53 protein-coding genes, 1 tRNA gene, 1 pseudogene and 1 riboswitch are annotated in these 57,671 nt (G+C 48.2%); of the genes and pseudogenes, 40 read left to right on the forward strand and 15 right to left on the reverse strand.

The window, feature by feature from the left end; genetic code table 11:
* Nucleotides 1–361 precede the first annotated feature (361 nt).
* From AC4IE8_RS15255 to AC4IE8_RS15280, 6 genes are read left to right on the forward strand one after another with little or no spacing between them, the layout of a single operon-like run.
* Nucleotides 362–841 carry a DUF2244 domain-containing protein gene (locus AC4IE8_RS15255; RefSeq protein WP_068995319.1) on the forward strand — a complete coding sequence of 160 codons (480 nt, stop codon included), beginning with the start codon at nt 362–364 and terminating at the stop codon, nt 839–841.
* A 47-nt stretch (nt 842–888) separates the two neighbouring features.
* Complete coding sequence (coxB, locus tag AC4IE8_RS15260; protein ID WP_083226280.1) at nt 889–2,043, forward strand: cytochrome c oxidase subunit II; 1,155 nt, start codon at nt 889–891, stop codon at nt 2,041–2,043.
* A 14-nt stretch (nt 2,044–2,057) separates the two neighbouring features.
* Complete coding sequence (ctaD, locus tag AC4IE8_RS15265) at nt 2,058–3,653, forward strand: cytochrome c oxidase subunit I (protein WP_068995318.1); 1,596 nt, start codon at nt 2,058–2,060, stop codon at nt 3,651–3,653.
* 14 nt (nt 3,654–3,667) lie between these two features.
* Complete coding sequence (locus tag AC4IE8_RS15270) at nt 3,668–3,820, forward strand: hypothetical protein (RefSeq protein ID WP_201258737.1); 153 nt, start codon at nt 3,668–3,670, stop codon at nt 3,818–3,820.
* On the forward strand, nt 3,817–4,443 hold the full coding sequence (locus AC4IE8_RS15275) for a cytochrome c oxidase assembly protein (RefSeq protein ID WP_068995317.1): 627 nt from the start codon (nt 3,817–3,819) through the stop codon (nt 4,441–4,443). Before AC4IE8_RS15270 ends, AC4IE8_RS15275 begins: the two co-directional genes overlap by 4 nt.
* Nucleotides 4,444–4,490: 47 nt before the next feature.
* A complete protein-coding gene (locus tag AC4IE8_RS15280) occupies nt 4,491–5,363 on the forward strand; it encodes a cytochrome c oxidase subunit 3 (RefSeq protein ID WP_068995315.1) in 873 nt (290 codons plus the stop codon).
* A 28-nt stretch (nt 5,364–5,391) separates the two neighbouring features.
* Here AC4IE8_RS15280 and AC4IE8_RS15285 read toward each other — a convergent pair whose 3' ends face one another.
* The gene (locus AC4IE8_RS15285) at nt 5,392–5,613 is read right to left on the reverse strand and encodes a twin transmembrane helix small protein (protein ID WP_490791394.1); all 222 of its coding nucleotides are present in this window, start codon (nt 5,611–5,613) and stop codon (nt 5,392–5,394) included.
* Nucleotides 5,614–5,745: 132 nt separating this feature from the next.
* Here AC4IE8_RS15285 and AC4IE8_RS15290 point away from each other — a divergent pair, with 132 nt between their 5' ends.
* The 5 genes from AC4IE8_RS15290 (at nt 5,746) to infA (ending at nt 9,778) form a co-directional block, all read left to right on the forward strand.
* On the forward strand, nt 5,746–6,426 hold the full coding sequence (locus tag AC4IE8_RS15290) for an SURF1 family protein (RefSeq protein ID WP_490791395.1): 681 nt from the start codon (nt 5,746–5,748) through the stop codon (nt 6,424–6,426).
* Complete coding sequence (locus AC4IE8_RS15295; protein ID WP_068995311.1) at nt 6,423–7,067, forward strand: redox-active disulfide-containing membrane protein; 645 nt, start codon at nt 6,423–6,425, stop codon at nt 7,065–7,067. The genes AC4IE8_RS15290 and AC4IE8_RS15295 overlap by 4 nt, the downstream gene beginning before the upstream one ends.
* Complete coding sequence (gene cyoE, locus AC4IE8_RS15300) at nt 7,054–7,956, forward strand: heme o synthase (RefSeq protein WP_490791396.1); 903 nt, start codon at nt 7,054–7,056, stop codon at nt 7,954–7,956. The genes AC4IE8_RS15295 and cyoE overlap by 14 nt, the downstream gene beginning before the upstream one ends.
* A 154-nt stretch (nt 7,957–8,110) precedes the next feature.
* Nucleotides 8,111–9,184: a DUF2333 family protein gene (locus tag AC4IE8_RS15305; protein WP_068995308.1), complete on the forward strand. Its 1,074-nt coding sequence runs from the start codon at nt 8,111–8,113 to the stop codon at nt 9,182–9,184.
* A 375-nt stretch (nt 9,185–9,559) separates the two neighbouring features.
* Nucleotides 9,560–9,778 (forward strand): translation initiation factor IF-1, encoded by a 219-nt coding sequence (gene infA, locus AC4IE8_RS15310; RefSeq protein WP_068995306.1) that lies wholly within the window; start codon nt 9,560–9,562, stop codon nt 9,776–9,778.
* Nucleotides 9,779–9,784: 6 nt separating this feature from the next.
* Here infA and clpA read toward each other — a convergent pair whose 3' ends face one another.
* Nucleotides 9,785–12,058 (reverse strand): ATP-dependent Clp protease ATP-binding subunit ClpA, encoded by a 2,274-nt coding sequence (gene clpA, locus AC4IE8_RS15315; protein WP_068995304.1) that lies wholly within the window; start codon nt 12,056–12,058, stop codon nt 9,785–9,787.
* A gap of 22 nt (nt 12,059–12,080) precedes the next feature.
* Nucleotides 12,081–12,401: an ATP-dependent Clp protease adapter ClpS gene (gene clpS / locus AC4IE8_RS15320; protein WP_068995303.1), complete on the reverse strand. Its 321-nt coding sequence runs from the start codon at nt 12,399–12,401 to the stop codon at nt 12,081–12,083.
* Between the two features lie 874 nt (nt 12,402–13,275).
* Here clpS and cspD point away from each other — a divergent pair.
* The 9 genes from cspD to AC4IE8_RS15365 all read left to right on the forward strand — a co-directional run bounded on the left by cspD (nt 13,276) and on the right by AC4IE8_RS15365 (nt 23,737).
* Complete coding sequence (gene cspD / locus AC4IE8_RS15325; RefSeq protein WP_068995302.1) at nt 13,276–13,500, forward strand: cold shock domain-containing protein CspD; 225 nt, start codon at nt 13,276–13,278, stop codon at nt 13,498–13,500.
* Nucleotides 13,501–13,700: 200 nt separating this feature from the next.
* Complete coding sequence (locus AC4IE8_RS15330; protein ID WP_068995301.1) at nt 13,701–14,288, forward strand: pseudouridine synthase; 588 nt, start codon at nt 13,701–13,703, stop codon at nt 14,286–14,288.
* Nucleotides 14,272–15,375, forward strand: a complete 1,104-nt coding sequence (gene mnmA, locus AC4IE8_RS15335) for a tRNA 2-thiouridine(34) synthase MnmA (protein ID WP_068995300.1) — start codon at nt 14,272–14,274, stop codon at nt 15,373–15,375. Before AC4IE8_RS15330 ends, mnmA begins: the two co-directional genes overlap by 17 nt.
* 92 nt (nt 15,376–15,467) lie before the next feature.
* Nucleotides 15,468–16,088, forward strand: coding sequence for a high frequency lysogenization protein HflD (hflD, locus tag AC4IE8_RS15340; RefSeq protein WP_068995299.1), 621 nt, complete (start codon nt 15,468–15,470; stop codon nt 16,086–16,088).
* A gap of 300 nt (nt 16,089–16,388) precedes the next feature.
* Nucleotides 16,389–19,052, forward strand: coding sequence for an aconitate hydratase AcnA (acnA, locus tag AC4IE8_RS15345; RefSeq protein WP_068995298.1), 2,664 nt, complete (start codon nt 16,389–16,391; stop codon nt 19,050–19,052).
* A 284-nt stretch (nt 19,053–19,336) separates the two neighbouring features.
* The gene (gene purB / locus AC4IE8_RS15350) at nt 19,337–20,704 is read left to right on the forward strand and encodes an adenylosuccinate lyase (protein WP_068995297.1); all 1,368 of its coding nucleotides are present in this window, start codon (nt 19,337–19,339) and stop codon (nt 20,702–20,704) included.
* 188 nt (nt 20,705–20,892) lie between these two features.
* Nucleotides 20,893–22,074, forward strand: coding sequence for a JmjC domain-containing protein (locus AC4IE8_RS15355; protein WP_490791397.1), 1,182 nt, complete (start codon nt 20,893–20,895; stop codon nt 22,072–22,074).
* 87 nt (nt 22,075–22,161) lie between these two features.
* On the forward strand, nt 22,162–23,118 hold the full coding sequence (locus tag AC4IE8_RS15360; protein WP_490791398.1) for a GNAT family N-acetyltransferase: 957 nt from the start codon (nt 22,162–22,164) through the stop codon (nt 23,116–23,118).
* Nucleotides 23,119–23,434: 316 nt separating this feature from the next.
* On the forward strand, nt 23,435–23,737 hold the full coding sequence (locus AC4IE8_RS15365) for a hypothetical protein (protein ID WP_490791399.1): 303 nt from the start codon (nt 23,435–23,437) through the stop codon (nt 23,735–23,737).
* 267 nt (nt 23,738–24,004) lie between these two features.
* Here the strand turns inward: AC4IE8_RS15365 and AC4IE8_RS15370 are convergent, their stop codons facing one another.
* The gene (locus AC4IE8_RS15370; RefSeq protein WP_490791400.1) at nt 24,005–24,601 is read right to left on the reverse strand and encodes an NUDIX domain-containing protein; all 597 of its coding nucleotides are present in this window, start codon (nt 24,599–24,601) and stop codon (nt 24,005–24,007) included.
* A gap of 579 nt (nt 24,602–25,180) precedes the next feature.
* On the opposite strand from AC4IE8_RS15370, the gene AC4IE8_RS15375 reads away from it, so the two are divergent.
* The 4 genes from AC4IE8_RS15375 (at nt 25,181) to AC4IE8_RS15390 (ending at nt 30,794) form a co-directional block, all read left to right on the forward strand.
* Nucleotides 25,181–26,074 carry a prenyltransferase gene (locus AC4IE8_RS15375; RefSeq protein ID WP_490791401.1) on the forward strand — a complete coding sequence of 298 codons (894 nt, stop codon included), beginning with the start codon at nt 25,181–25,183 and terminating at the stop codon, nt 26,072–26,074.
* A 568-nt stretch (nt 26,075–26,642) separates the two neighbouring features.
* Nucleotides 26,643–28,766, forward strand: a complete 2,124-nt coding sequence (locus AC4IE8_RS15380) for a hypothetical protein (protein WP_490791402.1) — start codon at nt 26,643–26,645, stop codon at nt 28,764–28,766.
* Nucleotides 28,767–28,978: 212 nt separating this feature from the next.
* Nucleotides 28,979–29,815 carry a calcium-binding protein gene (locus tag AC4IE8_RS15385; protein WP_490791403.1) on the forward strand — a complete coding sequence of 279 codons (837 nt, stop codon included), beginning with the start codon at nt 28,979–28,981 and terminating at the stop codon, nt 29,813–29,815.
* A gap of 571 nt (nt 29,816–30,386) precedes the next feature.
* Nucleotides 30,387–30,794: a hypothetical protein gene (locus tag AC4IE8_RS15390; RefSeq protein WP_068995291.1), complete on the forward strand. Its 408-nt coding sequence runs from the start codon at nt 30,387–30,389 to the stop codon at nt 30,792–30,794.
* Between the two features lie 195 nt (nt 30,795–30,989).
* Here the strand turns inward: AC4IE8_RS15390 and AC4IE8_RS15395 are convergent, their stop codons facing one another.
* Nucleotides 30,990–32,360 (reverse strand): cbb3-type cytochrome c oxidase subunit I, encoded by a 1,371-nt coding sequence (locus AC4IE8_RS15395; protein WP_490791404.1) that lies wholly within the window; start codon nt 32,358–32,360, stop codon nt 30,990–30,992.
* A 510-nt stretch (nt 32,361–32,870) separates the two neighbouring features.
* On the opposite strand from AC4IE8_RS15395, the gene AC4IE8_RS15400 reads away from it, so the two are divergent.
* The 3 genes from AC4IE8_RS15400 to AC4IE8_RS15410 are packed head-to-tail and all read left to right on the forward strand — an operon-like array spanning nt 32,871 to nt 34,846.
* Nucleotides 32,871–33,878, forward strand: a complete 1,008-nt coding sequence (locus AC4IE8_RS15400) for a COX15/CtaA family protein (RefSeq protein ID WP_068995290.1) — start codon at nt 32,871–32,873, stop codon at nt 33,876–33,878.
* A 3-nt stretch (nt 33,879–33,881) separates the two neighbouring features.
* On the forward strand, nt 33,882–34,547 hold the full coding sequence (locus AC4IE8_RS15405; protein ID WP_068995289.1) for an SCO family protein: 666 nt from the start codon (nt 33,882–33,884) through the stop codon (nt 34,545–34,547).
* 2 nt (nt 34,548–34,549) lie between these two features.
* On the forward strand, nt 34,550–34,846 hold the full coding sequence (locus AC4IE8_RS15410; RefSeq protein ID WP_068995288.1) for a hypothetical protein: 297 nt from the start codon (nt 34,550–34,552) through the stop codon (nt 34,844–34,846).
* Between the two features lie 86 nt (nt 34,847–34,932).
* On the opposite strand, the gene AC4IE8_RS15415 is transcribed toward AC4IE8_RS15410, so the two are convergent.
* Nucleotides 34,933–35,388 (reverse strand): YaiI/YqxD family protein, encoded by a 456-nt coding sequence (locus tag AC4IE8_RS15415; protein WP_068995287.1) that lies wholly within the window; start codon nt 35,386–35,388, stop codon nt 34,933–34,935.
* A gap of 144 nt (nt 35,389–35,532) precedes the next feature.
* Between AC4IE8_RS15415 and AC4IE8_RS15420 the strand changes: the two genes are divergently transcribed.
* Nucleotides 35,533–37,290 carry a DEAD/DEAH box helicase gene (locus AC4IE8_RS15420; protein WP_490791405.1) on the forward strand — a complete coding sequence of 586 codons (1,758 nt, stop codon included), beginning with the start codon at nt 35,533–35,535 and terminating at the stop codon, nt 37,288–37,290.
* Between the two features lie 111 nt (nt 37,291–37,401).
* Here the strand turns inward: AC4IE8_RS15420 and AC4IE8_RS15425 are convergent, their stop codons facing one another.
* A complete protein-coding gene (locus tag AC4IE8_RS15425; protein WP_068995285.1) occupies nt 37,402–38,124 on the reverse strand; it encodes an OmpA/MotB family protein in 723 nt (240 codons plus the stop codon).
* Nucleotides 38,125–38,136: 12 nt separating this feature from the next.
* The gene (locus AC4IE8_RS15430; protein ID WP_068995284.1) at nt 38,137–38,943 is read right to left on the reverse strand and encodes a motility protein A; all 807 of its coding nucleotides are present in this window, start codon (nt 38,941–38,943) and stop codon (nt 38,137–38,139) included.
* Nucleotides 38,944–39,225: 282 nt separating this feature from the next.
* Between AC4IE8_RS15430 and AC4IE8_RS15435 the strand changes: the two genes are divergently transcribed.
* Nucleotides 39,226–39,645 (forward strand): DUF3617 family protein, encoded by a 420-nt coding sequence (locus AC4IE8_RS15435; protein WP_083226261.1) that lies wholly within the window; start codon nt 39,226–39,228, stop codon nt 39,643–39,645.
* A 97-nt stretch (nt 39,646–39,742) separates the two neighbouring features.
* Here the strand turns inward: AC4IE8_RS15435 and mtgA are convergent, their stop codons facing one another.
* From mtgA to AC4IE8_RS15450, 3 genes are all read right to left on the reverse strand, one after another.
* The gene (mtgA, locus tag AC4IE8_RS15440) at nt 39,743–40,468 is read right to left on the reverse strand and encodes a monofunctional biosynthetic peptidoglycan transglycosylase (protein ID WP_068995282.1); all 726 of its coding nucleotides are present in this window, start codon (nt 40,466–40,468) and stop codon (nt 39,743–39,745) included.
* A gap of 42 nt (nt 40,469–40,510) precedes the next feature.
* Nucleotides 40,511–40,870, reverse strand: a complete 360-nt coding sequence (locus AC4IE8_RS15445) for a GFA family protein (protein WP_071892882.1) — start codon at nt 40,868–40,870, stop codon at nt 40,511–40,513.
* Nucleotides 40,871–41,034: 164 nt separating this feature from the next.
* Entirely contained in the window at nt 41,035–41,295 is a 261-nt protein-coding gene (locus AC4IE8_RS15450) for a hypothetical protein (RefSeq protein ID WP_068995281.1), read from the reverse strand.
* A 347-nt stretch (nt 41,296–41,642) separates the two neighbouring features.
* Here AC4IE8_RS15450 and AC4IE8_RS15455 point away from each other — a divergent pair, with 347 nt between their 5' ends.
* From AC4IE8_RS15455 to AC4IE8_RS15465, 3 genes and pseudogenes are all read left to right on the forward strand, one after another.
* On the forward strand, nt 41,643–43,688 hold the full coding sequence (locus AC4IE8_RS15455; protein WP_083226260.1) for an ATP-binding protein: 2,046 nt from the start codon (nt 41,643–41,645) through the stop codon (nt 43,686–43,688).
* A 6-nt stretch (nt 43,689–43,694) separates the two neighbouring features.
* Nucleotides 43,695–44,102: a response regulator gene (locus AC4IE8_RS15460; RefSeq protein WP_068995279.1), complete on the forward strand. Its 408-nt coding sequence runs from the start codon at nt 43,695–43,697 to the stop codon at nt 44,100–44,102.
* A gap of 14 nt (nt 44,103–44,116) precedes the next feature.
* Nucleotides 44,117–44,504 (forward strand): annotated as a pseudogene (locus tag AC4IE8_RS15465) (integrase core domain-containing protein); the annotation flags it as partial.
* 226 nt (nt 44,505–44,730) lie between these two features.
* Here the strand turns inward: AC4IE8_RS15465 and AC4IE8_RS15470 are convergent.
* Nucleotides 44,731–45,450 (reverse strand): hypothetical protein, encoded by a 720-nt coding sequence (locus AC4IE8_RS15470; RefSeq protein ID WP_068995278.1) that lies wholly within the window; start codon nt 45,448–45,450, stop codon nt 44,731–44,733.
* A gap of 278 nt (nt 45,451–45,728) precedes the next feature.
* On the opposite strand from AC4IE8_RS15470, the gene AC4IE8_RS15475 reads away from it, so the two are divergent.
* From AC4IE8_RS15475 to AC4IE8_RS15510, 8 genes are all read left to right on the forward strand, one after another.
* Nucleotides 45,729–46,820, forward strand: coding sequence for a 6-bladed beta-propeller (locus AC4IE8_RS15475; RefSeq protein WP_490791406.1), 1,092 nt, complete (start codon nt 45,729–45,731; stop codon nt 46,818–46,820).
* Between the two features lie 520 nt (nt 46,821–47,340).
* A complete protein-coding gene (locus AC4IE8_RS15480; protein ID WP_068995276.1) occupies nt 47,341–47,967 on the forward strand; it encodes a cytochrome c3 family protein in 627 nt (208 codons plus the stop codon).
* A 20-nt stretch (nt 47,968–47,987) separates the two neighbouring features.
* On the forward strand, nt 47,988–48,674 hold the full coding sequence (locus AC4IE8_RS15485) for a cytochrome c3 family protein (RefSeq protein WP_490791407.1): 687 nt from the start codon (nt 47,988–47,990) through the stop codon (nt 48,672–48,674).
* Between the two features lie 53 nt (nt 48,675–48,727).
* Nucleotides 48,728–49,072 carry a c(7)-type cytochrome triheme domain-containing protein gene (locus tag AC4IE8_RS15490; protein ID WP_071892876.1) on the forward strand — a complete coding sequence of 115 codons (345 nt, stop codon included), beginning with the start codon at nt 48,728–48,730 and terminating at the stop codon, nt 49,070–49,072.
* Between the two features lie 23 nt (nt 49,073–49,095).
* Entirely contained in the window at nt 49,096–51,093 is a 1,998-nt protein-coding gene (locus AC4IE8_RS15495; RefSeq protein ID WP_490791408.1) for a hypothetical protein, read from the forward strand.
* On the forward strand, nt 51,090–52,097 hold the full coding sequence (locus AC4IE8_RS15500; protein WP_068995273.1) for a 6-bladed beta-propeller: 1,008 nt from the start codon (nt 51,090–51,092) through the stop codon (nt 52,095–52,097). Before AC4IE8_RS15495 ends, AC4IE8_RS15500 begins: the two co-directional genes overlap by 4 nt.
* Nucleotide 52,098: 1 nt before the next feature.
* Nucleotides 52,099–53,901 carry a cytochrome c3 family protein gene (locus AC4IE8_RS15505; protein ID WP_490791409.1) on the forward strand — a complete coding sequence of 601 codons (1,803 nt, stop codon included), beginning with the start codon at nt 52,099–52,101 and terminating at the stop codon, nt 53,899–53,901.
* A 71-nt stretch (nt 53,902–53,972) separates the two neighbouring features.
* A complete protein-coding gene (locus AC4IE8_RS15510; protein WP_490791410.1) occupies nt 53,973–55,130 on the forward strand; it encodes a c-type cytochrome in 1,158 nt (385 codons plus the stop codon).
* 63 nt (nt 55,131–55,193) lie between these two features.
* Here AC4IE8_RS15510 and AC4IE8_RS15515 read toward each other — a convergent pair whose 3' ends face one another.
* The 3 genes from AC4IE8_RS15515 to AC4IE8_RS15525 form a co-directional block, all read right to left on the reverse strand.
* Nucleotides 55,194–55,463 (reverse strand): hypothetical protein, encoded by a 270-nt coding sequence (locus tag AC4IE8_RS15515; RefSeq protein ID WP_068995270.1) that lies wholly within the window; start codon nt 55,461–55,463, stop codon nt 55,194–55,196.
* Nucleotides 55,464–55,671: 208 nt separating this feature from the next.
* Nucleotides 55,672–55,760, reverse strand: a riboswitch (cyclic di-GMP riboswitch).
* Between the two features lie 377 nt (nt 55,761–56,137).
* On the reverse strand, nt 56,138–57,103 hold the full coding sequence (locus AC4IE8_RS15520; RefSeq protein ID WP_490791411.1) for a GGDEF domain-containing protein: 966 nt from the start codon (nt 57,101–57,103) through the stop codon (nt 56,138–56,140).
* A 479-nt stretch (nt 57,104–57,582) separates the two neighbouring features.
* Nucleotides 57,583–57,658: transfer RNA gene (locus AC4IE8_RS15525), tRNA-Lys, on the reverse strand.
* Nucleotides 57,659–57,671: the final 13 nt, after the last annotated feature.

Here is a 57,671-nt window from a genome sequence, read left to right on the forward strand (position 1 = left end):
GTGGATCGACACCACTGAGTCAGCGTTGTGGCGGCATCTGGGGAAATAGAAAATGATTTGGCTAAGCGCATAACGAATTATACACTCAATCATCATTAGTTACATTACTTTCCGCATGACCCACTAGCCTCTCCCCACGACCCGACGTCCCCATAAAGAAAGCTGTTGTGCCCTTTTTGAAGTATATTCAATTATTCTAATTAATAATCAATGCCTTAATTAATTCTCGACAAATTAACTTAGTTATTGCGTTTTAGTTGGTTTATGACTTATTCTTCGGACCTAGGGCCTATTAAATAAGATTAGATCAATAAAACGACGCCTAGCAGAATCCGGCCGTCACTGATGTGCGGAATAGCAGATGATCCTAAGGGATAGTCAAAACAGTGATTCTGATGAAGCAGTTCTCATCATCAATCCAAACAGAAACCTGACTTGGCAGCAGTCCAAGTGGTTGTTTCTATTTTTTACCTTTTGCTGCTCGACAGTTGCCGTCTATTTCTACTCGATTGGCGCCTGGCTGGTGCTGCCGTTTGCCGGCCTGGAGATTCTCCTGATCGGCATCTCCATCTATTGCCAAAGTTGCTGTGCCCATAGTCAACAGATCATCCGAATAGACAGTAAACATGTCAGAGTCATCAATAGCGGTCGAGTCGATTCGGAACAGTGTTTTCACAAATCCTGGCTGAAGATCATCAGAAACCGTGATCCCAGTGGCTGGTACCCAAGCCGGCTGTTGATCGGTTCCCATGGACAATTCATCGAGGTAGGAAAGTATTTGATTGAAGAGGAGCGGGAAACACTCGCCCACAACCTGAAAAGTGCAATCGAGGGCATCTGAGCCGTATGAAGTTCAATAACAATTTTAAACGACAGGTTAATCATCCCATGTCGGTAACTCAGCAGCTGATCAATAACCAATCATACAAGCTTAAAACAACATCATTAACCGGCATCCTAGTTGCCGGTGTGTTTTTTGCTGATAAATGTAGAGCGGAATATGGTATCAATTTCCCTCCTCCGGCTGCTGATGTAGCCCAGGAGATCTATAACATCCATATGTTGACGATGCAGATCACAACTGTGTTGTTGTTGATCGTTTTCGGCTTCGTCTTCTACTCCCTCTACTATCATCGAAAAAGCCGAGGCTTTCAGGCAGATCAGGATTTCCATAATTCCTGGTTTGGTAACTGGTCCTGGGTTGTTGTTCCCGTGATGGTGCTGGGTGTGGATCTCACCATAGCCGGTAAAGCGGATGCGGTATTGAAGAAAGTCTGGGATGTACCGAAAGCGGAGAATATTCTGGATGTCAAAGTCACCGGCCATCAGTGGTGGTGGGAATTCGATTATCTGGATCATGGCATCAAGGTGGAAAGCCGCTATGTGCCAGAGAAGGAATCGGGGGATCTCTATCTGAGAGAGGTCGATAACCGCCTGGTGTTACCGACTGGACAGAAAATTCGCTTTTTACACACCTCGGCTGACGTTTTACACGCCTTCTGGGTACCTGAACTGGCTGTCAAGAAGGATGCCATCCCCGGATATGTCACCGAAACCTGGGCTGAGCTCAATAGGGAGGGTGTTTTCCGTGGTCAATGTGCAGAACTCTGTGGCACCTGGCACTCCCGTATGCCGATTGTGGTTGAATCCGTTTCGCCACAACAGTTTGCCACCTGGGTAGACGATCAAAAAGCCATCAAGGTCGCAGCCGCGGCTGAAGCCAGCGCAGACAAAACCTGGAGCATGGACGAGTTGATGGCGAAAGGAAAAACCCTATACGACACAAAATGTGCCGCCTGCCACCAGGTCACCGGCGTGGGCTTGCCACCCGCCTTCCCGGCATTGAAAGGCTCGGCAATGGCAACCGGATCCATCGAAGCCCACCTGGAGATCGTCATCAAAGGTAAAGAGGGCACTGCCATGCAACCCTGGGGCTCACTGAATGATCTTGAAATTGCAGCCATCGTGACCTACGAACGAAATGCCTGGGATAACAACACAGGCGATGTGGTGCAACCTTCAGATGTGAAGCAGGCGAGATAGAGGAGAGTTTGAACATGACCACAACCACCTTAAACCACGATGAAGCGCATCATCATGATATGCCAACAGGTTGGCGACGTTGGCTGTTCAGCACCAACCATAAAGATATCGGGACTCTTTATCTTCTGTTTGCCCTGACAATGCTGTTTCTCGGTGGCGCAAGCGCCATGTTGATCCGCTTGGAGCTGTTCCAACCGGGTATCCAGTTGCTCGATCCGGATCTCTACAACAATCTGGTGACCAACCATGCCCTGATCATGATATTCGGTGCGGTTATGCCGGCTGCCGCAGGATTGGCAAACTGGATGATTCCGATGATGATCGGTGCACCCGATATGGCTCTGCCGAGAATGAACAATCTCAGCTTCTGGATCCTTCCTGCAGCTGCAACCATGTTGATTCTCTCCTTTATAGTCCCCTTCTTTCCTGGTGGCGGCACACAGATCAATACCGGATGGACCCTCTATCCGCCACTGTCAGTTCAGGTTGGCATGTCGATGGATTTTCTCATCTTCGCCATCCACCTGTTGGGCATCTCCTCAGTGCTGGCCTCAATCAATATTATTGTTACGCTGTTAAATATGCGTGCACCAGGGATGACTCTGATGACCATGCCGATGTTCTGCTGGACCTGGCTGGTAACCGCTTTCCTGCTGATTCTGGTAGTACCGGTACTTGCCGGTGGTGTCACAATGCTGCTGTTTGACAGACACTTCGGCACCAGTTTCTTTGATGCAGCCGGTGGTGGAGACCCGGTGTTGTTTCAACATCTGTTCTGGTTCTTTGGTCATCCGGAAGTCTACATCCTGCTATTACCGTCAATCGGCGTGCTCTCCCATGTGATTCCCGCATTTTCCCGCAAGCCCCTGTTCGGCTATAAGTCGATGGTTGGCGCGATGTTGACAGTAGCCACAATCGGTATGGTGGTGTGGGCCCATCATCAATACACCATCGGAATGTCATTGGGCGCAGTAACCTACTTTATGATCGGCACCATTCTGATCTCCATCCCGGTGGGTCTGATGATCTTTAACTTCATCGCCACCATGTGGCGCGGTGCCATGACCTTTGAAACGCCCATGCTGTTTGCCGTGGCGATCGTTCTGATGTTTACTTTCGGTGGATTGAGTGGCGTCATGCTGGCTGTCGTTCCAGCTGATATGCAGTATCACGACAGTATGTTCGTTGTTGCCCATTTCCACTATGTATTGATGCCAGGCGCTGTATTCGGACTGTTCGCCGGTGTTTTCTACTGGCTACCCAAGTGGACAGGTCATATGTATGACGAGACCTTGGGCAAAATCTTTTTCTGGACCAATGTAATCGGTTTCAACATCACATTCTTCCCGCAACACTTTCTTGGTCTGGCTGGCATGCCACGAAGAATCGTCGACTACAACATGATGTTTACCGAGTTCAATGTCATCTCGAGTATCGGTGCAATCATTTTCGGTCTTAGCCACCTGTTGTTGCTCTATATCGTCATTAAAACCATTCGTGGTGGAAAAAAAGCGGAAAGTAGAGCCTGGGAAGGCGCCAAAGGCCTGGAATGGGAGTTGGATTCACCACCGGCATTTCACACCTGGACCGTAGCGCCACAAATCAAATAGAAACAGGAGTGGTAATGAGAATACCGAGATATCAAACACCGGAGCTGAGAAACAAAAATGTCCGCCTGGCCTGGGTGCTTGGTGGCATGGCGATTTTCTTCCTGGTTACCTCCTTTCCGTTTTGGACAGGCCTGTTCCGCATCGTAGGCACCCAGGCAATGCCATGAACAACGCGCGTTCCGGAGAAAATAAGAACCGTCGCACCACCTTACTGCTGAGTGGCCTGGTGGTGGGTATGTTCGGTTTTGGTTTCGCTCTGGTACCGCTGTATGACCTGTTTTGTGAAGTGACAGGCACACAGTCCCTGTCTCAACGAAAAATCAACCCAGCAGATCTTCAAGTGGTCAAACAGGTTGAAAGCGACAGGTGGGTAACCGTGAAATTCGATGCCACGGTAAATCCGAATCTGCCCTGGGAGTTTCAGGCGACAACCCGCAGCATGCGGGTACATCCAGGTAAGACCTATGAAGTCAATTTTGTCGCCCGCAACCGCAGTGGCGATGCTGCGACCGGACAGGCAATTCCCAGTGTTGCCCCCTGGCAGGCCACTCCCTATTTCAGCAAACTGGAGTGCTTCTGTTTCAACAAGCAGACCCTGGCCGGCAATCAGCAGACCGACATGCCACTCAGGTTTATGGTATCCCCTGACCTGCCAGCGGATATTCAATCCCTTACCCTGTCCTATAGCTTTATGCGTTTAAAAGCCTCAAAAAACAAAACTGATCTGTCGGAACTGCTACCGCAAATTGCCAAGCAGTCAGCAACTGAAAGTACTTTACCCAATAGATAACCGATGACAATCAACCAAACAAAACTCATATCGGGGAGAGAATTATAATGTCAGCAAAGGAGCATAGTGGGGACTACTTCATACCCGATCCAAGCCCCTGGCCAATCATCGGCATGTTTTCACTGTTAATCACCCTGTTTGGCGGCGCTCTGGCGATGAACGGGGTCTCCCTGGGCAGCTACCTGGTGGTTGCAGGCCTGTTGATGTTCTTCTACCTGCTGTATGGCTGGTTTCGGGATGTGATCAAGGAGAATTTGAGCGATTGTTACAATCGTCAGGTCGATACCTCATTCCGCATGGGTATGTTTTGGTTTATTGCCTCGGAAGTATTCTTCTTTCTCAGCTTTTTTGGCGCCCTCTACTACATTCGGAATATCGCCCTACCCTGGCTGGGTGGCGATGGCTATCTTGGTGTAACCAACGAAATTCTCTATCACGGATTTGAGAATGCCTGGCCCTCCCATGGGCCTGGAGAACTGGGTGGCGATTTCCTACCGATGGGTGCCTGGGGTATACCGGCAATCAATACTCTGATACTGCTGACCAGCGGTGCGACCATCACCTGGGCCCACTGGGGTTTGAAGCTGGACAACCAAAAGCAGCTGGTAAACGGACTGATCGCAACCATCGCCCTGGGGGTCTTTTTCGTCATCCTGCAGGCTTATGAATATGGGCACGCCTATCAGGAGCTCAACCTGACACTGGAAACCGGAGCCTACGGCTCAACCTTTTATATGCTGACTGGATTCCATGGATTTCATGTAACCATGGGAGCGGTGATGCTGATGGCCATCCTGGGTCGAAGTATGAAAAGCCATTTCAGCGCGCACAACCACTTCGCCTTCGAGGCCGTGGCCTGGTATTGGCACTTTGTGGATGTGGTTTGGCTTGGCCTGTTTGTTTTTGTCTATTGGTTGTGAGCCTGCTCATCACCCATTACAAAATGAATCAAGATGTTAGACCATGAGGTGTAAGCAGCCCAAAAAAGTAACCGGCCATGAGAATGGCGAACAACAGTAACGAGAGTGTCACCCGGATGGTCAAGGCGCGTACCACACGGGTGCTACTGTTCTTACCGTCATCCTTCGCCATGTAGTACATTCCCTGAAAGAGGGAGATGAGAATGAATAACAGAACCAGAAGTACAGGTAACTTAAAGATAATGTCCACAATTATTCCCTCTTCTGAGGTACCGATGAAATACCGATCTTCAGTACTGTTTTAATTTAGGATAATTTGAATATAGTTGTTATGACACGCAGTACCCGGCAATTTCGCGCTCAAACAATCCCTACAGTTGTTATGGTAATAGTAACTCCCCTATTATGCAGTCTCGGATTCTGGCAACTCGAGCGCGCCGAGCAGAAACGCAACCAGGCGACTGCTTTGGAGATGCGCCGTAAGATGCCCCCCATCTCGCTAACCGTATCTGCACGCCCTGAAGCGGATCAGCTTCTATACAGACAGGTAAATCTGCAAGGTGAATTCCTGACAGAGAAGACCATCTTCATTGCCAACCGCAAACACTTGGGTAAAACCGGATTTCATGTGGTGACGCCACTGCAACTCTCAGCCAGCGGTGAACTGGTTCTGGTAAATCGTGGCTGGACCGCAGAAACGCCTTCCACAGACAGCGGTTTACTGATCAACAGCCGTGGTCAGTTGAAGATAAGTGGGGAGATCACCATTCCCCAAGCCCCGGCCATAGAGCTTACACCAATCGACGACGACAGTCAGTTCCCGCCACGCTGGCCCTATCTGACTCTGGAGCGTTATCGTCAATGGTCAGGTTTGGAGGTACTACCGATACTGGTACTGCAGACATCTAAAGATGATCAGGATTTCATCCGCCAATGGCCAACACCGAAAGTCAGTGATCTGATGCATATCGGCTATGCTATCCAGTGGTTTGCGTTTGCCATCATCGCCCTGCTTGTCTGGCTACGTCTCTCGTATCAAAAAGTGGCGAGCGAAACTACATGAACAGCCTGGCCCAACAACCCCCTACTTCACGCAATCTGACCTCGCTATGGATCCTGGTTGGGATTACTGCGCTACCACTGATCGCCGCCTGGCTGTATTTTCTGAATCCACAATGGCTCCCCTCAGGCAGGACACATCATGGGGTGTTGATCGATCCGCCCAGAGCGGTGGCATCAATCGATCTCAAGACAACCGATCAATCGAGTTTTGACTGGCAGACCCTTGAAGGCATGTGGACACTGCTGGTGATCAGCGAACGGAGTTGTGATGCGGCCTGCCTGGAAACCCTGATCAAAGTTCGCCAGATACGTAGAGCTACGGCGGCCAACAGACAGCGCATTGCCCGTGGGCTGATCATTCTGCCGGGGAGTGACGGAAGTCTGCAGACACCCTCCCTCGACGGCCTTGAAGGCACCCATCTGCTGATACCCGATGATGACCAGCAGAACGCCGTTAGAACACTCTTTCCACAAGCCGAATTTGAAGATAGCGTACCGATCTTTGTAATCGATCCCAGAGGTGATTTGATGATGCGTTATGACACCCCACAGGTCACTTCCAAACAGATTCTCAAAGATCTGGAACGCCTACTCAAGGCCTCACAAACCTGGTCCCAAGGAGGTCAATATGGCCACCAGTGATCTTACCGCTCGCCAATCCGTTGGATTTGCCTGGCAACACTACTATGAACTGACCAAACCCAAGGTGGTGTTGTTGATCGCCTTTACTGCACTGGTCGGTATGCTGCTGTCAAAACAAGGTTTAGTCCCCTGGCAACCAATGCTGTTCGGACTGCTCGGTATCTCTTTGGCAGCTGCCTGCGGGGCGGTGGTCAACCATATTGTCGATCAGCGGATTGATAAAATGATGGACCGCACCCAGCGTCGACCAATCCCCAGCGGCCATATGGACAGCCAGCATGCCGGTAGTTTTGCTTTGTTGCTGGGTACGGTTTCGATCTCCATGCTCTACTTTCTGGTGAATCCGCTGACAGCACTGCTGACATTCCTGGCGCTGATCGGCTATGCACTGATCTATACCCGATTTCTGAAACGTACGACACCGCAAAATATCGTCTGGGGCGGCTTGGCCGGCGCTGCACCGCCACTGCTCGGTTGGGCTGCGATTACCGGCGAGGTGACCATCGAGGCCTTTCTGCTGATGTTGATCATCTTTGTATGGACCCCCCCTCACTTCTGGCCTCTGGCGATTCACCGGCGCGATGACTATGCCAGGGCTGACATTCCAATGTTGCCGGTAACCCATGGTATCGACTTTACCAAGCAGCAGATTCTGATCTATAGCATCATGTTGCTGGCTGTCACTCTGCTGCCCTTCGTGGTCCATATGAGCGGCTATCTCTATCTGAGCGGCGCCATTGCGCTCGGGATCGGTTTCGTCTATCACGCAGTCAAACTGCTGCATAGCCCAGGTCGTACCCATGCCATGAAAACCTTTGGCTACTCAATCCTCTATTTGAGCCTGCTCTTCACCCTGTTGCTGGCAGATCACTACATCATGCTGATCTGAACAGTTGTAAAATGAGCTTGAAATCTCAAGCTCACGACACCATATAGAGTATGTCTCCAAGAGAATCGTGAGATAGTTCCTTGCGGGTTGTAAAATTTACCGTTGGCAGCCTGTACCAGGGAATAGTTCAATCTCAATGAAAGGAAGGTCATCAGTGAAGGACAGTTTCGCCAGGATTGCCCGCCAAACAGTGGCAGTGTTCAATCGTACCTTATCCCTCTACCATCCCCGTACTCTGCAGGAGAAAGGTAAGCTCTGGGCGAGTGGCTTAGCCACCATCACACTGATCATCATCCTGTTTCTGCTGGGAGTCTACTGGAGCATCATGCCGCCGCCGTTCGATGTGCGTAGCCACAGTAACGACAAACTGGCGGAACTGGAGCTGAAACCGGTAACCGGCTCCTACACCACCATGACCCTGCTGACGGCAATCAAAACCTTGCTAGATAAATCCGGCGGCTATCTGAGTAACGACATCACACCTCCCAGTCTGTTTCTCGACAACATGCCGAATTGGGAGTTCGGCGTGCTGACCCAGGTCAGGGATCTGGCTCGTTCGTTGCGAAACGATATGAGCCGTTCCCAATCCCAATCGCTGGAAAACAAGGATCTCGCGATTGCTGAGCCCCAATTCAACTACAGCAATGATTCCTGGATATTCCCATCCACCGAAGGTGAATACCGACAGGGTATTGAGGCACTGGAGCGCTATCTGAAAGGGCTCTCCGCCGATGGCAATCAAAACACCCAGTTTTATGCCAGGGCTGATAATCTGCGGGATTGGCTTGCCGTGGTGGAAAAAAGGCTGGGCAGTCTTTCTCAGCGTTTGAGTGCCAGTGTCGGGCAACAGCGGATCAATACCGATCTGGCAGGTGACCCTTCGGCCTCCCAATCCACAGCCACCAACGAGCAGATGAGGGTACAGACCCCCTGGTTGGAGATCGACGACGTTTTCTATGAAGCCAGAGGCTCGACCTGGGCGCTGATTCACTTCCTGCAGGCTGTGGAGATCGATTTCTACGAAATCCTGCGCAAAAAGAACGCCCTGGTCAGTTTGCGACAGATCATCCGTGAACTGGAAGCCAGCCAGGCACCGATCAGCAGTCCTGTGGTATTGAATGGGAAAGGATTCGGCATGTTCGCCAACTACTCGCTGGTGATGGCCTCCTACATTTCCAGGGCCAACGCCGCAGTAATCGATTTGCGAAACCTCCTCAGCCAGGGCTGACACTCGGGCCTGTTATTTAACATTTGTAAAATTCGCAACTCAAAGACGTTAAACCTATTTATCCCCTATGTGGATTCTATAGAGCAATATCAGAAAGTTATGTAGAAAAAGACGATTACGGCACAGCCGTGTCATGCCGCGTCAAACACCACAAGAAAGCTGGTCAGCTCTGGGAAAAGCCATAAAAACAGCATCATGCTGGATCGTCATCGGGGAATTTACACACCCGCAACCGACGGAATGATGCAGAATCACTTGCCATACGCGCAAATATACTGATAATGGCGCACTTCAGTTGCGGGCCCTGTGGTATAATCCGCCCGTTTTTTGAGAGCCCTCTGTTGGGGCCCACACAATATTGAGTATAAAGATAGTATGGCGAAAGAAGATTTTATCGAGATGGAAGGCACGGTTGTCGAGACTCTGCCCAACACCATGTTCCGCGTGGAATTGGAAAACGGCCATGTGGTGACTGCCCATATTTCAGGCAAAATGCGTAAACACTACATTCGTATCCTTACCGGCGATAAGGTTACCGTGCAGCTGACACCTTACGACCTGACCAAGGGCCGCATCACCTATCGTGCTCGCTGAGGCCGATCAGCCTTCGTCGATCGAGGTATCGGCAACCTGCTCGCCCTCGATATCGAAAACCAGCTTGTCTTCCGCGACATCCACCCTGACGGCCCCACCCGTAGACAGCTTTCCGAACAGCAACTCTTCAGCGAGGGGCTTCTTAATTTCGTCCTGAATCAAGCGGGCCATAGGTCGAGCACCCATCTGTGGATCATATCCATGCTCCGCAAGCCAGACTCTTGTTTCAGCTTCGACGATCAGATTGACATGCTTCTCCTGTAGCTGACCTTCCAGCTCAAAGACAAACTTGTCCACAACCTTGGCGATATGTTCCGGCGTCAATCCGGAGAACTGAATGATGGCATCGAGTCGGTTTCTGAATTCAGGTGTAAACATCTTTTTGATCACTTCCATGCCGTCAGTGGTATGGTCCTGTTTACTGAAACCGATGGATGAGCGACTCATCTCCTGAGCACCGGCATTGGTGGTCATCACAATCACCACATTCCTGAAATCGGCCTTGCGCCCATTGTTATCGGTCAGGGTGCCGTGATCCATCACCTGTAGCAGCAGATTGAACACATCCGGATGGGCCTTTTCGATCTCATCGAGCAACAGGACACAGTGTGGGTGTTTGGCGATCTCTTCGGTCAGCAGACCACCTTGATCAAATCCCACATAGCCCGGAGGCGCACCGATCAGTCTTGATACGGTATGCCGCTCCATGTACTCAGACATGTCGAAACGGATCAGCTCCATGCTCAAGATTCTGGCCAGCTGCCGGGTGATCTCGGTCTTACCAACACCGGTAGGCCCGGTAAACAGGAACGAACCAACCGGACGACCTTCGTTGACCAGACCGGAGCGGTTCATACGAATCGCAGCGGTCAATGCCTCGATTGCCGGATCCTGACCAAACACCACCATCTTCAGATCTCTGGTCAGATTACGCAGGGATTCAGTATCGGACATGGAGACCTTTTTCGGTGGAATTCGAGCGATTTTGGCAACAATTGCCTCAACTTCGTCCACATCGATAATCTTTCTGCGCTCATCCTCCGGCTGCAGCTGCACGTTTGCACCCGCCTCATCAATCACATCGATTGCCTTATCAGGCAGATGTCGGTCGTTGATGTATTTGTCAGACAATTCAGCAGCACTGTTCAGCGCATCCTGTGTGTACTCGATGTTGTGGTGCTCCTCGAAACGGGATTTAAGACCTTTCAGGATCTCAATCGTCTCTTCAACGGTAGGCTCTTCCACATCGATCTTCTGGAAACGGCGGGCCAGCGCCCGGTCCTTCTCAAAAATTCCGCGGAATTCCTGATAGGTGGTAGAACCGATGCAGCGCAGCTCACCGGAGGCCAGCACCGGTTTGATCAGATTCGAGGCATCCATAACCCCACCGGATGCGGCTCCGGCTCCGATGATGGTATGGATCTCATCGATGAACAGCACCACATCTTTTTTCTGCTTGAGTTCTGCCAGAACAGCTTTCAGGCGCTTTTCGAAATCACCCCGATATTTTGTACCGGCTACCAGGGTACCCAGGTCCAACGCGTAGATGGTGGCGGTCGCCAGAATATCCGGCACCTCGGAATCGACAATCTTTTTTGCCAATCCTTCTGCAATTGCGGTTTTACCAACACCCGCTTCACCGACCAGCAGAGGGTTGTTCTTACGCCGTCTGCAGAGTATCTGGATGGTGCGTTCGATCTCATTGTGCCTGCCGATCAGTGGATCGATCTTGCCCTGTTCCGCCAGGTGGTTGAGGTTGGTCGCATAGTTGTCGAGGGCACTTGCCTGTTCCTCACCCTTGTTCTCACTGGAGAGTTCCACAGGCGTCTCTTCATGGCCCACTTCGTCCAGTTTCGAGATGCCGTGTGAGATGTAGTTGACCACATCCAGTCGACTTACCTTCTGCTCATTCAGAAAAAATACCGCCTGGGAATCCTGTTCATTGAAAATTGCCACCAGTACATTGGCGCCGGTGACTTCATTCTTACCGGAGGACTGAACATGGAATACCGCACGCTGTAAAACCCGCTGAAAACCCAGGGTGGGTTGAATCTCCCGATCATCCCCATCAGGGATCAACGGTGTGGTCTCATCGACAAAGCTGCGTATTTTCTGCCGCATCTTTTCAATATCGGCGCCACAGGCACGCAGCACGGTAACTGCTGAAGGGTTATCCAGCAACGCGAGTAACAGATGATCCACAGTCATGAACTCATGCAGTCGCTCTTTAGCACTTTTAAAGGCCTGATTTAGCGTGAATTCCAGCTCTTTGTTCAACATCTTAAAACTCCGTCAGTACCGCTCAGGTCTCTTCCATGGTGCACATCAGCGGATGCTGGTTGCTACGTGAGTAGTCGTTAACCTGTGAGACCTTGGTCTCGGCAATGTCTTTGGTGAATACACCACAGACACCTACACCTCGGGTATGTACATGCAGCATTACCCGGGTAGCCTTCTCCCGGTCCATATTAAAGAAGGTTTCCAATACCTGAACCACGAACTCCATAGGGGTATAGTCGTCGTTGAGGATAATAACCTTATACAGTGGCGGTCTTTTTAGTTTGGGAGACGCCTCCTCTAATGCTAGACCATCGTCATGTGAGTTTTGTTCTCTATCGCTCATAAAGGGTGATTCTAGCAGGCTTGCCGAGCCTGAAAAGTGGAATTATTTTACGGATTACTTGTTTGTCCTGGCCCTGCTATCCATTGTCATCAAACCAATCTCTGCAGCAAAAAGAGAGGGATTTTAAACCACAAATCCAGTGCTTGTGATCTCCAGCAGACCAGTAATTTCCGCCTAATTTCTCCGTTTCAATAATTTAAATACTATTAACAAATCTGACCGTTCCTAGGATTGACCATTGGAAATAGAAAAAGCTCCGAACCCTCAACAAATAAAATCAAGTTGGATCCTACTATCTTCCATCTGCCAGGAAACCCAGCAGAAGTCACTGAGCGGGAGTCTCAAAATAATATTGTGGCCGCCTACCCTCAATTCAAGAGGTGATGGAAAAAATATCCCGCCTGAACTCATGATTGATGTAATGTTTTGCTCGAAACCAGTTCCATTGGCAATAGCCTTAATTGAAATCAGGCGCGGATAGTGACCGGCAACGCTTAAGGGTAAGCCTGGATAACGAGGTTAAAAAGATTAGGGTATTTACCTATAAAAATTACAATTTACTGTTAAAAGTCAGATATTTGTTGACCCACAAGATCTGCACACTATACTTCAATCTACAGTGTTGAGAATGGTTCCGATTAGAGGACCAGAGCACTGGTTTTTTTGGCCGTTGATTTGACGGTCTAAGCATTTTTTTCCAAAGGTTGATGCTTAGGCTGGTGGACAGAGTAGTTTCGTGCCTCTCTGCTAAATATAACAACCTTGTGAGTTGCAGTGATTGACTCGCCTCAGATCAGAAAGCAGTCTGATCTCGCAACCCGCAATGAGCGATCCACCACACCTGGGCTTGCGTATATAGTGAGGAGTAATAGCTATGGCGACTGGAGTCGTAAAGTGGTTTAACAACGCCAAGGGCTACGGTTTTGTAACCCCAGAAGATGGAGATCAAGATGTTTTTGTCCATTTCTCATCAATTGATATGGATGGATACAAAACACTGAAAGAGGGCCAGAAAGTCCAATTTGATATTAGCCAGGGTCCGAAAGGTCTGCATGCAACCAATATTCAAAAAGTTGCTGCCAGTGGTGATCAATCCTAAGTATCATCCGCTGATACAGTTTTCCTGTTCAAAAGCCGGTATAGCCTAGCTATCCCGGCTTTTTTACGTCTACTCCACCCGGTTTCTCAATCCTTAAGCATGGATTCGAGGTTATAAACGCCACGGACTGTTTCCAGGCTCGGCTACAACCGATACCATACGGTTTTCAGTATGGAACTCGACCACCCAGCTCCCCTCGAATGTTGATTCTGCTTAACAAACCTTTCGGTGTTCTGACCCAGTTTACCGACGGCCAGGGACGCCCAACGCTGGCTGACTTCATCAAAACCAAAGGGGTCTATGCCGCCGGCCGATTGGACCGGGATAGTGAAGGCCTGGTACTCCTCACCGATGATGGCAAATTACAGCAGCAGATCACCCGCCCCGGGAAAAAGACTTGGAAAACTTACTGGGTGCAGGTGGAAGGGATTCCCAGTGAACAGAGTATCGAGCAGTTGAAACAGGGAGTGGTGTTGAAGGATGGCCCCACCCTGCCGGCAAAGGTCAGAAAGATTGCCGAACCGACCCTATGGCCGAGAAATCCCCCGGTGCGGTTTCGCGCCAGGATACCCACCCAATGGCTTGAAATCGCACTCCAGGAAGGGAGAAACCGTCAGGTACGTCGTATGACGGCCAGTATCGGCCACCCTACCCTGAGGCTGATTCGCACCTCGATCGGTAGATGGCGGTTGAAACATCTACAACCCGGGGAATGGGTCATGCTGGAGAACCAACCGGCAAAACTCAAGGTTCAGAGAAACAAGCACAAGCATGTCAGAAAAAGCTAAGGTAATTGTCGGTCTTTCCGGTGGTGTCGACTCATCGGTCGCCGCCCTGTTGTTGCAACAGCAGGGTTATGAGGTGGAAGGACTCTTCATGAAAAACTGGGAAGAGGATGATGATAAGGACTACTGCTCGGCAGCCGTGGATCTGGCGGATGCCCAGGCGGTTGCCGACCGATTAAGCATTCCTCTGCACACCATCAATTTTTCAAGTGAGTACTGGGACCGGGTATTTGCCTATTTTTTGCAGGAGTACGGAGCCGGCAGAACCCCCAATCCAGATGTACTGTGTAACCGGGAGATCAAGTTCAAGGCATTTCTCGACTATGCAACGGAGCAGCTGCAGGCCCATGCAATAGCCACAGGCCACTACGCATCCGTTTCAAAGGATAGGGAGTATTTCCACCTGACCCGTGCATTGGATGAAGGCAAGGACCAGACCTATTTCCTCTATATGCTGGGTCAGCAGGCGCTTTCAAAAAGCCTCTTCCCGCTCGGCCGGTTGAGCAAAACAGAGGTCAGGGAGATCGCTGAACAGGCCGGCTTCCCCAATCATAAAAAGAAGGACAGCACCGGCATCTGTTTCATCGGTGAACGTAAATTCCGCGACTTTCTGCAACGTTTTTTACCGGCAAAACCCGGCGTAATCGAAGACTCAGAAGGCCATACGATCGGCAAACACCAGGGTCTGATGTACTACACCCTGGGCCAGCGTCAGGGTCTGGGTATCGGTGGCCGCAGGGATGCGGCAGAAGCGCCCTGGTTTGTCGCCGCGAAAGATCTTGATCGTAATGTACTGATTGCGGTTCAAGGCCATCAACACCCTCTGTTGATGAGCCAGAAACTGATCTGCGGGCAGCTCCATTGGGTGGAAGGCAGGGCGCCGTCTGGAGCGATCCAATCGATGGCCAGGATCCGACATCGTCAGCCGTTGCAGTCGTGCCGGGTCTATCCCATGGAGAATGGGTTTTGCGAAGTGGTCTTCGATTCACCTCAACGTGCAGCAACACCCGGCCAATCCCTGGTGTTGTATGACGATCAGGTCTGCCTTGGAGGCGGAATAATCGAATCAACGGATGCCCCCTCCCCCTGAACACCTAGTGGCCCACTCGCTACGCACTGAGCAGGCGCCTCAATCCGATATGGTAGAATATCAACTCCAATCAACCTTCAATCAGGAACAGCATGAAGTTTCAGGATAGTGATCGCGTCATCGCCTTATCGGGTATTTTTCAGGCCGCTGGCCAGGTCCAGCAGGTTGCCCGTAAAGGTCTGATCAGTACTGAAAAAATCTCTGCCAGTATCAACAGTCTCTTTCAACTCGACGCGCACAGTGTGGTCGACGTCTATGGCAGTCTGGAAAATATCGCGCCGGGATTAAAGCTGACCTACAAACAACTCAGTGCAACCGATACCCGGGATGATGAGTTGACCCGATATGTTCTGAGTTTGATCCAGTTGGAGCGTAAGCTCAGTAAACATCGTCAACGTCTGGACAAGATCAGGGTCGGAATCACCGAAACTGCCGCCCGTCTGATTCACTTTCCCGCCACCCACAGCAATATCCTGGGTGCACTGGCCGATATCTATGCGGAGAACATCAGCACCCTCAAACCAAGAATCATGGTGAGTGGGGAGACCATCTACCTGCAAAATAGCGACAACGTGAATCGTATTCGAGCGCTGCTGTTGTCCGGTATTCGATCTGCCATGTTGTGGCGCCAGACAGGGGGTCGCCGCCGGCATCTGCTGTTCAGCCGAAGCACCTACATCGATCACTGCAAAACCCTCCTCGACAAACTCTGATTTCCGCCAAGTTCGGGCTTATCCATAGTCAATGGCCACAGTATCCTCACATCCATACCTGATCCTTCTATAGTAATCTGATGATTACCTTCTATAGTGCAAGAGATCACAGCCGGTAGATTGATAACACCATAGAGTGACTGTGATTAGGGTAACCAGGAATCTGCCTGCTGGTCTGTGTCGCCAGCTGTATGACTTACTGGCCTGCTGCAGCTGCCTTGAAGAGAAGCAGCAAAAACGATAAACAACACTAATAATCAAACAGTAATATACTGTTTTTAAGAGCTACGGGAGGATTGCATGAGTAGCAGCTTTGGTGCAGAAAAAGAGCTGATGGTCAATGGAACTGCCTATCAGATCTATCGTCTGGATGCGTTGGAGAATTCAGCCCGATTACCGGTTTCGATACGTATCCTGTTAGAAAACCTGTTGAGACATGAAGATGGTGTCACTGTTACCGCAACGGATATCAAAGCGGTTGCCAACTGGGATCCGCAAGCGGAGCCCAGCAGAGAGATTCAATACCGACCTGCCCGGGTTCTGATGCAGGATTTTACCGGTGTACCGGCGGTTGTCGACCTGGCTGCGATGCGCGATGCAATGGTCAAACTGGGTGGTAACGCAACGGATATCAACCCGCTCCAGGCAGCCGAACTGGTTATCGACCACTCGGTACAGGTTGATCACTTTGGCGACGCCAATGCCTTCGATCTCAATGCCGAGATTGAATTTCAACGCAATCGGGAACGCTATCAATTTCTCAAATGGGGCCAGAGTGGCTTTTCCAGCCTCAAAGTCGTACCACCCGACACCGGCATCGTGCACCAGATCAATCTGGAATACCTGGCTCGGGTGGTCTATTCGGAACAACGGGATGAAAAACTTCTGGCCTTTCCCGATACCCTGGTCGGTACAGACTCCCACACAACCATGATAAATGGCATCGGGGTACTCGGATGGGGAGTCGGCGGTATCGAAGCTGAAGCCTCGATGCTGGGCCAGCCGATCTCAATGCTGGTTCCCAAGGTCGTCGGGGTCAAATTGGTCGGCAAGCTTCCTGAAGGCAGTCTGGCAACTGACCTGGTGCTAACCATTGTCGAACGCCTGCGCGAACATGGTGTGGTAGGCAAATTTGTTGAATTCTACGGACCCGCAATCGCCACAATGCCGCTTGGTGATCGAGCTACCATAGCCAATATGGCCCCCGAATACGGCGCCACCTGTGGTCTATTTCCTGTCGATCAAGAGACCCTCGACTACCTGCATCTGACCAATCGATCAGAAGATCAGATCGCCCTGGTTGAGGCCTATGCCAAGACCCAGGGTATGTTTCACACGGCAGACTCCGCGGAAGCTGAATACTCTGAAACCCTCGAGATCGATCTCTCTGCAATCGAGCCTAGCCTCGCCGGGCCCAAGCGCCCCCAGGACCGGGTGGCGCTGAAAGATGCCAAAACGCAATTCGAACATGCTGTTGAGGCTTTCAACGGTGGCGAGAGTCAAACCGTCTCCACCAATATTGATGGTGCATCCACTAAAATCACCGATGGCGATGTTGTCATCGCGGCGATCACCTCCTGCACTAACACCTCAAACCCCAGTGTCATGATGGCTGCCGGTTTGCTGGCGAAAAAGGCGGTTGAATCCGGGCTTACGGTCAAACCCTGGGTCAAGACCTCCCTCGGACCGGGATCCCGGGTGGTGATGCAATACCTGGAGCAGGCCGGCCTGGACAAATCACTCGACACCTTGGGATTCGACCTGGTTGGTTATGGCTGCACAACCTGCATCGGCAATTCAGGCCCGTTGCCGGAAGAGGTCTCCAAAGCGATCAGCGATGGTGACCTGACAGTCACTTCCGTACTCTCCGGCAATCGTAATTTCGAAGGCCGGGTGCATGCTGAAGTCAGAATGAACTACCTGGCTTCACCACCTCTGGTTGTGGCCTACGCCCTGGCCGGTACGATGAATGTCGATCTGTATCAAGATCCCCTGGGCGTTAACACAAAAGGAGAACCGGTATTCCTCAAGGATATCTGGCCAAGCAGTAAAGAGATTGCCGAGGCGATTTCAGATAACCTGACCAGAGAGGGCTTCATTGCCAGTTATGCCAGGCTTTTCGACGGGGATAGCCGTTGGCAATCCCTGGAAGCCCCTGTTGGCAGCCAGTTTCAGTGGGATCCCGATTCGACTTACATCCGCCATCCACCCTATTTCGAAGAGATCTCGCTCGATCCGGATCCGATCACCGATATCGAAGCGGCGCGATGTCTGGCCTGGCTTGGCGACTCGGTCACCACAGACCATATCTCACCGGCAGGCGCCATCAAAGCCGACAGCCCGGCAGGAGAATACCTGAACGAACTAGGTGTGAAAGCGGATGAGTTCAACTCCTATGGCTCCCGCCGTGGGAATCATGAAGTGATGATGCGGGGTACTTTCGCCAATATCCGATTGCGCAACCGCCTGCTGCCTGATAGTGAAGGTGGTGTCACCCGACACTTGCCTTCAGGTGATGAGATGAGCATCTACGATGCCGCCATGCGCTACAAAGAGGAGTCTGTGCCGGTGATTGTGATTGCCGGCAAGGAGTACGGATCCGGCTCCTCCCGTGACTGGGCGGCTAAAGGACCGGCCCTGCAAGGGGTACGTGCGGTGATTGCTGAGAGCTATGAGCGGATTCATCGTACCAATCTGGTCTGTATGGGCATACTACCGCTACAGTTTCTACCGGGAGAGAGTGCAGAATCCCTGGGGCTGACCGGTGAGGAACGATTCTTCATCCCTGACCCAGGAGATCAGACTGTCCACCGCATCAGCGTCATGGCGAAATCCGATAAGGGCAGTGAAAAGGAGTTTAGCGTCACGGTGCGTATCGATACACCGAATGAAGTCGACTATTTCAAACATGGCGGAATCCTGCACTATGTGCTGCGCAAGATGGCCTCTGAAAACAGCAAATAAAGGGATCAACTGCACTGTCGCCAGTTGAGAATTGTTCATCTGATCCAAGCACAACTCTGTCTAGCCGGGAGTGGCTAGGCAGGGTCGTCCTAACCGGTTGACAGCTAATGGTAAGCGGTTGTGGGAACGGGCTTTAAAAAAAATATTAACCCACTCTGTTAAGTAACAGCACTATCTTCCTGTTTATATTTAAATATTTAAAACATACAAATCAGCCGACTTAACCCCTTACAACTCAGCGGGTATAATCCCCGCCTTTCTAAGATTTCGTGGTACGTAATAACATGCAACTCTCCTCACTCACAGCAGTCTCCCCCATTGACGGCCGTTATGGCAGCAAAACTGAAGACCTGCGGGTCATCTTCAGTGAATTCGGTCTGATCCGTCACCGGGTCAAAGTCGAAATTCGCTGGTTACAGGCACTTGCCGGCCACAACGACATACTCGAAATTCCAACCCTGAGTGAACATGCCAACAATATACTCAACGGGATTGTGGATAACTTCAGTGAAGAGGATGCCCGCCGGGTCAAGAACATCGAACGCACCACCAATCACGACGTGAAGGCAGTGGAGTACTTTTTGAAGGAGAAGATTGCCGGTAACGAAGAGCTTGAGAGCATCAGCGAGTTCATCCACTTTGCCTGTACTTCAGAAGACATCAACAATCTCTCCCACGCCCTGATGCTGCGGGAGGGTCGCGGTCAGGTACTGTTGCCCTATGTGGATGAAGTGATCGAAGGGGTGAAATACCTGGCGCAACAACTGGCGGATCAACCCATTCTAAGTCGCACCCATGGCCAGCCTGCCTCACCCAGCACCATGGGTAAAGAGATGGCCAATGTGGTCTACCGTCTGCAGCGGCAGAGAGAACAGATTGCCGCCGTGCAACTGATGGGAAAGATCAACGGCGCTGTCGGTAACTATAACGCCCACCTGGCCGCCTATCCGGAGGTCGACTGGCCGGCATTCGCCAAGCAGTTTGTCGAAAGCCTGGGCATCAGTTGGAACCCCTATACGATTCAGATCGAACCCCATGACTACATTGCTGAGCTGTTTCATGCCCTCTCCCGATTCAATACCATCCTGATCGATCTGTCCCGTGATATCTGGAGTTACATTTCGGTGGGTTACTTCAAGCAGAGGACCGTTGCCGGAGAAGTCGGCTCATCCACCATGCCTCACAAGGTCAACCCCATCGATTTTGAAAATGCGGAAGGTAACCTTGGTATCGCCAACGCCCTGTTCGGCCATCTGGCGGAAAAACTGCCGATCTCCCGCTGGCAGCGGGATCTCACCGATTCAACCGTCCTGAGAAACCTGGGTGTCGGATTTGCCCATACCTCGATCGCTCTGCAGTCACTGCTCAAAGGGCTGGGTAAACTGGAGGCCAACGGGGATGCCATGCTGGATGACCTGAACCAGAACTGGGAAGTCCTTGCAGAACCCATACAGACGGTCATGCGTCGTTATGGCATCGAGAAACCCTATGAAAAGCTCAAAGAGCTGACCCGGGGTCAACGCATTACACCTGAAGAACTGCAAACCTTTGTTGATGGCCTTGAGATTCCTGAACAGGCCAAAGAGTCGCTGAAACGTCTAACACCGATGAGCTATATCGGTAATGCCAAAGACCAGGCGACTGATATTTAGCAGCCCCTTTGAGCAGACAATCACGCCACACACCATTCATCCCGCCGCCCTGGCAGCGGGACGAATGGTAACTTGTGTACGTGGAAAGCGAATCATCTTATAAGAATCTGTAACAACCAGACAGATTCCTATCAAACTGCACCTTCTCCAGCATAGACCCGTTTACCGATTCCACGTTGAGGTACACTATGGGTATGCATTTACTTAATTTCCCTGAACACATAGATACTGAAAGATTTCTGACTGAGTACTGGCAGAAAAAACCACTTCTGCTGCGTCAGGCACTGCCCGACTTCAAATGCCGCATAGAGGCCAACGAACTCGCTGGCATGGCTTGCGAGGAAGAGATCGAATCCCGCCTGGTGTTGGAAAAGCATGGCGCCACCCCGTGGGAAGCACGCTATGGGCCCTTCGAGGAGACACTCTTTGCTGAACTGCCTGAGAGTCACTGGACACTGCTGGTCCAGGATGTGGACAAATACATTCCCGAAGTGGCAGAACTGCTGGACTACTTCCGTTTCATTCCCGATTGGCGTCTGGATGACATCATGATCAGCTATGCGGTCGATCAGGGTTCGGTTGGCCCCCATACCGATGACTACGATGTTTTTCTGTTGCAGGCCAAGGGTTGTCGACGCTGGAAGATTCACACCCAAGCCGTTGATGACAACGACTACATACCCGGACTCGACCTGCGCATCCTGCCCCACTTTGAAGCGGAGCAGGAGTGGCTGCTGGAAGAGGGGGATATGCTCTATCTGCCACCGAATGTGGCCCACTGGGGAATCGCCGAAGGAGAAGCCATTACCTGTTCCGTGGGATTTCGTGCCCCGACCTGGCAGGATATCGCTTCGGCCTGGTTCGAGTCCTGGATCGAACAGCAATTGCCGAAACAGCGCTATCGTGATCCTGCCCTGAAAGCACAAATTGCACCGGCGGAGATCAAGCCTGCAGCGCTTGACGGCTTCAAAGCCAAACTGCAAAGCTACCTGGATCGACTCGACCAGGATGAACGCTGGTTTGGTCGTCTGGTGACCGAAACCAAACCCCACCTGCAGGTTATCCCGGCAGAGCAGCCCCTTGCTGAACAGGCGTTTCTCAATCGATTCCGGGAAATGGCGGTAATCCATCGCAACAGCCACAGCCGAATGGCATTCAGCCGCTATGAAAAAGATGGCCTGGATACTCTCTACATTAACGGCAACAGCTATACCCTGCCCAGCTCTTCCGGTGAGTTTCTCCCCGTCATCACTCACTACCGGGAGCTGCATTTCGGGTATCTGCAGGAGTGGCTGGAACAACCTGAATACCTGAAACTGCTCTGCAGACTCTACAATGATGGGCATTTTCTGTTCAGTAATGAGTATTGAAGCCGTTTAAATCGGTAAGATTGCCCAGGATGAGAAGCCAGGCTGAATCAGCACGTATGGAAACAGAAAGGATAGGAGTAATCATCAATGGTGACTAACGACTTCACAATCCGCCAGGCAATATGGCCGGATGATCGGGATTTGCTGCGTCAGGTAAGAGAACCGGTATTCATCAAGGAACAGGGTGTCCCGGAGAGTATGGAGTGGGATGATGACGACATTATCGCCTTTCACCTGCTGGCGCTGGACAATCAACAACAACCGATCGGTACGGCACGACTGCTTGGCAGTGGACAGATCGGACGGATGGCGGTACTGGCCGACTGGCGCAATCAGGGTGTCGGTACCGCCCTGCTGTTGGAACTTCTGCAACAGGCCAGCCGGGTCGGCCAGGATCAACTGTTTCTGCACGCTCAGACCTCAGCAGAACCCTTCTATGCGAAATTCGGTTTTATCGCCAAGGGAGAGATCTTCCACGAAGCCGATATACCCCATCGAAAGATGCGCTTCTCATTTACCGATCAACCCAGCGAAGATGACCTTACACTGGCCACCCTGGGTGTAGATGAAGAGTTGTTCCAACTGAACAGAGTTGAAGACCACCAGATTCACGCCGCATCGATGGTGAGACAGGCCAAACGCTACCTTTGCCTGTTCAGTTATGATCTAGACCCACTCGTCTACGATACCGAATCATTCCATGACGCGGTGAAGCAACTTGCCATGCGATCGAAGTTCAGCCGAATTCGAATCCTGGTCCAGGACAACAGTCGGATAGTGCAACAGGGTCATCGCCTGGTAGATCTGGCACAACGCCTACCCTCAGTGATCGAAATCCGCAAACCATCCGATGAGCATCTCGATATAGAAGAGAACTTTCTGCTCGCCGATGATTGTGGATACCTCTATAAACAGCAGGCCTCCACTGTAAAAGGCACTGCAAGATACAACAATCGACACTTCGTGAGCCGGCTTCAGACGCTGTTTGATGAAGCTTGGGAGTACGGTGTTCCGGATCGTGAGCTGGCTCGGTTACATCTGTAGAATACATTTTTATTTAATTCGCCATATCCTTCATTTATCCTTTAACTAAAGTGAAAAAGCTTTTAGCACCCTAGCAAACTAATTAATTTAAGATGGTTATTATTTTATATCATCTTGAAATAACGCATTGAGAATTATAACAATACCAAATCAGCATCTAGACCTACTAACTTGCCATTTGGTTAGAGCTTGCACATAGAGTACATTATGACCAGTTTGTAAGGGTTTTCTTAACTATCTACATCTTAATTCAGTTGATACAGTTCAATACTGATCAGCTTGTTGCAAAAATGGACTTCACAATAAGGAGATATTTATGTCATCTTATGCATACTTTACAAACACCTCATTTTTACCCTCAAACAAATACTCTAAACAAGAGAACCCAATAGGCAGCCAGTCTGACAATAGTAGTAAAACTAAATTAGACTCAACTGTTGAGTCACCAACGACTGAAGAGCAATTATCGAATCAGAGCACTCCGCTAAGTCAGAAGATAGATCAACCTTCACTATCTGAACAACTTAATTCTGAAAATAAAAATGCACCTGACGAAATGCTTTGTATAGCAAAAGGTGACACAGACGATATAAAGTCTGTGATTACCACTCATTACTGAGGGATAAACAGGGAAATAAAGTGCACTTATGTTTGTAACGATTCTAATTCCCCACCAACTGAAGTCAGGGGGTACTCATGTAGAATCAAACAAAGTACTAGATGAAAAAATGAAAGGATTTGATGAATACATTTCGAATGAAATCATGGAGAACAATAAACAGTTAAAACTTAATAAACAATAAGGATTATAATTATTTCCGTAAGATCGAATATGATTTAGTTCAATAAAATATCATGATTCAGGCATCTGATAAAACTTAAAAGCTCAACACCAGTCTTGTCTAAGTGATTCCCGATGCATTGCTAACCACTGAAGCGCAATAATGATACTGGTTGAATTCGCCCGCCCCTGGTAGAGTTCGCCAATCGCATCACCAGCATCCATGACAACAACCCGTATATCTTCACCTTCATGATCCAAGCCGTGCACACCAGCGGCATTGGTTGCATCAACCTCACCACAGTATAACTTGATTCGGTCAACCGATATGCCTGGGCTGACCACAAATTCACAGATTTGTTTCAGGCGGCCAATCTCGCAATTCGCCTCTTCAAGGGACTCTCTTCTGGCTACCGACTCATCGCTTTCACCCCCATCCTGCAGGCCACCAATGGTTTCCAGCATCCAGGGGGGATTCTGGTATCCGGCCACACCGATTCGAAACTGCTCCACCAGCACCACCTTGTCCTGACGTGGGTCATAGAGGAGAACAGATACAGCCCTGATATCCTCGATCCGTTCCCGAATGATGGTCTCACTCTCTCCCCCCATATAGAGATCATGCTTTAGGCGGTAGCGGTTGATTTTCAGAAATCCACGATAGGCAGGGTCGGTCTCAACGATCTTGAAGTTGTATTTCATTGAATAAGTTTCATAATTCTGATGTCATTTCTATCCGGTAGCTGATCACTCAGGTACCGTTTAATATACCTATGAAGTGTGAGTAGATCCAGAATAGAATTTGGAGTTTGGCCTATGCGCGATTCTTGTTTGGATCCCCTCTCACCCAGCACTTCTCTCACGATAGGAGAGGAGCGTTACTCCCTAAAGATGTTGATGGAAAAGCAGTAAGTTGAATTGCAATCCCAATCAATTCTGATCAGCTTATGCAAAGAAATATCAATGTCTACTGCAGTTTCGTTTTTTTGGATTTACTTTCAGTTCCTTTGAACAAGGTTCACCAACAGATCCAAACCTATAGAGCAGCATATATGTCACAATAGTATTTTATTTTTTGCGACGTATTACATAAAGTAGTGATAGATTTAAAATATTGAAGACAGACATATATCCACATATTATCAGGGGAAATCACAGAGCCAATCCAACAGGTTATGCGAGGTGAGCAACCATCAAAGATAGGCACTGATGTGGTATCGTGTGGTTGTTTTACGGTGGTTAATAGTAAGAATATTCAGTTACAAGACAGGACTTTTCATTATGCCTTTCCCGGTTGTCGGCGTTACCCGCCCAAACTTCCTGATACTAACCCCGATCTGCGTCTCTTTGGGTGTAGGAAGTACGCTTCTTTCTGGTTTTCCCATCGCTTGGGGCGTACTTGGAGTCGTACTGCTTGGAGCCCTGATGGCCCACGTCAGCGTCAATGCCCTGAATGAGTATTTCGATTTCCATTCAGGATTGGATGCTAAAACCGACAGAACACCCTTTAGCGGGGGTAGTGGCACCTTGATTTTGCAACCGCATCTTGCACCTCAGGCATTGATTATCGGTACCATCTCCCTCCTGATTACACTGGCCTGTGGACTTTATCTGATACAGGCATCCGGCTGGGGCTTACTACCCATTGGGCTTCTGGGCATTCTGATTATCATCAGCTATACCAGTTGGATCAATCGCTACCGCTTTATGGTATTGATTGCTTCTGGCCTCTGTTTCGGCCCATTGATGGTTATCGGCACCCACTACGCACTGACAGGCCAAATATCCATCGCCGCTTTACTACTCTCTCTAGCACCCTTCTTCCTGGTAAACAATCTTCTATTGCTGAATCAAATACCCGATATTGATGCTGACCGCAGTATCGGACGAAGTAACTATGCAATCTCGAGGGATGCACCGAAAAGAGCCCGGTTGTTTTTGACTTTTAGTCTGTCTGCCTACGTGGCGATAGTTTCAGGAGTCATACTGGATCATTTACCGGTGACAGCCTTACTCTGTCTGCTGACAGCCGGATTGGTACACAAGATATATGAGGTCATAAAAAATGATACCCATGACCGGGATCAATTGATAGCAAGCCTGGGCCGGAATGTCAGACTGACATTGATTACACCCAGTCTGATTTTTCTAGGCATTCTAATGGAAACTCTATAGCACGCCAGCAAGAATCGAAACTGATCAATTCTAGAGCCAGTTTGATATCGCTTCTCTATTGGCACATGAGAATCCCGAGCCAGAATACCCATGTTTTTCGTTGCAGACTGATCGCTGCAATTTTAGATCCCTGCCAAACCCACCGAATGAGACACGATATGTCTTGCCATCTGTCTCCTCGATAAACTGTCTGATGAGTTATTCTTCTTCATCGGATTCCACGGTAAAAAACAACCAGCACGTTGAAACGATCATTATCCACTTTATAGAACGTTCGGGATTGCCCTATTATGGGCCGAATAAATTCGTGTTACCTGGCTCTCACCATTGCACTTTGACTTGCTATTCGATCGAATCTGGTGCAGCTACGGAGCCGTCGGACAACGGCGACATCCTCTCCTTTAATACATAACTTTTTTTGTACTTCTTCAACGATTTAACATCCTTCTACCAGACCTTCAGGATAGCACTCATCAGCCCGTTCAACGCTAGGGTAATCCCCAGCTTGTTACATCAAGGGTTTCTTGTAATCTAAAAAAAGAGAATATACCGATCAGGGAGGTCAGCCATGATTCATTTTTCCGCAAGATTTCATCAAAACACCAATCAATCGAAATCTTCAACTAATAACAATAGCAGTGCGGCCGGAATCAGCGATGAACAACTGACCAACATGTCTGCACCTCGTAAGATCAATCCAATCCTCTGGGATCTATCCAGCACGCAAGAAAGACGCACGCTTCTGGAGAATTCAGAACTCCTGGAAAACAGCAGTTCAGAAATGACTGGCTTGACGAATAGCAGCGGCACTGAATCGACCTCTACCACTTTAAGTAAAAATCGATACAAAATCCTCGATTTCACCAAGTATACTCAGCCCAATCAGCAATCAGCCGTTGCCGCCGATGAAGCTCAGCTCTCGCAGAGCAATATTCAATCCGTTGCAAGCCTGGCAGGCCGCTCGCTCGCGACTGGTGATCAGCAGGCGCTCACGCAGATCACCCAGCAGTTCCAACAACGTTTTGCCAACACAGCATCGGATAAGACTGCTTTTCACGACATAATGACCAAGACGTTCGGTGATCAGTACAACCAGAGCAGTGCTGAGAATATACGCCAACAGACCATCAAAGGTGACTTCAGCTGGATGCCCACAATAGAGATGGTTGATAGCCAACAATTACAGGATCAGTCCGGAACCCAGGATGGTTACAAAGCACTTGGTGCTTACAGCCAAAGCAACGATACAGTTTATCTGAGTAAACAACTGCTGAGATCGGATCTGACCCAGGCAGAAAAGATCCTTACCGAAGAGGTAGGCCATGCAATCGATACCCGGGTCAATGTATCGGATGCAACCGGTGATGAGGGGGATATCTTCGCCAGGCAGGTGCATGGTGAGGAGCTATCAACCGAAACACTGAATGAACTGAAGCAGGAAAACGACAGTGGCGTAATAGAGATCGATGGTGAAAAAGTTGAGGTCGAATACGGTTTGGGATCATCTTTAAAAAAAGCCTTTAAAAAAGTCAAGCGTGGAGTAAAAAAACTTGGTCGTGGAATCAAGAAAGGATTGAAAAAAATTGGCCAGGGTATAAAGAAAGGCATAAACAAGCTAGGAAGCAGCATCAAAAAAGCATTTAAAAAGCTTGCCCAGAGTAAATTCTTTCAGGGCATATTGACCGTAGCCCAGTTCATTCCGATACCAGTGGTTGCCATGGTTGCTAAAGGTATCAACATCGCCATGTCAGCCTATAATGTCTATCAAGGTGTTAAACACAAAAGCTGGGGGGCGGTGCTTGGTGGCGTCGCCGGATTGGCAAATGGAGTATCGAATTTCGGTAAGGCATTCGGCGCATCATCTGGATTTATCGATAAGTTGACATCGTTTACCAAACATATGAATACCGCCTCCATGGCCTACAAGGCGATCGCAGAGAAGGATTTTCTGGCTGCAGCCAATCTGGCTACGAACTTCTTTGACGGAAACAAAACGTTTGCCAACACCATCAAACAGGCCGGTCAAGCACAACAGGTCTACCAGGCTGTACAAAAGGGTGACTATCTCAGCGCCATAGGTGCTGGTTCCACTCTGATGCAGGATTTCACTGGCGCCGCCGGGGACCAGGTGCTGCGGAAAATTGGACAAAATGCAGAAGTAATGCAATCGATCGACCGTGCTGTCAATCAAGGTGACTATAGCAGTGCTGTCGCCATATTAACTGAACAATATGGAAGCCATCTCAACCTGGAAGGTGAGGAGCGTGAGAAGATCAGCCAGGTAACACAGACTTTCCAACAATTGCATCAGGCAAACCAGCTGATCAAATCCCATCAATATGGGGATGCCGCTCAATTACTGTTACAGACAGCGGAAAGACATAGCGCCGGTGTAGAAGCAAAAGCGAGCCTTTATGAGGCAAGCCAGAATATTAAACAGCTGGATAAGGCAGTAACCTCTCTCAAAGAGGGTCGATTTACCGACGCAATCAATTCCGCCGGCGACCTACTAAACAGACCGATTGATGAAACCAGCCACAAGCTTCTCACAGAAATAGAGAGTTACGCCAAAGATGCTCAGAAACTTGGAATACTCATCGAAAATGGTTCGGCTGAGGAGATCATTCAGATCCTTAAAGACCGGATGGATAAACAGGTTGTCATCACCAACATTCTGAATCATGCTGCTTAAATTACCAGCGGCTCGATCCACCCCTTGAATCTGCGCCTATGCCCGGATTTCTTATTTTCATTAACCTATTGTAATGATTAAGTTATACAGGATAACCCTAGCTAGGGAGATTCCCATCTACAGATTCCGGTTGATAAGTAGTTTAATTGATTCTAGCAAGCTCAATCTTCTCTCAAGGATTAGTATTCCAGTAACACGTAAAGGAGTAACACATGGGCCTTTTTAGTAGAGTAATCGATAGAAACTCCACCAGAGTCGACATGGGAAACCGGAATGGCCCATTCGGCATGAAGTTCAATACTGGTAAAGTTGTACTGGACGCCAGAGGAGGTAATGACAAAATCCATGTCCATCAGAATATGGATGGTTCAGTTAAGGTCAACGTCAATGGTAAAGATTACAATTTTACCGCTGAACAGGCGAAAAACCTGGTCATTAAAGGCGGCAGAGGTAATGACACCATCACTATGTCCGGGCACCAACTCTACGGGCCAAAAACCAGCATCACAATCGATGGCGGGAAAGGAAATGACACCATTTACGGCAGCTGTGGTAATGACAAGCTGATTGGCGGCAAGGGCAACGATACAGTTTTTGGTGGTGGCGGCAACGACTACATCAACGGTGGAAAAGGCAGCGACAAGCTCTATGGTGGTTACGGCAATGATCGGATCGTTGGTGGTAAAGGCAACGACACCATCAAAGGCGGCCGCGGTAATGACTCCATCAGCGGCGGCAAAGGCAGCGACCGGATCTATGGTGGTTTTGGTAATGACTCAATCCGCGGTGGCAGGGGTAACGACACCATCGATGGTGGCTACGGCAATGATAATGTCCAAGGTAACAAAGGTAGAGACCGGATCTTTGGTGGCTTTGGCAACGATACCATTCATGGGGGCAAAGGTTGGGATCTTTTGGTTGGTGGATATGGTCAAGATTACCTGAATGGAGGCAAAGGCTGGGATCGTATTATACAAGATAATGATGACCAGCTTTCCACCCTTCCGGTCGGATCCGGTATGGTCCTGAAGCATATTTCTGCCCGTTAACAGGCAACAATCTCTCCCGCCTGGATGATTCATTTTGTCATCCCCGTTTCAAGGTGAAATATCCAGGCTTTTATACTCCCGGTTGATTCCAAAAGTGATGCCAACTACGTCATTTACGGAAAGTGGATCGATCTAAATATTGCTACTGAACGCAATTCGCCACAATCATTCTTCAATACTTAATCCGTACTGACGATCACGATCATCGTTATTCCGGCATAGGCCAGACAGAAGCGCTAGGCGCGTTGATTGACTGTAAGTCAACCCGAAGGGTGAGCGAAGTGAATAACTGAGAAGCCACCCAATAACGATCCCGGCAACCGCCGGCATGATGAAGAATCATTTCATCTGAGCCCCACAAATAAACAGTAACAATATAAATTTTGCAGAGTTTGATTATTTCATGAAACTTTTTGTCTGGGCGAAGTCGAAATAGAAGCCATTCAGTATTTTCCAACACTGAAGTAATTCACGAATTGCAATGACCTGACAACTCTGAACCCAACGGCTAAAAACATGGACTAACTCTCACGTTTGAAACAATAGAAAAAGCCAAATAAGGAAGTTTCCGATGCCTGTAATATTTTCACTGCTTCTTCTCATATTGTCGCTTGGTATCCATGCCGAAGAGATTCCGGAGAATGAAGTATTAACGCTTGATGATCCAATACCCGGATCACTCTACCTCGAATTCACCGATGCGGATGATCTGCTGCCAAAAATAGGTGATTTCAAAATCATCAGCAGTCTCTTCATGAGCAATCAGTTGGGTGAACGCTGGGCGACTTTGACCATTCTGAACCAATCGTCATCCCAGCGCCTGTTGGATCGGCAGTATATTGTTGCTCTGTTCGCTGATGGTGAAAAAAGACATCCCATCAATATCGAGCATACCTTTTACGGGAAAGAACAGATTACCCTGACCATCAACTTTGGTAAGAGCAAATTCCCAGTCCTGCGTACCGAGGTTCGAAACTAGAGCCTGTTAACACGAATCCAATACACCCTGCCCCCTCTTTAAGTAATACTAAGGAGGGGTTGCGCCTGAAAATGCGCCACTCGGCGTTACTCGTCATCATTTGGAGCAACCAGACTACGCTCCTCGCGCCTTGATTGGTGCTTTTTCAGGCAAAACAGGTCATTTTGGATTTGTGTTAACAGACCCTAGTTCGGCTTACCTGCCACGTATGAAAGCGCGCAGCATAATCCATACAAAGAGGATTCCACCGATTACCGCCAGCAGTCCGCCGATACCCATAACCCCCATCGACGCTTTGGCCCAGACACTCTCCAGACCCTGAGCGGTTCCTGCTGTTTTACGTTGAATACCCATCAAGCCGGATGCCGCCAGACCACAGATATGCAGCAGTTGGCCAATGCCGTAGATCCAGGGTTGCAGCTCAACCATCCGACCTTGGGGTAATGGGTAGCCCAGTTTAGGCAGTAGAAGATATCCCAACCCCATCAGGCCGAGTGTCACACCTACAATCGATCCATGATAGTGAGCCGGGATCATAGTATTGAGACCTGAAATAAAGAGTGCCAATGCACCACCGGAGAAGAAAAGCAGCAGAGACATCCAGAGTGCAGCACGCAGGGGTTTATATTCAGTTATTGATTGATCGGCACGAATCAATCCACTGAATATCAACAATCCTGCCGGGATTACCGCCAGGCCTCCACCATATTTCATCAAATCGGTAAATGCCGACCTCGACTCAAGGCTCACTGTTTCATGAACCATATAGATGACTGGCGTGATCAATACCGGCAGGATACCGATCATCAAAACCCACGCATACCATCGTGAACTCCCTGGCAGCGTTACTCCGCTGGCGCGTGCCAGTAGAATCCATGCAAGAATAACCAATTGGGTATAAGCGAACTGTAAGCTGTGCCCTGCCCCCCAAAACAGATACTCATAGTAGGCCTGCCCCTCCACCTCGTCAGGCATCTGCAATCCGGCAATCAGCAGAGCCAATAAAGAGATCACGATCGCCACTGATACAGTCCAGCTGGCCAAGCCGGGAATATCAGGTTTATTACCAAACCACTGTCTGGGGCGAAAGTTAGACAGACGAATCGTTGCCTGCAAGGTAATACCGATTCCAAACAGCCCCAGCATGAGGAAAAACCCCGGGCGCTGTAGAACCGGTACATAGTTATTCATCAATGGAGCGCCCTCGCCAAAAAAAGCGGAGACAGCAATACCCAAAGCACCACCAAGTGCGGATAGATAGGCAATCGACTCAAGAATCTGAAACCTGCTCTTATCCGGGGAGGTCAGACACCAGACCAGGGCACTCATCGCCAGGAACCAGATCAGTACCGATTGATCTACGTGTATAACCAGGGCGGTTTTGAAAAAATCTATCCAGATAAAAAAGGCTTCACTTCCAGGAACCCGGGAAAGTACCAGTAATAGCGCAAACAGGCCCGCCAGTGCCAGAGCCAATACACCCAATTGCAACCATCTGAGCGCCAGCTTTTGTCTGTGCTCACTGGTAGCCTGCAGTTCAAAATCCTCACATTCGGAAGGAATCAATGTGAATAATCTCCAGTTTGGATTGAGAGGTTAAGTCCGGTAACAGAAAACAGTGGTCTGTACACGTTTGGCAAGTCGGGTACCAAGGCGCTCAATCGGCACCTGTTACACCCTGCCAGAGTGCCATTGAAGAAAAATCCCACCCTCAACGCCCTGCTAGCTGTTCTTTGCTAGGGCCTGTTAACCTGGCAACCGCACAGTAACGCTCCAATCTCAGTGGGCCTGACTCAGCAAGGTATCGACACGCCGTTATCGGGCGCCTGCCGACGGGTTCAATGCAATTGGTGTTTATAATAATCAAAAAGTTAGGAGCTTCAAGCATGACCTTGAAGAAATCCATCGACCTGCCGGCGTGCAGAGAGAGCAAAACAAGCTTGTGTTTGATTTGACTCACGTTCTGCACTCATATTAGGCTGGCATGATTATAATAAGCTGCCGTGGGAATGAAGATTATTTCCCTATCTCACGCAGGATGCGAGCAGCCGTCTCACCCATTGTGTTGAGGAGACCATGCGGAAAGACCCGGCCTTGCTGTTTCGAATTCAATATCGTCTGGTTCTAATGACCTGCCTGCTGGCATTCTGCGTCATACTACTTGGCGCCTATGTGCGGCTCTCCGATGCCGGTCTTGGTTGTCCGGACTGGCCAGGCTGCTACGGACAACTCATCGTACCCAGTGAATCGGCTGAGGTGGTCTCAACCGAGCAGTCATTCGATCAATCCAAAGCCTGGAAAGAGATGATCCATCGGTATATGGCAGGTACCTTGGGTCTGTTCATTTTGCTCCTCGCGATACTCGCCTGGTCAAACCGGGAAATCGCCCGTCAGCCTGTAATTCTCCCTGGCGTACTGCTGTTGCTGGTGATATTTCAGGCCCTACTGGGGATGTGGACTGTGACACTGCTGGTCAAACCAGCCATAGTGACCGCTCATCTGCTGGGTGGTTTTGCCACCCTTGCCCTGCTCTGGTTACTGTTACTAAGACTGCGACCCATCGACCATCTGCACACGGTGGAGACCAGCGCCCACCTCAGACGATGGATTCACTTCTCGCTTTTCATACTTTTGATACAGATCACGCTGGGTGGCTGGACCAGCACCAACTATGCCGCGCTGGGATGTACCGATTTTCCAACCTGTTATGCTGGTCAATGGTGGCCTGAAATGGATTTCAAAGAGGCATTTGTGATCTGGCGCGGTCTGGGTATCAACTATGAATTCGGTGTCCTGGAAACCGAAGCCCGTACGGCTATACATGTCACGCATAGACTGGGCGCCCTCTTAACCCTAATTACTCTAGGTGTATTAACTTACTGGTTGATAAGGAAGAGTTCAGCACGTGCATTGCAAAGCATCGGATATCTGCTTACATTAATCCTCATATTGCAAATCGGCCTTGGTATCACCAATGTTTTAGGTCATTTACCGCTGAATGTTGCAGTTGCTCACAATGGTGGTGCTGCCATTCTACTATTAATTTTGGTGACACTGATCTGGGTATCGAGACAACGGGAATAGCACATGTCGGAAAACGCCACCCCCCGCCTGGGGATAACTGCATTGCTGGGAATCTCTGCCTTACTCGGCGGACTACTGGTTTGGTCTTACCTGCAAGGATCCAAGTCTGAAGATTCAAGCCAGCCCCTGGCAACCGAACAGGCGACCCTGCTTCCGGAATTACGTTCCCTGAAACCATTCTCCCTCTCCAACCATCATGGCGAGACATTCGACAATCAAAGCCTACTCGGACAATGGACCTTCATGAGTTTTGGCTATACCTACTGTCCGGATATCTGTCCTACCACCATGTCTCTTTTCAGTGAAATGAACGACCTGCTGAAAAGCGAACGGCAAACTGATCCCTACAAGATCACATTCGTTTCCGTGGATCCTCAGAGAGACTCGCTGGAACGACTTGCTGAGTATGTCACCTATTTCAATCCGGAATTCATCGGTGCCACCGGACCGGAACCGGCAATTGCAAAATTGACCAAACCATTGGGCATTCTTTACCAGCGGGTTGAAACTGAGGACAGTGCTATGGGCTATGTAATGGATCACTCTGCCTCAATCATTCTTGTCGATCCGCAAGGCCAATACCATGCCTATTTCAGCCCGCCACATGATCCACAGAAAATGGCCAATGACTTTCTCAACATCACTGACCATGCCAGACTGAGAAAATAGCTGTGAGCGACCTGATAAATGGTAAATGCTGGCATTGTGGTCATGAATTGCAGACAGCCGATTATGGCCGTGAGACGGGCTGTCTCTCCTGCGGTAAACCGACTCGTGTCTGCCGTAACTGCCGTTGGTATGCCCCCAGCCGCCCCAATCAATGCGAAGAACCCAGTGTTGAACGGGTGCTAGATAAAGAAAAAGCCAATTTCTGCGAGCTGTTTGAGCCAACGCTGGAGCCACTGACTGATCAAGCAACCACATCAGAGGATTCTTTACGCCAGGCCGCTGAGGACCTATTCAAGTAGACGTTACCCGCTCGGCAAAAGGTTTACTGTCCGAGCCGGTTGACTGAGATTCACTGTCATCTATTTGCTCACCGGATCAGGATCAGTCAATCGGTCCTGGCTAGCAATCTGTCGAGCTGGTTGGCGAAAGCCTGGCGATCTGAATGACTGAATGCTGCCGGTCCCCCAGTATCCACACCACTACCCCGCATGGTATCCAGAAAGTCCCGCATCGTCAGACGCTGGCGGATATTATCAGCCGTATAGCGCTCACCCCGGGGAGTCAGAACCAGACAGCCCTTCTCAATGACTTCCGCAGCCAGGGGTATATCGGCGGTAATTACCAATTCACCAGATTGAGCCTGTTGCACGATGTAGTCATCCGCCACATCAAAACCAGCCGAGACCTGTACTGAGCGGATCAGTTCTGAGGGGGGAACCTGTAATGCCTGATTGGCGACCAGCACAACAGGAATACGGACTCTGTCCGAGGCACGAAACAAAATCTCTTTAATCGGTTTTGGGCAGGCATCGGCATCGACCCAGATCCTCTGCAATGACATTTTAGCTCCGGAATTAAACTCGCATTGTAAATAAAAGTGCATACTGACTGTAATATTGGCTATTGTAATCAGTAAACAGACCATTATACTTCACGGCCCGGCCATGCCTATGGCCGCTTCATCTGCTCCCACCAGGAATTCTCAATGTCCCACGAAGATCCCGCTGTCACCAGCTTCAACGAGTTCGATCTGCCGAAACAGCTTCTCAGAGCACTGGATAAAGTAGGCTATGAAACCCCCTCCCCGATCCAGGCACAGACTATCCCATATTTACTGGCAGGTGACGATTTACTGGGACATGCACCCACAGGCACCGGTAAAACCGCCGCCTTTGCCCTGCCACTGCTGGCTCGCCTGAACCTGAAGCTGCGCCATGTACAAGTTATGGTGTTGACCCCGACCAGGGAGCTGGCCATCCAGGTTGCCGAGGCATTTCAGCGCTATGCATCGCAGATGAAGGATTTTCATGTCCTGCCAATCTACGGCGGTCAGGATTACGGCACTCAGATCCGCCAATTGAAACGGGGTGTTCATGTGGTCGTCGGCACACCCGGCCGGGTCATGGACCATATGCGCAAAGGCACACTCAAACTGGATAACATTCAGACCCTGGTACTGGATGAAGCGGATGAGATGTTGCGCATGGGCTTTATCGACGATGTGGAGTGGATACTCGAGCAGACCAACCCGGAGAGGCAGATCGCTCTTTTCTCCGCCACCATGCCGAAAGAGATACGCCATATTGCGAGGCGTCATCTCAATCAACCCCATGAAATTGCCATTAAAAGCAAAACGGCCACCGCTGAAACCATCCGGCAGCGTTACTGGCTGGTCAAAGGACTGCATAAGCTGGATGCCTTGACCAGGATTCTTGAAGTCGAGCCATTTGACGCCATTATCATCTTTGTTCGTACCAAGACCGCCACCACCGAGCTGGCAGAAAGGCTCTCGGCACGTGGTTATAGTACCGCTGCATTGAATGGCGACATGGTGCAAAAGCAGCGGGAACAGATGGTTGAACGGCTGAAACGTGGCGCACTCGATATTCTGGTGGCAACCGATGTCGCTGCCCGCGGCCTGGATGTCGAGCGGATCAGCCATGTCATCAACTTCGATATCCCATACGATGCCGAGTCCTATGTACATCGTATTGGAAGAACTGGACGTGCCGGTAGAACCGGTGACGCAATTCTTTTTGTTGCCCCCCGGGAGAGGCGTATGTTGGGCTCGATCGAGAAGTCGACCCGGCACAAAATCGATCAATTGACTCTGCCCAGCACCGAAACCGTCAACAATAAACGCATCGCCGCATTCAAGCAGCGAATCAGCGATACCCTGGCATCTGAAGAGCTCGATTTTATGCAGGGCCTGTTGGAACAGTACCAACAGGAGCACGATGTACCCGCCATAGATATCGCAGCGGCTCTGGCAAAAATGTCGCTTGGCGACAAACCATTACTGCTTCAACCTGAAAGAAGCAGACCCAAAAACAGTGAGCCATCCAGGGAGAGAAGCGACAAACGAGTGCGAAGTAGTCAAAAAAGCAGTGCTGCAGGCTCCGCCCCACCCTCAGGTATGGAACGGTTTCGCATCGAAGTGGGCCATGAGCACAATGTACAACCTGGTAATATCGTTGGCGCAATTGCCAATGAGGCGGGCCTGGATGCGGAGCACATTGGTCATATCGATATTCAAAACGATTTCAGTCTGGTCGATCTACCGGTCGGCATGCCTCATGAGATTTTTCAGGATCTCAGAAAGGCCTGGGTCTGCGGACAACGCCTGAAGATTTCCCGTCTCGCAAAAGCGGAGAAACCTGCCAAAAGAAGCAGCAGATCAGAGAAGAAAAAACCTAAGAAAAGAAAGACTAAAAAGCGTTCCAACACGGACTCAAAACAGTAATCCGAGCAACTGCGATACGGCAGAACTTAGACGAAGGCAGCAGCGGACTAATCGCCATACCCGCTGCCCGGTTATCTGATGGCTAGGGTTTTCAGTTGAACCGTTCTCCTGTCAGAGAAAATCCACTCGCAGATTAACTCTTCGATTTTCTGCCCTTCCATCAGCATTGCTGTTATCGGCAACCGGCTGAGAATCGGCGTAGCTGACCGAACGCAGATGTTTCGGGGAAAACCCCTGATCCAGTAAAAACCGGGTAACCGCATTGGCCCGCGCGGCAGCCAGTTCCCAATTGGAGTGAAAAGGTCCACCAAGGATCGGCCGGTCATCCGTATGCCCTTCCACAGCAATATCCGCTTCACCGATCTCCTGCAGAGTCATGGCGAGTCGGGACAGTACCGGCTGGGCTTCTGGTAACAGTTCGGCCTTACCGGAATGAAACAGAATCACATCGGCAATTTCAAGAGAGACACCCAGTTCGCGTTGAACCACTTTGACTTCATCATCAAAGCGCTGCTCGATGGCCGCAGTCAATCTGGTCACCGCACTGTTGTCAGGCTGGGCCCGAGGCGTTGTCTCCTCGACGACCTCGATCTGTTGGGAGTGGATGGTCGGTAAAGGTGCCTCAGATTGGGTATAGGCTGATGCAATTTGATTCTGCTCCTCTATTGGCTGCATGTGACGGACCGCCATTTGACCCAGCAAAACCACCAGCATGGCCAGAATAACACTCAGCACATCCACATAGGTCAACAGCCAGTTCGCATCGGTATCATCGTTCTCCCACTGATACCAGGCGATGTCGTTCAAAGGACTGCCACTGCTGTTTGATACCATCGACCCTTCCCCCTACTGTGAGGCAACTAGTTTCAGCTGGACTGCGGCCTGTTGAATATCCTGATTTGCCGAGGCTTCATCCATCATCTCCCGGATCAATTCGGAATGCTGTCGATCACAAAGCATCATGACAGCCTGCAGGTGAGCGACCCGGCGGCTGATTAATTGCCTACCTCGCTGCTCGAATTTGCTTGCCATCGGTTTAAACACAAGATTGGCCAGCACCAGCCCATAAACGGTGGTCAACATGGCAAAGCCCATGGCAGCGCCGATTGATGCCAGATCACCGGAGCCGAGGCCGAACAGCATCTGTACCAATCCCAGCAGGGTTCCCAGCATACCGAAAGCAGGGGCATATCCACCCATTGCCCGGAGAATATCAGCAGGCCTGCGAAGATGATCGCGATCTTCAGCAATTTGGCGCTGAAGCGCCAAATTTACCTGATCCCGTGGAAACCCATCGAGAACCAGCTGGGTTCCTCGACGCAAGAGAGGAGCGGAAATCCTCTGGATTACCGCCTCTGCCGGCCGAATTTCACCGCGGCGGAAAAAATTTGCCGCCTGGAGAAAGCGTCGAAATGACTCTTCCTCTTCATCTCCCTGATCCGCAGTCGGCTTTCGAAAGTCACTCACAAGTTTCCACATGGCAATCACCGCATTCAGGGAATGACTCATGATCGTGGTAAGAAGTGTCCCACCTACAACCAGAAACAGCCCGGATACAATGGCAATCAAGCCAGACCCTGGGGCCATCAACTGAATAGTCACGGAGACAACTACAGAAAGTGAAAGCAGTCCAATCCAGATATAAATGGCCAACGCAACTCTCCTGTTCTCTATGGTGTTGTACAGATCGGGGCTGATCCGGGTTTTCTGATATTCGCACATAAGAGATGTGCAAGTTACAGGCCAAATTTGTGAAACAGGTCTAATCGATTGATCCCACGCCTTGTGGTTCTGCTACGATAAACCTGAACATGTGGATGTATATTATTGTCAAATAGCGGTATATTTCGATGTCGCAGGGTAAATCAACTCCGGCGGCTTAACCTGTATTTCGGCATAGTCAGCCTATTTAATTAATCATCACGGGATAACCCAATGAAGTTAAAAGCGCTCTTGCTTATCTCATTTGTATCGAGCAATACGCTCTCTGTTGCAGCAGCCGCCTCAGAAGTCAATATGAATCCAGGTCTATGGCAGTGGACTGCCGTTATGAATATGCCGGGCATGCCGGTGCAGCTCCCCCCCACTTCCTATACAACCTGTATCAGTCAGGTTGACTTTGTGCCGAAGGACAGTGAATTGGGACAGAATTGTGAAACTATCGATCTGAAAACTGAAGGTGACACCGTCTCGTGGAATATCACCTGTACCCAGAATGGTATGGCAACCACTAGCCAGGGAGATATCACCTACTATGGGGATCGAGCTGAAGGGAATATCAATATCAACTCTCAGGGTTTGCAGATGCGCTCTAAAACCACCGGGGAAAGATTGGGGCCCTGCACGAAAAAGTAGTCTGACATTGATAGGATCCTGCCAGGCATCAATAGCGAGCTGTTATCAATCAGGCTGTTTGTTTGGCAAACAAGCACAAAGCAGTGAATGCACCGTTTTACTGGTGCAACCAGGCATAACCCAGTTGCTCCATCTGCTGCTCAATCCAGCGAGAACGCTCAACTACATATGGGCTGGGTGGATGCGCACGATAACGCCAGGGATTTGGTAGAACTGCCGCAAGCCTGGCAGCTTGACGCTTAGACAGTTGACCTGCCGGTGCCTGAAACCAGTATTTACTGGCGGCACCGACGCCAAAGACGCCAGGACCAAACTCGACAATATTCAGATAAACCTCAAGAATTCGCTGTTTATCCCAAAACAGCTCAAGCAACAGCGCGATGCCCATCTCCAAGACTTTTCTAGCGAGATCTCGATTTGACCATAGAAACAGGTTTTTGGCGGTCTGTTGGGTCAGTGTACTTGCGCCACGTAATCGATTACCCCTGTCCGCCTCTTCCAACGCATCTATGATCGCTTCTGGATCAATGCCAAAATGAGTTGGAAACCGCTGGTCTTCTGCAGCCACTACAGCTAATTGTACCGAAGGTGCAATCCTATCCAGACTGACCCATTGGTGTCGTGCTATTTCCGGGTAAGTCGCAGAACTGCTGAACTCTCGTTGAATCTTCCATGACCAGGTTGGAGGATCGAAATAGCGAAACAAGACGATTGTCGTGATGATGAGTATGCTCACACCCAATACAAACTGAAAACTCAGACGCAATACAAACTCCAGCAACCGAATAATACCGGTTTTGCCTTTATTCTTTCGAACAGCCACTTGAGTTAATGAAATCTTAGATATGGACGTATGAATTGAAACTTAGAGTAGGTGTTTCCCATCGAACAGATCATACTCAAGGGTAAATGGGTCTATTCCTTCGATACAGCCCAGGTTCACGCGAAAGTGCCCTGGCATTCTGGCAGTTTCATGAAAAGTATAAATACCGCATTGATTACAAAAGTAGTGGCGGGCTGTTTTTAAGCCAAACTGATAGCATTCGAGTGTCTGATCATCTGACTCATAAGAAAATTGATCAGGAGGTATTGCCTCACTGCTCATCATCGCTCCTTTTCGAGTACAGATAGAGCAATTGCAGCGCAAGCCTTTTACAATCTCTTCACCTTCATATGAAAAGCGGACAGCACCGCAATGGCAACTCCCATGGTAGCGTTCTGTCATGACCAGCCTCCTGGTATTTTGTTATCTGAAAGTGTAGATCTTGTAAAATCTGGATACTACCTGGATTTGTGGTGTCTTGTTCCAGTAAAAAAGAGCCGTCAGAATAACCTGTAGGAGACCATTTCGTTGATAATTGCATCACACCTTGAATGGCTTAATGACTGTTAGTGTCGAAACCAGGCCAGCAGAAAACGCCAAATACGTGCGTAAAAAGAAGTTAGAAGTGCATCATGCACGATCATTCCCAGTATTGCCGTGATCAAAGTAAACCAGAGTACTGCTTCGAAAGGTATCAAAGTTGTGCTGGAAATAAACAGACTGTTTATAGCCAGCCAGAGGATCAGTCCTGTTATGAATCCGACAATTGCATTGAAAAGACCCAGGGCAAGTCTGTCCATCAATGTTGTATCACTATCCAATTTCATTGGCTGAACTTAAGTATATCCTTTTGTTAATTTTTGAATGCGCTGATGAGGATGATTCCTTTTAGACTTGTCACTACGCAATTCTGGTACCTCAGATTCATGAATTCAGTACCAATTGAGACATTACAGCAAACTCTACGTCTACCTGACAATGCTGCTATTGTGACTCTCTGCAGCTTGGAGCCTGCATGTAGAACTCAGTCAGCCCCACCATGCATTCGAATCCAACACCCCTATCCTATTGTTTTTGTTTATCTTTTTTACGTTTCACTTCAATACCACTTTATAGGCTATTGTTTCTTAAACTGATATGATTAGTTCTGCTGGCAAGTTGAATCGATATAAAGATGCCTAATAATCGTCTGTTTACAACTACTGTAGCTATGTTTATGGAGAATCTATCCAAATTTCGAGGATGGATTGCAAACCATGTTCTGGGCAGATTGTATGCTGGGTTGAACAAAGAAAATGTCAGCACCAACTCCATCCTATGGGGCTACTATCCTGTTGCTTTGGTTGCACTGATCGGCTTGATTATCTCTGTGGGCCTTTTTATGCAATCTATGAGCTGGGAAAAACAGCAGGCTGAGATCGCTTTTCATGAAACTGCGCAGGATAGGATATTGCTGATCAAGCGAGAAATTAAGTTCTCTCTCGGTATTATTCAGGATATCGCCAGCTATATTGAAGCCTCTGAAGCTGTTGGCCGAAGAGAGTTTAGAAAATTTGTGGGGCCTGCTTTGAAGAATCAGGCTGGAATAGAAACCCTCGCATGGGTACCTAAGGTAGATTTTGAAAATTATGATCAATTTCTGGATTTTGCCAGAATAAGCTTCCCCCCTTTTGAAATAAAGGAGTTGACTCCTGCTGGCCAATCAAAAAGCAAAAAAGTGGAAGGCCATGTTTATTATCCGATTTTATACGTGCAACCATACCAGGATAATAAACCAATGCTTGGCTTGAATATCGGAACGGATACGCAGGTAAAATCACTATTTGAGGAGAGTGTCATCAAGGGGACCAGATTGATTGCCAACAGATCAATTATAGATTCTCAAACACAACAATCTGTTGCTGGAATTGCCGTTGTCGTACCCGTCTTTGTAAAAAGTGATGAAGAGCAGCCTGAAAGCACTCAGAAGAACCTTCGCGGTTATGCACTGGGCATATTCAATATTGGCGAAATTATCGAACGTGCTCTTGATAATCTTAGACCGGGATCTGTCGATGTCAGGCTCTATCAAGGGATCACAACTACGGATGAGACACTGTTATACACCCATTTTTCAAGGAGTCGCCAACTTGATCAGCTGTCTGTGACTGATCTTGAAAAGTCAGGAATCAGCTATATAGAAATGATCGATGTTGAAAACCTATCATGGAGCGTGTTGTGCACTCCTGTTTTTGATAAGTTTGAAGCCAAGACTTTCACGAGCTGGATTATTCTATTAGGCGGTTGTGCATTTACCGCGCTACTCACAATCTATACAGCCAATCTGGTTGGACAAACCAATCAGATACGCCATCAGGTTGCGGAAAGAACAGCATTACTTCGCTTGACAGTCGAGGAACTAAATCAGGAGGTTATGGAGAGAAAAGCTGCTGAAGCTGAATTACAAAACCTAAACGAGACTTTAGAACACCATATCGCTTCCCGTACGGCAGAAGCTGAGCGTAGAGCTGAGTATTTGGAACAATTTGCCTATGTAACCTCTCATGATCTTAAAGCTCCACTTAGAGCAGTTAGCAATCTTGCAGAATGGATTGAGGAAGACCTGACAGATAAACTGGACGATTCATCAAAAGAACAACTTGCACTACTCAGGGATCGGGTCAGGCGAATGCACGACCTGATAGAAGGACTATTAGAATACTCAAGAGTAGGCAAAACATCCGACGTTGAGGCCATAATTGATACCCGTGAACTGATACAGGAAATTACCGATTCACTTTCTCCTCAAAAGGGCTTCACAATTAAGATCAAGGGTGAAATGCCAGTATTGAAAGCTGACCGACTTCAGCTTGGACAGGTTTTTTCTAACCTGATAAGTAACAGCCTAAAACACCATGGTGGAAGAAAAGGTAAAATACGTATTAGCAGCAAACAGGTTGGCAACTATTATGAGTTTACTGTCTGTGATAACGGACAGGGTATAGCCTCGGAGTACCATGACAAGGTTTTCAAGATGTTTCAAACTCTCAAATCGAGTGATTATAATAACAGCACTGGTATCGGATTAGCTCTGGTTAAAAAAATAGTTATAGAGCATGGTGGTTCGATACATTTGAATTCCGCTGTGAATGAAGGTGCCTGCTTTACTTTCTTATGGCCTTATACGCCTGCAGAAGATAATCAGATTTATAACAAAATTGAAGGCAAATTGACCGGGTAATAATCCATGTTAAGCAAAAATGAATCCATATTGCTTATTGAAGACGATCGTGTCGATATAATGACAGTTCAACGTGCGCTTAAAAAGAACAAGATTTCTAATCCACTGTTCGTAGCCCGGACTGGCCATGAGGCATTCAATATGCTGCGTGGAGATAATGGAAAAGAGCAGGTAACTCCAGCACTGATTTTACTAGATTTGAACTTACCTAAAATGAGTGGCATTGAGTTTCTGCACAAAATCAGGAATGACCCTAATTTATCCGATCAACGTATTATCGTATTGACCTCTTCCAACGAACCCAAAGATAGAGATGCTGCCTTTGAATATGATGTTGATGACTATATCGTAAAACCCCATTCTTTTAGCGAATTTACTAGAGCGATTGCGACTATTCTTGAGCTGTGGGAATAGCAGTCAGTTCGAGGTGGGCATTATCGCTGAGCCCTGACAGTTCACTGACAAAGAAAGCGTTAACGACGGCTTTTGAGACTCGCGCTGAACCCAGAGGGGTGATATTTCATTCCGACCAGGGCTGCCAATACACGAGCTTAGATTTCCGCCAAAAGTTGTGGCGGCATCAAATGGTACAGAGCCTGAATCGACGTGGAAACTGCTGGGACAATAGCCCAGTTGAGCGATTTTTCAGAAGCTTGAAAACGGAATGGATGCCTGAGATCGGGTATCGAACTTTTAAGGAAGCGAAGTACCACATCACGGATGTATATTATTGGATACTATGGTCAAGTGAGACCACATACTCACAACGATGGATTGACGCCCAGAGTAGTTGAGAAGCAGTACTGGAAAGCATAGAAAGCCGTGGCCAAAATGACTTGACCACTACACATCGATCACAATTTCGACTATGCCAACTTCTAACACTAAAAAAGAATTTAAAACAATAGGATTTATATTCTCATTTTGTAGTTGTTCTTTCGCGCCACGTCATACACGAATTGTAGTTAAATCCATTTTATTTTTAAATCTGACTGGTAGGCTAATGTGAAAATGGTTAGCTAATATATTAAGCTTTCAAACTTCATGGCGTTTCATCATTAAGTATGAAAGTTGCCTGTTCAAGTAACACTTTATACTTGTAACCTGAACCGATATCCACATTATTTCGAACCACACCTTGTACTGTAACCTTGGCACCTGGCGAAATCATCTCCTGAGAGGTCGCAATCAATTTGTTACTAGGTTCTTTACCAGTACCATCTTGCAATGTTATCCAGTTCTTACCAACTATATTCTGATTGACTTTGATAACCTTTGCGTTGAAGGCAACACTCTTTTCATTTAATGAAATAGCATTGGAGACAATTTCCTCAACGGTCATACCATCAGGTAGTGGAGTAATCTCACCCGGTTCTGGAGACTTAACAGCATCGCTTTGGGACAATGACTTTACACCAACAGCATGATTTCCTGAAACTGACCTGTGTAGACTGTCCATATCACCGACACCTGCTTGACTTACACTCTCTACAAAAATAATGGAGTCGAAAAACCTATCCAGTGATTTACTGTAGAAATCTCTCATCTCCATACCACCCTTGTAGATGATCTTTTCACCTAACTTTACGGGTAGAAGAGTAGTTGCAATCCATACATTTCGTTCTTCAAGTCTGATATAAGTATAACTCCCCACATCCATCATTTCTGCGACAGTACCTGAGCCGGTACCCATCTCCTCCGCTGAGGCAGTTTGGAAGACAACGAGTATAATCACGACGATTAACGCACTAAGGTTTGACATAATTCTCTCTGATAATGAAGAGCCGGCACTATTTTGAATGGCAAACCGACGCCGCCATCAATCATTTTCTGATTGAGCATGAACCTGCGCCGGTAATTTCAGCTGGTCGTTTTCAGGTATAGTTTGTTCAAGTCTAATTTATACCCAAACCAGTATCCGTAAATTACTGTTACGGTTTCCTGAAACACAAATATTGAGCTACCATAGATTTTAGCCTACTAGATCAGCTCCACTAATACAAAAACAGCAGCTGTCATTCCAGCTAACTGGAGGAAAACGTGAGATCCAGACCTGTATCTGATTACCACTCGCAACACACAGATCAAAAGAGAGTGCTGTTACATCTTATTTTACTTGTATCGATAATCATTCTGGTTTCAGGCTGCGCTTCTCCAGGGCCATCTGCCCAAGGCCAACGGGCTGATGCTGGGAATTATGTTTGGCCTGCGCCACCAGAGAAGCCCAGAATACGCTATCTCGGCAGTTTGAAGTCCTCAGACTCTTTCGATAGTGGCCAAGGAATGGGACTTCGAGAGTGGTTTCTTGGAAAAGAGGAGGAGGAATCCCGTACCCTGGTGAAACCCTATGGTGTTCACAGTGACTCTCAGGGCCGGGTTTATGTCGCTGACACGGGTATTTCCGGACTTGCAGTATTCGACCTTAATAACGAATCGATGGAGTTCTTGGGCACCAGTGGCCCTGGAACGCTGAAAAAACCAACAGGTGTCACTACCGACTCGGAAGGCAACGTTTATGTCACCGATGTTATTGATCATCGAGTCGTGATGTACAGTAAAGATGGGCAGTTTATCAATGCATTTGGTGGTAGTGATGTCCTCATTTCACCAGTGGGACTGACCTTCAACGATAGCACTCAACAACTCTATGTGGTCGACTCAAAAAAGCACCAAGTCATTGTTTTTAATAAGAATGGAGGGGTTGATTTTACCATTGGTGATCGAGGTTCTGAGAATGGAAAATTCAACTACCCCACCAACATTACAATTGATGAAAAGGGCCAGATATATCTCGCAGATACAATGAATTTCCGCGTTCAGATTTTTGATCAACAAGGTAAATATTTGAAGGGTTTCGGCAACCTTGGCGACGGACGCGGACAATTCAGTCGACTCAAGGGTATCGGTATCGATCATGACGGCCACATCTATACCATAGATGCCGCATTCAACAATATGCAGATCTTCAATCAGGAAGGCCAGCTTCTACTGACTGTAGGCAAACCAGGTACAGGACCAGGAGGCTTCTATCTGCCAGCAGGAGCTCACGTGGATAAAAATAATAAAATCTTTGTAGCAGATCAATTGAACCAGCGAATCCAAATGTTTGAGTACTTAGGAGAGGCAGAATAATAGCAACATACACTAAAGTTTGATTTTCTACTCTTAATCAGAAAAGAAAACAGTTAGTGCCAAAGTTGCACTAACTCTCGTTTTAATCGAGTTATGTCAACACAAATTAATTTTCATTTAATATTTCTTAATGAATTCTTAATAATCCCTCATGATAATTCACACAACAACGGTAGATGATTTGAATGTCAGAGAATTACCACGAAGTTTAAAATACCCAGTGTTTTACTTGATATTTCATAGATCGCTCTAAAATCAAAAAAACTAAAAATACTAACTAAGAAAAACCAATTAAATTCCTTAAAACCATTGACCTTAATATAGCGTTGTCATAATATTACAATAGATGTGGGAATATTTTCCCATTTCTTAAGCGAACCTTAAGAAAGCCTAAGAACTGCCGGTCAACAAGGCAGCACGGCCACATGCAGTAGAAGTACCCCTAGTTAAGAATAGTAATAACGTAAAGCACTCAAATGGAGCTGGTGCATCATCCTTTACCCTGCTAAGGAGGAATGGCATGAGAAAAACAGCAATCCTGGGTATTATTTTTGCCTCACTTGCCCTGCTTGTCACATCTGCAACTGCGGATATTGCCAATACATCGCATGACCTGCGTAGTCAAACAACACTCTTGACCCAGGCCGGTAATACACAAATCTGTGCTTACTGCCACACACCCCATAATGCCAGTACCACAAACAGTACGACCCCATTATGGAATCATCAAGATACAGTCGCCACCTACACCATGTACAGCAGTCCCTCACTGGACATGACCATTGCCGGATCACCGGCTGGTGTCTCTCTTGCGTGCCTCAGCTGCCATGACGGTTCTGTTGCTGCTGACTCACTGATCAATTTTCCGTCTGGTGTTACTGGACCTGATGGGATATTTTTCCTGGGGGACAGTCTCGGTACAGATCTGAGCAACGACCATCCTATCTCCCTGACCTATAACGCAACACAGGATCCTGATTTTGTTGCAGCTGTGAATTCTCAGGTGAATGGTCTGCAACTGTTCGGTGGAACCGGGGATCAGGTTGAGTGTGGTACATGCCATTCTGTGCATGACAATACCAATGAGCCATTCCTTCGAATGAGTAATGCTGGCAGCGCACTCTGTCTGGCCTGTCACATTAAGTAATCACACAGCGTATCCATCCCATGATTCGCATTGGGAATAGAGAGACATTCAGCATAACCAGGGTAATATCAATTATCCTGGTTGTGCCCTCTCTGTTATGGATTGCTTCCTGCAGTACAGAGTCCAAACAGGTATTTTTCGATATTCAGCCACCGACAGCCAAAGAGCTGGCAGAGCAGGAACTAAAACGACAAACCGCACTGATTGAAGCTCAAACACAAGGATTGAAAGCAGGTCAATCAGGTAATTTCTCTGCTGGATATTTCCAACAACCTGCTGATACTGGCCCAAGACCAGAGATTGAGTCGATCAATGAATGGGACAGGGTGGAGGAAATCCTACCCAAAGATGAAGAAGACAATGTCGACTGGTCCATGGCATTGAAACAGGGAATGATAAGACCCCGTCCAGGAAAAGACCCTCGGGCCTTGTGGGCTAAGGCCTTCCAATGGGATTTTATCATTCCAGGTGAAGAGCGGGAGGATGATGCCTTCTTTCCCCACTCTGCACACACCGAGTGGCTTGGGTGCAAGAACTGTCATAATCCCACGCTCTACCCCTATCGAAGAAATCCTGCAACGATGAAAGAGATGAAGCGGGGGGCATCCTGTGGCGCTTGTCATGGTAAAAAGAAAGTCTCATTCTCTCTGAAAGCATGCGACCGCTGCCATATCAACAGTGACGACGAGGAAGAAGAAGACGAATAATCCATATACCACTACAGCTGTAGTTGCATTCAGGGTAAATAATTGGTGAAGGTATGCGCAAGTACACTTGTGTTCTAACAACAACATTAATATGTCTTTTCTTGTACGGTTCATTACTGACCGCAGCCCCTGGTGATATTCAATACACTCGAGAAGGTGGTGATCCAGAAAAACTAAAATCATTCCCACCATCAATCTTTCCCCATTGGATCCATCGACTCAATTACCGCTGTGATGCCTGTCACAATACAATTTTTGAGATGAAAACCGGGACCACTACGATCAATAAGGACGTAATGAAAGAAGGCAAGACCTGTGCCGTTTGCCATAATGGTACAGATGCCTTTGACGATGGATTTGCCAATTGTAACCGCTGCCACCTACTCGAAGAGCAGTAGACATCATGCTTCCCCTGGAGGTCATGACAAGATCAGTGATACCGCTGGCATTCATTTGGTTGGTTGCCACGATTACTTTTCTCTGGAGTGAGAGGCTCGCTGCCGAATCAAACAGTAGTTTCGTACTCTACCCCACTGAATTGGATGCAGTAGTAAAATTTGATGGCACTAAATCAAAAAATGGCATCGAATCCCAAGAAATTGAGTGGCAGGCAGGCCTTAGAATTGCACAAATGGGATATCTCTTGGATCCCAGGATTGCCTGGTTTCTCATCGATATAGAACCACTCTATACCTGGACTGAAGTTGAAACCGACGACACCCTCGAGGAATACGATGGTGAGCTGTTCAACTATCTACTGCAGACCAGCCTGCTGCAGGGAACACCAGGCCCTTTTGGTCTAGATCTAGCTGCACAGAAGAATACAAGCCTGAATACCGGCTCACTGGGCAGTCGTTTCGACACTGATATCGAGTCTTATGGTGCTACCCTCAACTGGAAAAATTCAGCCTTTCCAATGAGCCTCTCCTACGAAGAGGAAACCCTTGATGAAGAGTTCCGTTCAAGCCTGACGAATCCGGTTACCGAACGCGACGAACTATTGAAAAGCTGGAACCTGAAGGGACGAAGCAGCAAGCTAAGCATCCACCTCACCCATGACGAATTAGATGACCGTATCATTTCGCGAAATCAGGATTATGAACTGGACAGAGCGAATATTTCACACCATCTGCTATGGGGTCGTAACAGTCAGTTGGATTCAAACCTTAACTATTCGGACCGTACGGGTTTCAACGCCAATGAACGTCTAACGATCAGTGAGAGTGCAAGGATACAACACCTTGATAATATTCACAGCCGTACCACCTATCACTATCAGTCCACAGAGCAAACCATAGAAAACACAGAGCATGGTGGAAGATTTGAGCTCCACCACAAACTCTACAATAATCTGAACACCATGGGCTATGGCAATCTCAACAAGCGCGAATCTGACGACCTGGAGGAGGACAAGTGGCGAGTAGGCCTGGAAACACGATATACCAAAAACAATCTTTTGGGCGCTTACATCAGTGCTGGGGTACGGGCTTCATACCAGGAAACTGACAGGGTTTCCACACTTGGCACCATCGATGTTATCGATGAGAGTCAATCAGTCCCTTTTACCGGGGCCATCCTGCTCGAACAACGCTTTATCATCGCCAGCACCATCGTAGTTACCGATAGTGATGGGATTACCGTGTATGACGAAAACACAGACTATACGATTATAGACCTATCTGGTGATCTGACTCAGCTACAGATTGTACCAGGCGGCAGGATAGAGTCAGGAGATACCCTACTGGTAAGCTACGATGCGGAAATACTACCCACGCAAGAGTTCTCCACTGTTTTCACTAACTACCATTTCACCATAGATTACGATTGGGTAAGACTCTCCCATAGCGATAGCAAGTCTGACGACAAACTCATCACAGGAGCAAGTGAAAGTTTTCTGCAGAATACACGCAATACTTATACCGATCTTGAGTTTCATTTCAAACCGCTCAATATTGACACGATAATCGGTGCTGAAAGGCGTTATACCGAAACCGGTGGGTTCGAATCGACCACATATTCTTTCAATCAGCGGTTTTCGTGGACCCCATCTGTACGCAGAGGTGGACAGAGCATCAATTGGAGTTTAAATGCCACTCAATCATTTACAGAACAGGATTTTCTAGACACAGATCTCTATCGCCTTGACTTCATCGTAAATTGGCAAGCCAGTAGAAATCTGACGATTCGACCGACCATAAGCGGCTGGAAAAGAGAAGATGTGGGCACTGCAGTCGCAGGGGGGCGCAAAGACGATGAATTCTTCACAGCTGGTATTCTTGCTCAATGGCGCTACCGTAAACTCGACCTGGATTTTAAATACAACCACGATCGTCGAGAAGTGACCAACTCAGATAATAGTGGTACGACCGAGACAAACGAGGATAGACTGATGATCACGTTGAGGCGGAGAATATTGTGAGTAGACTTATCTTACTTACAATTTTCCTCTTTCTCACCGCTTGCTCATCTACAGGCCCGGTAACTTTCGAGCCTGCAAAAGAGGGCCAGCGGATTGTCTGGCCTTCGGCACCAGAACCGGCCAGAATAGAGTTTATCGCCGCTTTCAGCAATGCCCAGGACTTAGGCATAGAAAAATCAATATTCACTAAATTACTTGATCTCTTTACTGGTGCAGATGATCAAAATTTAGCACGCCCCTATGCACTTGCAGTCTTTGAAAACAGGCTAGCTATAGCAGATCCGGATGCAGCTGTGGTGCATTTATACGATCTCAAAAAGCAGACTCACAACAGAATAGAACGTGTCGGTGAAAACCAACTTGAATCACCTATCAGTGTAGCCATTGATAGTCACAGGCTCTTCATTGCTGATTCAAAATCAAATAAAGTATTTGTTTTGGATTCCAGTAATAAGCTTCAACACATAATTGAAGGATTAGAACGCCCTACCAGCCTGTCATTAAACCCATCCCAGCAACGATTGTTTATTGCAGATACATTGGCTCATAAGGTCTTTGCGTATGATCTAGTAGGAAACTACTTATTCAAAATCGGTGAGCGGGGCGAAAATGATCTAGAGTTTAACTACCCAAGTCACTTGGCAACCTCGGATAAGAAACTCTTTGTCAACGACACCATGAACTTCAGAGTTCAAGTATTCGATAGTAATGGGCAACACATATCAACCTTTGGCAAGCAGGGAGACGCTTCCGGTTACCTGACGCAGTCAAAGGGAATAGCGGTAGACTCTGATGGACATATCTATATCGCCGATGCTCTGGCGAATAGAATTCAGATTTTTACCCAAAACGGTGAGTTTTTACTTGAGTTTGGCAACACCGGCAGACAACATGGAGAGTTCCAGATGCCGACAGGGTTAGCCGTGTGGAATGACAAAATATTTGTCGCCGACTCTTATAATCAACGCATCCAGGTTTTTCAATACCTGAAGGTGGATGAATGATATGCGAAATATCTATCTTCTATTTCTACTACTGACAACGATTCCCGGTATCACTCTGGCAGGCATTGCTGAGACGGCGCATAACCTGTCCTCAAGCGGTCAGTTTACGGTTAAAAGCAACACTGAGGATCGAATCTGCATTTTTTGTCATACCCCACATGCCTCTGCGCCAGATTCACCATTGTGGAACAGATCCTCTACAGGGATCTATATTGACTATCTCAGTAGCACGACACATGCTGATGCAGGCACCATGAGTTCGTCATCAGTTCTTTGCCTGTCTTGCCATGATGGCACCATCGCCTTGGGTAATATAGGGAGACCGGGTACCATCACCGATTTAAGTACCACATATATCACTGATCGCGCTCTGTTGGGTACAGATCTATCTGATGATCATCCGGTATCCATTATCTACAATCCTACTCTTTTGAATACCGACCCTGATCTGGTGCACCCAAACAATGTGGATCTACCACTACGAAACAATGAGCTTCACTGCTCCTCATGCCATGATGCTCATGAGAACATTCATCCCCCATTTCTGCATAAATCAACTACGAATGGTGATCTGTGTGTCACCTGCCATATGCCAAGGCCTGAAGGCGCAGGTACTGCCTGGATCTGGTCCAATAGTTCACATGCAACTTCAACCGCCACACCCCAAGGCACCAACCCCTGGTCTGAACGTAAGCCTGAATGGGCAGGACTGACCGTACAAGCGAACGCTTGTATGAACTGCCATACACCCCACAATGCCGCAACACCGGAAAGACTGATCAAAGGTATAGAGGAGGATACTTGCTACCTCTGCCATAATGGCACTGTCGCGCAGACCGATATCCAGACCGAAATACAGAAAATTTATCACCACCCGGTTGAGATTGCCCTTAATGACGAACACTCTGCGCGCACCGAAAATCCTCTAATGATGCCCTGGCATGTGGAGTGCGAAGACTGCCATAACCCCCACGCCAGTTTCAGTGAAGCGCCAATGATCTCATTCAATCCGACGAATCCAATGGGTGGAGGTCACTCAGTTGCACCTGCTGTTAATGGCAGCATGATCGGTGTCACTGGTATAGATGCCAACGGCAATTTCAAGCAGGAAGCGGACTTCGAGTATGAAGTCTGTTTTAAATGCCATGGCGTACCCGGAAAAAGTGCCTGTGATAACCAGCGCTGTTCAACCGCAGATAGTTACAATATGGTGAGGGCTGATGGCGTTTACAATATCCGTGACAAGGTGAATTCAGGCAACCCAGCCCTGGTTTCATACCATCCCATCGTGGAAAACGATCCTTCAAACAATAGCGAAGTACCCAGTCTTCGTAGCGACATCCCGCTCACCACTTTCAGCGGGCAGATCTATTGCAGTGACTGCCACAGCAGCAATATATCGCCTGCTGCCGGTGGCCTGGGACCTGCGGGTCCGCATGGTTCGATCCATCAAGGCATTCTGACACAAACTTATGACATCGATCCTGAGAGCTCTACAACGCTCTCAAACGATCTCTGCTTCAAATGTCATGATTCAGGTAATTTGTATACGGATCAATCCTTCCCACATACTGAACACGTAGTTGCAGAAAACCTGGGTTGTATCAATTGCCATGATCCCCATGGATCTGCGTCGAATCGACATCTGATTAATTTCCTCACCTCATCCAACGTTGGCGGGCAGATCAGAACAATCACTGGTACCGGTGATTATCTCGAACCTACCTGGTTGGATACAGGCATACACAGCGGTAGCTGTTGGCTGGATTGCCATGGAAAGGTACATGATGGTTTTGACTATTGATGATCTGGTTTGACTTAATTTCGGTGGAAAGTATTGACTCGATACACACGCTATCTTCTTGGGGTTAAACTATGAGACTTGTCACTCAGGTATTGGCTTTTTTCACCCTTCTGATCGCAGCCGCTCCTGCAGCGCTTGCCAACTCTTCCCCTGCGTTTGAGGGCAGAAAACTCTACATATCACACTGCATGATCTGTCATGGTATGGATGGGAAAGGATATGGCCCTCTGGCGAAGAAAATGAAGATCGAACCGGAGGATCTTACCGACTATGTACCAACGATGAGTGATTACGGTCTGAATGTAATTATTACCGGGGATAAGAATGTTCCCAAGTCTCTGCAATCAAGACACGGTAAGATCAGTAAGGACATGCCTAAATGGAAAGAGGTGCTCAATCAGCGCCAAATCTCAGCACTGATTGCCTATCTGCGCTTTCTCAGCACCACCAAACATGATCTACCCGGTGACCCGGAACTCGGGTATGAGCTCTATCAGCGTTATTGCTCAATTTGTCATGGCGTAGAAGGTGTTGGGGATGGTGCTTTAACCAATCTAATTGGTGTTATTCCAATTGATCTAACTAACCCGAACAAGGCAGATGATTTTAGCAATAACACTCTGGCCAAAGATATAATTGAGGGCAAGGGAGATTACATGCCAGGCTGGAAAGGCATACTGACTAATGAGGAAGTCGATGCTTTAGTCAGCTATATCAGATTGCTTTACCAGGTTTGGGCACATCTGGAAGATGGTGGGCTGGTAGTGGTTATGAAGTCGCCAACATTGGAAAACGATAAGGATAAAACAGCTGCCCTACTTCGTGATACCTCATGCAACAGCAAAGCCAACTTATCGGCAAAAGGTAAGGCGGAAGCCATTAAAGTCGGCAAACTCTTCAAATCCAGAGGCGTTAACGTTGAGCAGGTCATATCCAGCCCTCACTGCCTTGCGAAAGAGACAGCAATGGCAGCATTCGGTCAGGCTGAAACAGTAGAGTATCTGGCATCAAATAAAAAGCTCCCAGCTGACAAGGCCGAGAGCTACGCTTCCCAACTGGACACACGCATTGGTAGTTATGAAGGGAAAAGCAACCTGGTAATTTTTACCCATGAACCAATTATCAAAGATCTCTCATTTCAAAAACTGAAAGACGGTTATTTTCTAGTTTTGAAGCCTATGGGTAAAAACGAGTATGAAGAGGTTGGTGTTTACAAGATGAACAGATGATACCAACCCCACTTACAAAGGTAAGTGGAATTGGTATTTCTATTTATCTATTGAGTGAACTGATTATCTGGCAGCAAAAAGTGATTTCATCTGCACACTGCATTGAGCATCCTGATTACAAAGCACAGCTTTAACCAGTTTCACTGCCCCTTGCGGATTGCTTGACTTGCGCCAGATCGGAATAAATTTGGTTGAGTTATCCTGGTAGTCCCCTTCCATGATCAAAGGGTCACTATAGAGGCTCATCAGATTATCACAGCGCAGATAGAGTACGTCGTCATACCCTCTTGAATAATCACATACCCATTTCTGCTGATCCGCACTGTTGGACATGACATCATGATAATGATCACTCGCTACAGAATTAAATGCCGTAGTCATGAGTAACAGTACCAAACCGTGGAAAGTTAATTGTGCTTTGGACCGTGTGTACATCATTCTTCCCCTAACAACCCATAGGAGTTCGAAACGACAAGACGCACAACACTCGGAATTGGTCTTAATATGTCAATAGACATTTTGCCCAGTGACATATCGCGTTTTCGGTAATCCGTCGGTCGTAGGTGGCTCAGCCACCCTTAGACTGTGATTTTGCGTCCCCACCTTTCGATGAGTTTGCCTTTTCGAACACGTTATGAAGCAAATTACCACTTGCTTCTGTAGCCTGTAGCGACCCACGTCAGTGATTCTTTAGTTATTAAAACTGATATCCCGGGTATACAGAAACCTAACCTACGACCAGTTGATATTCAGTGATGTGCTAATCCCTATAAATTTATCTACTACGTCTATTAAAATCACATATAACATGATTAGGATACACCACTTAATAGAGAGCAATTCCCATGCCTTTGGATATTTTCCTCTATAAAACAGATTATTAAATATTAAGAATTTTATTTTTGCTGATATTTGTAAAATAATTCGACATATTTTCAGGCACAATCTATAAGCTATGGAGCTCTTATACTGAGGTGCCTATATCTACTGATCCTAAAACAACCTCCTCAGGCGGCCTTTTCAACACGGTTCCTTCCCTGCTCCTTGGCGCGATACAAGGCTTGATCAACACGTTGTATCAGTTCATCCGGCATTTCATTCAACCTATATTGCGCAATACCGATAGAGACGGATACGTTGCCATAACTCTCTCCATTGACTCGATCTTTCAGCTCGATTGATGAGATCGAATTCCGGATCTGTTCAGCAACAGTATCCGCACCACTCAGAGGAGTTTGTGGCAGGATAACGGCGAATTCCTCACCACCATACCTCGCAGCAATATCCTTACCCGTGAGGCAGTGTTTGAGGGTCGTAGACAAAAATCGAAGCACTTTATCCCCCACCAAGTGCCCATAGGTGTCATTGAATTGCTTGAAATGGTCGATATCAATCAACATCAAGGTAAATGGCGATGGAGATGGATTTTTCTGAGCTGAGTAGCTATGTTGTTCGATCGCAGTATCGAATGCTCTTCGATTGGCGAGACCTGTCAATGCATCTGTCAATGATTCTTGCTTGACCTGCTCCAATTCCTTACGCAATGACTCCACTTCTGACAGGACGTTGGACATCTGTGATTCCATTTCCTGCTGGGACTGTTCCATGGTACGAGTATCGTCAATCACCTTTTGCACTTCAGCGGACATGGCCTCGGGTGAGATCGCATCATTCAGGATCGTTGAAAACTGACTGAGCCTGGTGACATAGCTGGACAGGTCACCACCGGAACGCCTGAATTCACCTTGGATACTGGTGATAAGCTGACGCAGCTCCTGTCGAATACTCTCCAAAGCCTTGTCATCCTGAACAAAGAATTGCTGATAAGCCTCCCAAAGGGATTCGGTGGAAACATCCCCCTCACTTTCGAGCAATCCATTAATCGCGGTTTCCAGTTTCTTATTCCTGCCTGTGACGTAATCGTAACCAACCCGATAATTCAGGGGTGATGGGGGTACAGCTTGTTTGGACAAGAAGGCAATTACTAATCGCAAATATTCTGATGCCTTGGCAAAGTCATCTTCTATGTACGGAATTGTTTTCATTTTTTTACCCGACCCTCTACTGACTCATGAACCTCCCTTTATGTATTTCTATGATTCCATTACATTCCCGCAAATCCGGGGTTACTAATATGGCGGATGATTTTATATTTCCTTTAGTGATAGATATGTGTAACTGGGCACACTGTCAGACAGCATTGACAACGATCCCTGGCCTGATCGAGTACAGCCGAACGAATACAAACCATTGTTGTTACTTGTACCTTCCAGATTACCCAACAGTACTACCATGATAAGAATGGTATTGTCGCTTGACTGTATTGGAGCCGGTGAGCGTTAGGGAATATGTGGTATATCACTCAAACAAAGAGAGCGCGTAAAATGGGATTGAGAGAGATTCACCACCATTCTGATACAACAGCATAGGACATGTGTTGTATCGATTAAGATGGTGGGTCGTGCAGGAATCGAACCTGCGACCACCTGATTAAAAGTCAGATGCTCTACCGACTGAGCTAACGACCCGAAATTTGGAACG

Source organism: Candidatus Thiodiazotropha sp. AKAK2 (assembly GCF_058244685.1).

Excerpts from the sequence above, each read along its gene's own strand:
- cspD (WP_068995302.1), top strand. The coding sequence starts at position 13,276 with ATGGCGACTGGAGTCGTAAAGTGGTTTAACAACGCCAAGGGCTACGGT.
- AC4IE8_RS15470 (WP_068995278.1), bottom strand. The coding sequence starts at position 45,450 with ATGTCAAACCTTAGTGCGTTAATCGTCGTGATTATACTCGTTGTCTTC.
- AC4IE8_RS15515 (WP_068995270.1), bottom strand. The coding sequence starts at position 55,463 with ATGTCCAACAGTGCGGATCAGCAGAAATGGGTATGTGATTATTCAAGA.
- AC4IE8_RS15495 (WP_490791408.1), top strand. The coding sequence starts at position 49,096 with ATGACAAGATCAGTGATACCGCTGGCATTCATTTGGTTGGTTGCCACG.
- AC4IE8_RS15405 (WP_068995289.1), top strand. The coding sequence starts at position 33,882 with ATGTCGGAAAACGCCACCCCCCGCCTGGGGATAACTGCATTGCTGGGA.
- hflD (WP_068995299.1), top strand. The coding sequence starts at position 15,468 with ATGAAGTTTCAGGATAGTGATCGCGTCATCGCCTTATCGGGTATTTTT.
- coxB (WP_083226280.1), top strand. The coding sequence starts at position 889 with ATGTCGGTAACTCAGCAGCTGATCAATAACCAATCATACAAGCTTAAA.
- AC4IE8_RS15365 (WP_490791399.1), top strand. The coding sequence starts at position 23,435 with ATGTCATCTTATGCATACTTTACAAACACCTCATTTTTACCCTCAAAC.
- AC4IE8_RS15255 (WP_068995319.1), top strand. The coding sequence starts at position 362 with ATGATCCTAAGGGATAGTCAAAACAGTGATTCTGATGAAGCAGTTCTC.
- AC4IE8_RS15485 (WP_490791407.1), top strand. The coding sequence starts at position 47,988 with ATGATTCGCATTGGGAATAGAGAGACATTCAGCATAACCAGGGTAATA.
- AC4IE8_RS15385 (WP_490791403.1), top strand. The coding sequence starts at position 28,979 with ATGGGCCTTTTTAGTAGAGTAATCGATAGAAACTCCACCAGAGTCGAC.
- AC4IE8_RS15360 (WP_490791398.1), top strand. The coding sequence starts at position 22,162 with ATGGTGACTAACGACTTCACAATCCGCCAGGCAATATGGCCGGATGAT.
- AC4IE8_RS15415 (WP_068995287.1), bottom strand. The coding sequence starts at position 35,388 with ATGTCATTGCAGAGGATCTGGGTCGATGCCGATGCCTGCCCAAAACCG.
- AC4IE8_RS15425 (WP_068995285.1), bottom strand. The coding sequence starts at position 38,124 with ATGGTATCAAACAGCAGTGGCAGTCCTTTGAACGACATCGCCTGGTAT.
- infA (WP_068995306.1), top strand. The coding sequence starts at position 9,560 with ATGGCGAAAGAAGATTTTATCGAGATGGAAGGCACGGTTGTCGAGACT.
- AC4IE8_RS15280 (WP_068995315.1), top strand. The coding sequence starts at position 4,491 with ATGTCAGCAAAGGAGCATAGTGGGGACTACTTCATACCCGATCCAAGC.
- AC4IE8_RS15295 (WP_068995311.1), top strand. The coding sequence starts at position 6,423 with ATGAACAGCCTGGCCCAACAACCCCCTACTTCACGCAATCTGACCTCG.
- mnmA (WP_068995300.1), top strand. The coding sequence starts at position 14,272 with ATGTCAGAAAAAGCTAAGGTAATTGTCGGTCTTTCCGGTGGTGTCGAC.
- cyoE (WP_490791396.1), top strand. The coding sequence starts at position 7,054 with ATGGCCACCAGTGATCTTACCGCTCGCCAATCCGTTGGATTTGCCTGG.
- AC4IE8_RS15455 (WP_083226260.1), top strand. The coding sequence starts at position 41,643 with ATGCCTAATAATCGTCTGTTTACAACTACTGTAGCTATGTTTATGGAG.
- AC4IE8_RS15270 (WP_201258737.1), top strand. The coding sequence starts at position 3,668 with ATGAGAATACCGAGATATCAAACACCGGAGCTGAGAAACAAAAATGTC.
- clpS (WP_068995303.1), bottom strand. The coding sequence starts at position 12,401 with ATGAGCGATAGAGAACAAAACTCACATGACGATGGTCTAGCATTAGAG.
- AC4IE8_RS15450 (WP_068995281.1), bottom strand. The coding sequence starts at position 41,295 with ATGAAATTGGATAGTGATACAACATTGATGGACAGACTTGCCCTGGGT.
- AC4IE8_RS15390 (WP_068995291.1), top strand. The coding sequence starts at position 30,387 with ATGCCTGTAATATTTTCACTGCTTCTTCTCATATTGTCGCTTGGTATC.
- AC4IE8_RS15505 (WP_490791409.1), top strand. The coding sequence starts at position 52,099 with ATGCGAAATATCTATCTTCTATTTCTACTACTGACAACGATTCCCGGT.
- AC4IE8_RS15275 (WP_068995317.1), top strand. The coding sequence starts at position 3,817 with ATGAACAACGCGCGTTCCGGAGAAAATAAGAACCGTCGCACCACCTTA.
- AC4IE8_RS15290 (WP_490791395.1), top strand. The coding sequence starts at position 5,746 with ATGGTAATAGTAACTCCCCTATTATGCAGTCTCGGATTCTGGCAACTC.
- AC4IE8_RS15370 (WP_490791400.1), bottom strand. The coding sequence starts at position 24,601 with ATGAAATACAACTTCAAGATCGTTGAGACCGACCCTGCCTATCGTGGA.
- AC4IE8_RS15510 (WP_490791410.1), top strand. The coding sequence starts at position 53,973 with ATGAGACTTGTCACTCAGGTATTGGCTTTTTTCACCCTTCTGATCGCA.
- acnA (WP_068995298.1), top strand. The coding sequence starts at position 16,389 with ATGAGTAGCAGCTTTGGTGCAGAAAAAGAGCTGATGGTCAATGGAACT.
- AC4IE8_RS15445 (WP_071892882.1), bottom strand. The coding sequence starts at position 40,870 with ATGACAGAACGCTACCATGGGAGTTGCCATTGCGGTGCTGTCCGCTTT.
- AC4IE8_RS15480 (WP_068995276.1), top strand. The coding sequence starts at position 47,341 with ATGAGAAAAACAGCAATCCTGGGTATTATTTTTGCCTCACTTGCCCTG.
- AC4IE8_RS15330 (WP_068995301.1), top strand. The coding sequence starts at position 13,701 with ATGTTGATTCTGCTTAACAAACCTTTCGGTGTTCTGACCCAGTTTACC.
- ctaD (WP_068995318.1), top strand. The coding sequence starts at position 2,058 with ATGACCACAACCACCTTAAACCACGATGAAGCGCATCATCATGATATG.
- AC4IE8_RS15375 (WP_490791401.1), top strand. The coding sequence starts at position 25,181 with ATGCCTTTCCCGGTTGTCGGCGTTACCCGCCCAAACTTCCTGATACTA.
- AC4IE8_RS15460 (WP_068995279.1), top strand. The coding sequence starts at position 43,695 with ATGTTAAGCAAAAATGAATCCATATTGCTTATTGAAGACGATCGTGTC.
- AC4IE8_RS15435 (WP_083226261.1), top strand. The coding sequence starts at position 39,226 with ATGAAGTTAAAAGCGCTCTTGCTTATCTCATTTGTATCGAGCAATACG.
- AC4IE8_RS15380 (WP_490791402.1), top strand. The coding sequence starts at position 26,643 with ATGATTCATTTTTCCGCAAGATTTCATCAAAACACCAATCAATCGAAA.
- AC4IE8_RS15355 (WP_490791397.1), top strand. The coding sequence starts at position 20,893 with ATGGGTATGCATTTACTTAATTTCCCTGAACACATAGATACTGAAAGA.
- AC4IE8_RS15490 (WP_071892876.1), top strand. The coding sequence starts at position 48,728 with ATGCGCAAGTACACTTGTGTTCTAACAACAACATTAATATGTCTTTTC.
- AC4IE8_RS15400 (WP_068995290.1), top strand. The coding sequence starts at position 32,871 with ATGCGGAAAGACCCGGCCTTGCTGTTTCGAATTCAATATCGTCTGGTT.
- clpA (WP_068995304.1), bottom strand. The coding sequence starts at position 12,058 with ATGTTGAACAAAGAGCTGGAATTCACGCTAAATCAGGCCTTTAAAAGT.
- AC4IE8_RS15420 (WP_490791405.1), top strand. The coding sequence starts at position 35,533 with ATGTCCCACGAAGATCCCGCTGTCACCAGCTTCAACGAGTTCGATCTG.
- purB (WP_068995297.1), top strand. The coding sequence starts at position 19,337 with ATGCAACTCTCCTCACTCACAGCAGTCTCCCCCATTGACGGCCGTTAT.